The following is a 55,271-nucleotide window of genomic DNA, read 5'->3' as shown; positions in this document are numbered from 1 at the left end:
TAGCGTGAACGTGGTTGAAGGCACGCGTAAGCGTGTGCAGGCTTACGAAGGCGTCGTGATCGCCAAGCGTAACCGTGGTCTGAATTCGTCGTTCATCGTCCGCAAGATTTCGTCGGGCGAAGGCGTCGAGCGTACGTTCCAGACGTATTCGCCGCTGCTGGCAAGCATCGTCGTCAAGCGTCGCGGCGATGTGCGTCGTGCGAAGCTGTACTATCTGCGCGAGCGTTCGGGCAAGTCGGCTCGAATCAAGGAAAAGCTGGTCTCGAAGGACCGCGCTGCTTCCTAAGCGTAAATGCTGTAAGAAAAAGCACCCCTCGCGGGTGCTTTTTTGTTTGCCAGGTCACAATAGCGGCATGTCCCCGCTCATTAGAGAGACCCGTTGATCCGCCCCGTTTTCGAGCCTGAGACCCTGCCTGTCATTGCGACGGGCGCCGATTTGCCACCGGTCGCCGGCGCGCGTCTGACGCCCGACGCACTTCGGGCGCGCTTCGAACGGCAGCTTGCCTGGACGCCCGAAAAAATTGCCGATGCGCCGTGGCGCAATCCCGAACTCGATCCGCGCGTGGCCGCGGTACTGGTGCCGCTCGTCATCCGCGAGCGCGGCCTCACCGTGCTGCTCACGCAGCGCGCCGACCATCTGAACGATCACGCGGGCCAGGTGAGTTTCCCCGGCGGTCGCCAGGAACCCTTCGACGCCGATGCGACCGCAACGGCCTTGCGCGAAGCGCGCGAAGAAGTAGGCCTCGACGCGTCGCGCGTCGAAGTGCTTGGCGCGTTGCCCGACTATCTGACTGGCACCGGTTTTTGCGTATCGCCGGTGATCGCTCTCGTGCACCCGCCGTTCTCGCTCGAAATCGATACGCTAGAAGTGGCCGAGGTCTTCGAGGTGCCGCTCGCGTTCCTGATGGACCCGGCCAACCACGAAGAGCGCCTGTTCCGCTACGAAGGTGGCGAGCGCCGCTTCTTCGCGATGCCGTATCCACGTGGCGAATCGACGGTAACTTCCGAAGCGGCAGGGCAGCATGGCGCGCAAGACACGCAGACGGTCAGGCCAGCAGCCACGCAGGATGGCCACCATTTCATCTGGGGCGCGACGGCCGCGATGCTGCGCAACCTGTACCGCTTCCTCGCCGCATGAGCGATACGACTCGCATCGACGCGTCGAGGGCTGCGCAGTTGCGCGAACGACGCACTTGTCGGCGCTTTGTCAGCTTGCTTGCTCAGACTAATCCGACCCTGTGCTATCGTTATAAAACAATCGTAAAAACTTAAAAAGCACGGCGCATCGCATGACTTTTTTCTCCGTATTGCTGGCTCTGATCATCGAACAGGTACGCGCGTTGTCGCCGAACAATCCGCTGTCCGCGTTGCTTCAATACCATGCGGAGTCGGCGGCGCACGGATTCGATGCCGGCAAGCAGCGCCACGGTCTGCTCGCGTGGCTCGTCGTGGTGGTGCCCTGGACGCTCGCGGTCGCGCTCGTCTACTACGTCCTCTATCACATTCACTTTCTGCTCGCGTTCCTGTGGAACGTCGTGGTGCTGTACTTCACGCTCGGTTTCCGGCAGTTCAGCCACTATTTCACCGACATCCATCTCGCGCTGAACAACGACGACGTGCCGCGTGCGCGCGAAATTCTCAACGAATGGACGGGCCTCGATACCGTCGACATGCCGGTCAGCGAAATCGTGCGTCATACGCTGATCCACGCGGTGGTCGCATCGCATCGCCACGTGTTCGGTGTGTTCTTCTGGTTCCTGATTCCGGTCGGTCCCGCCGGCGCGGTGCTGTACCGTTGCGCGGAGTACCTCGCACGCGCATGGGCGCGCCCGGCCGACGACCGCACGGTCGCGTTTTCGAGCTTCGCCCAGCGCGCGTTCTTCGTGATCGATTGGGTGCCGGCACGGCTGACGTCGCTGGGCTTTGCGATCGTCGGCAATTTCGAGGACGCGATTTACGCGTGGCGCAATCATGCGCGGCAGTGGCCTGACACGAATGACGGCGTGTTGCTCGCCACGGGCAGCGGGGCGCTCGGCGCGCGCCTGGCCGGCCCGCTCGCGGAACCCTCGAGCCTCGACGCGCTCGCCACCGGCGACGGCGGTCCGATGCAGGTCGGCGACGACTGCACGCCGCGCACGCTGCAATCGGCGGTGGGGCTCGTGTGGCGCGCGGTCGTGCTGTGGATGATCCTGCTGTTGATGCTGACCATCGCGGTGTGGCTCGGGTGACGTGGTCACGCGGTTAGCGCAACAGCGCGAAAAAAAGCCGGGCATGCCCGGCTTTTTCAATTCCGCCGGCGCTTCACCCCAGCAACGGATCCCGCGCGGTTCCGCATTGCCAGCACACGGTGAACTGCGCCTCGAGCATCTCGCCGCACTGCTGACATTGCCACTGAGGCGCACCAGGCGCCGGCCCTCGCGATGCCGCTTCGATCAGCCGCCGCGCGATCACCTCGTCGCGCTCGTCGACGAGCCATAGCTCCGGCGCGCACTGATCGGCCGGAATCTCGCCGAGCGCGCCGTTCAGATAGCGGTTGTGCAACTCGCACGCGATGCCCGCGGTCTCCAGCACGTTGACCCAATGCTGCCCAATGATCAGGTTCGGCGCGCGCATCAGTTTCATATCAGCGGACGATCTGGCTTGCCTCGTGCACGAGCTGCGCATACAGCGCATGCCGTTCACGGCGAATGCGGCCGTCGGCGACCGCTTCGAGGATCGCGCAGCCAGGCTCGTGCAGATGATGGCAGTTGTAGAAACGGCAGTTCGGCAGCAGCGGCCGGAACTCGGGGAACGCGCGTTCGAGCCGTCCTTCGGTCAGATGGTGCAAGCCGAATTCCTGGAAGCCCGGCGAGTCGATCAGCGCGCCGGCCGCACCGTTGACGTCATTCACGCCAGCCGTACCGTCCGACTTTGGCAGCGGATAAAGACGCGTGAACGTCGTCGTGTGGCGCCCGCTGTTCAACGCGGTCGAGATCTCGCGCGTCGCGACTTCGGCATCGGGAATCAGCAGATTCACGAGCGTCGATTTGCCCATGCCGGACTGGCCGAGCAGCAGCGTCGCGTGACCGTGCAGATGGTCGGTCAACGTGGCGCGCGCCGCCTCGGGCTGCATGCGGATCGACACTTCGAGCACCGGATAGCCGAGCGCGCGATACGGCTCGAGCCGCTTGCGCGCGCCATCCAGAGCAGCGGTCACGTCGATCTTGTTCAGCACGATCAGCGGCTTCAACTCGTTCGCCTCGGCGGCGACGAGCGCACGGCCGAGCAGATCCTCGCTGAAATGCGGCTCGGTGGCGAGCACGATCAGCAACTGATCGAGGTTCGCGGCGAACAGCTTCGACTTGTACTGATCCGACCGATACAGCAGATTGCGCCGCTCGCCGATTTCGACGATCACGCCTTGATCCGCCGAGGTCGGCTCGTAGATCACGCGATCGCCGACCGCGACCTCGCTGCGCTTGCCACGCGGAAAGCATTGCAGCAGCGCTCCGCCGTCTTCGGGCGCGACCAGATAGTGGCGGCCATGCGCGGCCACCACGAGACCGCCGATGCGCGCGCTTTGCGCGCCACGCGACGTCTTCTTCGGGGCGCGGCCGCTCATGCGTGCTGCAGCAGTCGGTCGATCCGCTGCGAGGCTGGTGGGTGGGAGTAGTAGAACGCGGTGTAGAGCGGATCGGGCGTCAGCGTCGACGCGTTGTCCTCATACAGCTTGACGAGCGCGTTGACGAGATCCTGCGCGTCGGTTTGCGTTGCCGCGAAGGCGTCCGCTTCGAACTCGTGCTTGCGCGAGCTGAGGCTGCCGAGCGGCGTGACGAAGAACATGAACACCGGCAGCGCGAGGAAAAACAGCACCAGCGCAAGGCCGCTATTGCCGCCGATCAGCGACGGCCGCACGCCGAGCCCTTCGTAGAACCACACGCATTGCGTGAGCCAGCCGAGCAGCGCGAGCATCGCGAGGCTGATCGCGAACGTGACGAGCATGCGCTTCATCACGTGACGGCGCTTGAAGTGACCCAGTTCGTGCGCGAGCACCGCTTCGATTTCGCGGCCCGACAGGCGCGCGAGCAGCGTGTCGAAGAAGACGATGCGCTTGCTCGCGCCGAAGCCCGTGAAGTAGGCGTTGCCGTGCGCCGAGCGGCGGCTGCCGTCCATCACGAACAGGCCCTTCGCGGCGAAACCGCAGCGTTGCATCAGCGCCTCGATGCGGGTCACGAGCGCTTCATCCTTGAGCGGCTCGAACTTGTTGAAGAGCGGCGCGATGAAGGTCGGGAAAATCAGCAGGCCGAACATCTGGAAGGCGACCCACACGACCCAGGCCCACAGCCACCACAGGTTGCCGGCGCGGTTCATCAGCCACAGCACGACGAACAGCAGCGGCAGACCGAACGCGATGCCGAGCAACGCGCCCTTCAGACGGTCGAAGAAGAACAGGCTTTTACTCATGCGGTTGAAGCCGAAGCGCTGCTCGATGCCGAACTGCCGGTAGTATTCGAACGGCAGGTCGATCGCGCTCGTGATCGCGATCACGGCGGCGACGAGCGCGATCTGGCCGAGGTAGCCGCGGCCGAGCCAGTCGGAGATCGCGAGATCGAGCGTTTGCACGCCGCCGAGCAGCGTGAGCCAGATCAGCACCGCAGCGCCGACGACGATCTCGACCATCGCAAGCCGCGTGCGCTCGACCGTGTAGTCGGCCGCGCGCTGATGGGCGGTGAGCGCGATGGTGTTCGCAAACTGGCTCGGCACTTGCTCGCGATGGGCGACCACGAAGCGGATCTGCCGCGACGCGAGCCAGAGTTTGGTGCCGACCATCGCGACGACGGCGACGACGAACAGGGCGGTGAAGTACAGGGTAGGCATCCGGGGATTCCGTGGTATCTATGCGAGAATTATATGTTTCTTCCCGCTTCGCGGCGGGAGATAAGGTTCAAAGCGACGGTTCAACGCAGCGCTTGCGCGCGTCCGGACCGACTCGAACCGAACGAATCCATTTCAAACGAACACATGCCGCGCCGCGCGGGCTTTCAGCGAAGCCCGCGGTGCGGCCCTCAGGGTTGCCTTCATGACTGACATCCTCGCATCCACCGAACAGCCGCCGCTCGTGCGCAGCGACATGAATCTCGTCTGGCTGGACATGGAAATGACCGGGCTCGAGCCCGATACCGACCGCATCATCGAGATCGCGGTGGTGGTGACGAATTCGACGCTCGACAGGATGGTCGAAGGTCCGGTGCTCGCGATTCATCAGAGCGATGAGACGCTCGCGAAGATGGACGAGTGGAACCAGAACACGCATGGCCGCTCGGGGCTGATCGATCGCGTGAAGGCGTCGACGGTCAGTGAGGCCGAGGCGACCGCGCAGATTCGCGAGTTCCTCGGCCAGTACGTGCCGCCGGGCAAGTCGCCGATGTGCGGCAACTCGATCTGCCAGGACCGCCGCTTCATGGCGCGCTGGATGCCGGAACTGGAGAGCTTTTTCCACTACCGCAACCTCGACGTAAGCACGCTGAAGGAACTGTGCCGACGCTGGCAGCCGGTCATCTACAAGGGCTTTCAGAAGCGCGCGATGCACACGGCGCTTGCCGATATCCACGAGTCGATCGACGAACTGAAGTACTACCGCGAGCATTTCCTCGTGCCGTCGGCGCCCGATGCCGCCACGAGCGCTCAGTAAGCGCGCGGGCCTGCCCGGCAGGCCCTGAACCACGAACTTCAGTCCTGCCGCGGCGCGCGTTGCGCGCTCTTCGGCCGGAACGCCTTGACGAGCTCGGCGTTGGTTTCCACGTACGGCCCGCCGATCAGGTCGATGCAGTAGGGCACCGCCGCGAAAATTCCCGGCACCTTGACCGCGCCGTCATCGCGCAGGCCTTCGAGCGTTTCCCGGATCGACTTCGGCTGGCCCGGCAGGTTGATGATCAGCGCGGCGTGCTGCGCCGTTTCGCGGATTACCGCGACCTGGCGCGACAGGATCGCGGTCGGCACGAAATTCAGGCTGATCTGCCGCATCTGCTCGCCGAAACCGGGCATCTCCTTGGTCGCGACCGCGAGCGTCGCCTCGGGTGTGACGTCGCGGCGCGACGGGCCGGTGCCGCCGGTCGTCAGCACCAGATCGCAGCCCACTTCGTCGACCAGTTCGATCAGCGTCGCCGAAATGGTCGGCGCGTCGTCGGCGATCAGGCGCGTGACGACCTGCCACGGCGAACTCAAGGCCGCGCCAAGCCACTCCTCTAGCGCCGGAATGCCCTTGTCCTCGTAGACGCCCGTCGACGCGCGGTCGCTGATCGACACGAGGCCGATCACGATTTCGTCGGGGTGTGTACGTTGCTTGCGTTGCTCAGGCATCGCGCTCGTCATCGTCGTGTTCGGAAGCGAGGTCGGCGTCGTTCACGTCTTCGGCTTCGTCGTCGGTGCCGGCGGCGTTCTTGATCCACTGGAACAGTTCGCGGAAGTAGCGCGGCGGCTTGCTCTGCTCCGCTTCCTTGCGCGCGTTGCGGATCAGCGTGCGTCCCTGCTGCGGGTCGGCGCCCGGGTGCTTGCGGATGAATTCGGTCAGCGCGGCGTCGTCGGCAAGCAGTTTTTCGCGGGTGCGCTCGATCCAGTGAAGCTTCGCCGTTTCCGCCTTGTTGACGCCGTTGTAGCTGTCGAGCGCGGTGCGCAGCGCGGCGGTTTCGGCATCCAGCAGCGTGCGCATTACACGGCCGACGTACTGGATCTGGCGGCGCTTGCCTTCGTGGTCGGTGATGCGGCGTGCTTCGCGCACGGCATCATCGAGTTTTTCGGGCATCGGCATGCGCTTGAGCGCGTCTTTCGGCAGCGCGACGAGCGCCGCGCCCAGATCCTGCAGCGCTTGCATGTCGCGCTTGAGCTGGGACTTGCTCGGACGATCGTAGCCGTTCTCGTCGACTTCCGTGACGACGGATTCGATCGGTTGAATGCGGGTTTTGCGTGTCATACCGGTATTGTAACGTGCCGAGCGGGCCTGACCCGCGAGGTCGCGTACCTTGCTATGATCGCGGGATGCATTTATCCCGCACCCGCGCGCCTGCGCCGAATACGGCGCGCATACCCGGGCCGCGCGGCCCCAACAGGACGGCAACCACAATGGCAGCAGACATGGACGTCAAGCAGCGCTTTTTTCCGCATACCCAGGACGAGCTGAAGGAAATCGCCTCCGACATCCTGCGTCACGCGAAGGCGCTCGGCGGCACCGACGCCGCGACCGAAATTTCCGAGGGCGATGGCCTGTCGGTCTCGGTGCGGCGCGGCGAAGTCGAGACGATCGAGCACAACCGCGACAAGATGGTCGGCGTGACGGTGTTCATCGGCAACAAGCGCGGCAACGCGAGCACGTCGGACTTCTCGCCGCAGGCATTGAAGGACACGGTCGCGGCCGCCTACAACATCGCGCGCTTCACCGCCGAAGACGATTGCGCGGGCCTCGCCGAAGCCGAGCTGCTCGAAACCGCGCCGCGCGACCTCGATCTGTATCACCCCTGGAATCTGTCGGCCGACGAAGCGGTCGAAATCGCGCGCCGCGCCGAAGACGCCGCGTTCGCGACCGATCCGCAAATCAAGAACTCCGAGGGCGCGAGCGTGTCGGCGCAGCACTCGCAGTTCGTGCTGGCGACCTCGCGCGGCTTCCTCGCCGGCTACCCGTATTCGCGCCACTACATCGCGTGCGCGCCGATCGCCGGCAGCGGCCGCAACATGCAGCGCGACGACTGGTACACGTCGACGCGCAGCGCCGACGAGCTCGCCGATCCCGAAGCGGTCGGCCGTTACGCGGCGCAGCGCGCGCTCGCGCGCATCGGCGCGCGCGGGCTCGACACGCGCAAGGTGCCGGTGCTGTTCGAGGCGCCGCTCGCGGCGGGCCTGCTCGGCGCGTTCGTTCAGGCGACGAGCGGCGGCGCGCTGTATCGCAAGACCTCGTTTCTGGTCGACAGCCTCGGCAAGCCGGTGTTCGCGCCGCACGTGCAGGTGGTCGAAGATCCGCACGTCGCGCGCGCGATGGGCAGCGCGCCGTTCGACGAGGAAGGCGTGCGCACGCGTCAGCGCTCGGTGGTGAAGGACGGCGTCGTCGAGGGCTACTTCCTGTCCACCTACTCGGCGCGCAAGCTCGGCATGAAGACCACCGGCAACGCGGGCGGCTCGCACAACCTGTCGCTGCTCAGCTCGAACACGCGTCCCGAGGACGATTTCGAGGCCATGCTGAAGAAGCTGGGCACGGGTCTGTTGCTGACCGAATTGATGGGGCAGGGCGTCAACTACGTGACGGGCGACTACTCGCGCGGCGCGTCGGGCTTCTGGGTCGAGAACGGCAAGATCCAGTATCCGGTCGAGGAGATCACGGTCGCGAGCACGCTGCAGGAAATGTTCCGCCATATCGTCGCGATCGGCGCGGATACGATCACGCGCGGCACCAAGCAGACCGGCTCGGTGCTGATCGAGCGGATGACGATCGCAGGGCAGTGAACGCGGCGGCTTGCGCTAACGCGGCCCTGTATCAAACGAAAACGCCACGCAACGAAACGTTGCGTGGCGTTTTTTTATCGGACGCGTTGCGCGAGGCTTCAGACGTCCTTGCGCTGATACGTGACGAACGCGTAATCGAAGTCGTTCGGCGCGTTCGAGTGATGCGCCTCGCGCGCGATTTCTTCCCACACGTCACGGTCGATCGCGGGGAAGGTCGCGTCGCCGTCGAAGTCGGCGGCGATCTCGGTGACGATCAGCTTGTCCGCGTGGTGCAGCCCTTCGTCGTACAGTTCTGCGCCGCCGATCAGAAACGCCTGCGGCGCCTGATCCTGCGCCGCGAGCGCGAGCGCTTCGTCGAGGTTGGTCGCGGTGTCGCAGCCCTGAAAGCGCCGCGCGGCATCGCGCGTGACGACGATGTTGCGGCGTCCCGGCAGCGGCCGGCCGATCGATTCGTGCGTCTTGCGGCCCATGATGATGGGCGCGCCCATCGTCGTGCGCTTGAAGAACTTGAGGTCTTCGGGCAGTCGCCAGGGCAACTGGTTGTCGCGGCCGATCACGCCGTTGTTGGCGCGAGCGACGATCAGGGTGAGCGTCGTCATCGAATGGAAAGTGGAGGGTAACCGGGCGATTCTACCCGACGCACCGACCCGGACCGACCCCGTACCGTTCCTCACCCCCGCGCCGGCTCGTCCGCGCCGAAAGCTCCCTTGTCGTCGACACCACCCGGTTCGCGCAAGCCGTGCACGCCCATCAGCCGGTACAGCGTCACGCGCGAAATGTTCAGATCGATCGCCGCCTCGTTCAGGCGATGCCGATGGCGCAGCAGCGCGGCCTCGATCGCGCGCTTCTCGGCGGCCTCGCGTGCCTGGGTCAGCGTCATGCATTCCTGCTCGGTGAAACCGGCGAGGTCGAGGTCGTCGGCCGTGATCAGCTTGTTTTCGGCCATCACGATCGCACGGCGCACGCGGTTGATCAGCTCGCGCACGTTGCCGGGCCAGTTGTAGTTGTAGAGCGCCTCGATCGCCGACGGTGCGAAGCCGCGAATCTTGCGCGCGTTGTCGGTCTTGAACTTGTGCAGGATGTGATACGCGAGAATCTCGATGTCCTTGCCGCGCGTGCGCAGCGGCGGTTCGTCGATGCGCAGCACGCACAGCCGATGAAACAGGTCCGCGCGGAACTGGCCGTCGCGCATCGCGCCGTCGAGATCGACATGGGTCGCCGAGATGATGCGCACGTCGACCGGAATCGATTCGCGTCCGCCGAGCCGCTCGATCTTGCCTTCCTGCAGAAAGCGCAGCAGGCTCGCCTGGCTCTCGAGCGGCAGATCGCCGATCTCGTCGAGAAAGAGGGTGCCGCCGTCGGCCGCCTCGACGCGGCCGATCTTGCGCTGGTTCGCACCGGTGAACGCACCGCGCTCGTAGCCGAAGAGTTCCGATTGCAGCAGGTGATGCGGAATCGCGCCGCAGTTGATCGCCGTGAACGGCGCTTTGCGGCGCGGCGAGCGCTCGTGGATCGCGAGCGCGGTGAGCTCCTTGCCGGTGCCCGATTCGCCGGCGATGAACACGCTCGCGTCGGTGTTCGCGACCTTGCGGATCGTGCGAAAGAGCTGCTGCATCGCCTCGCAGGTGCCGACCATTTCCTCGTCGCCCGCTTCGCTGGCGGGCGGCGCGGGTTCCGGCTCGGACAGCGTGACCATGCCGAACGCGTGGCCGGCCAGATAGTCGATCGTCGCGTGCGCGACGGGCGGCTTCACGTAGTCGAAGCAGTAGTGGCGCACGAGCCGTCGCACGAGCGGATCAGTGAGCCGCTCGTTGGTCGCGAGCGCGATCCAGCCGATCTGCTGCTGGCGCAGGCTCGCCTCGAGGCCGCCGATGTCGCGCGGCGCGAAGCTCGCCAGATCGACGATACCCGCGCACGCGAGGTCCGGCTTCACGAGTCGCCCGAGTTCGTGCGCCGAGCGCGCGGCCGCGACCTGCCAGCCGCGGCTCTTCAGATGCGCGATCAGCGTTTCGTCGAGCGTGCGCGCGACGTACAGCAACTGTCGCGCGACGCCGCGCGCCGCGGCGGGTCCAGCAGACGACGTGGCGGGGCACGGCTTCGGCACCGCGAGCGACAGATGCGATCCCGCTGCCGCGACGGCTGTCACACTGGTTAGATGAGGTGATTCACGCACGTTCGACCTCTTATCGTTGGCACGTCAGAAGGTGTACGGAAAGCGCACGCCGACCACGAAGTTCGGCGCGTCGGGCGTCAGTCCGATCGATACCGAGCCGTTGATCGTCAGGTGCTTGTTGACCACGTGGTTCAGGCCAAAATTCATCGCCGCGGCCGTGGTTTCGCTGCCCGGCACCTTCTGGTAGGAGCCGCCCGGCGCCTTGGTCTCCGATTCGGGTTCGAGCGCCATCGTGAACGATACGCTGGCCGAATCCTTGTCGGAGAACGCAAGCGCGACACCACCGCCGAACTGCACGATGTCGCCGAGCTTGACCGTCGCCGGTTCGGTTTGCCCCTGCACCGACGAGATGTCCGCGAACGAACGCGCGATGTTGTACGTATAGGAAACGCTGCCGAACAGCACGACCGGGTCGTAGGTCTTCAGCACCGACAGACCCGCCGTGATGTTCCAGAAACCGGTGCCGGTCGGCAGCTTGGTCGGCGCGACCAGATTGGTGTTGTCCTGGTCGACCTGCACGACTTTCTGGCCGAACGGCGAGCTACCGGTGGCCGTCTTCACGCGCAGACTGCCGACCACGTCCGGCATCGCGTTGGTTTCCCTGACGAACTGGTAGTAGAGGCCGAAGTTCACGTCGCCGATGTCGTGACTCGACACCGTCGCGTCCGACAGCGTGCTCGCCGCGCCGCCCGCGCCGCCGACGATGAAGTTGCTGCGCCGGTACACGTACGGCACGTCGACGTCGATATTGATGCGGTCGGACACGCCGTAGCGCGTGTCGAGGTCCGCCATCACCTGGTGCGACTTGGTCTGGCCGAGGTTGATGTTGCCGAGGAAAATCGCATCGAGCGCGAGGAAGCCCGACAACTGCAACTGGCGACGGTCGTAGTAGGTGTCGCTGATGCCGAAATCCATCGTCAGCTTGTGGTCGAACAGCGGCGCGTGCTCGCGCTGCACGACCGCCTGCTCGGCCTGGGTGCGCACCGGCTCGGCGGCGCGCTGGGTCTGGCCGACCGCGCCGCTGCCGTCGGTGGCGGCGGGCAGGCCGCCTGCGCTGGCGTTGCCGGCATTGCTGCCGTCCGGGGTCGGCGGATTGACCGGCACGCCGGTCGCGGTGCCGGTCGTGCCTCCCGGCGCGGGTGCGCCCGGCACGACCTGCGCGAGCGGCGGCAGCGGCACCGGCAGGCCGTCGGCGCCGGGCTGCTCGGCCACCGCATCGCTGCCCGCGGGGGCGCCGGCCCCCGGCACGCCGCGGCCGCGTTGCGCCATCTCGAGGTCGGTGACCTGGCGTTCGAGCGAATGGATCTGTTTCTGCTGCTCGTCGACGACGCGCATCAGCGTGTTCAGCCGGTCCTCCACGGATTGCCCGGCGAGCGCCTGCGCGCTCGCCGATTGCGACAGAGCCCATAGCATGGCGGCGGCCGGTATGGCCGCGAGAGCCATGCGCGGCCCCCTGGTCGATGACACTTTATTCATGTTCTGTTCCCCCGGTGTTCCGGCTGCGCGAATGCGGACTGCGCGGCCGTTTCTTCACTACTTGTGCTGCAGTTGGCGGGTGGCGGCCCGCCTGGTCATCTCCTGTTTTGCAGTGCCTGTAGTACGCCCATCTGACGAAGCATCGAAGCCGACATCTGCTGCGTTTGCAGATGCAGTTGCAGGGCGTTGGCGACTTGCTGGTTATTGCCTGCAATCTGCAGCAGCTGGGCGATCTGCCCGCTGCTCGGCGTGATGGTCTGGGTGGCGAGCCCAGCGGGTGTTTGCAGCGCGACGCTCACGCCGTTGCTGCCGAACGAAATGCCGGCTTTCACGGAGCCGGTCGAATTGCTGGCCGATGCCGACGGTGCGTTGGCGGAGCCCGTCAGCGTTACGGCGTTGTTGTTGAAGTCGATCAGCGCGGAGTTGGTGCCGCTGTTGCGATCGCCCGCGACCTGGGTGACCTGCGATACCCCATTGACGCCGATGCTCTGGCCGCCGCTCGCCTGGGCATTCGGGTTGGCGCCCGAATCGCCGGCATAGCCGTGCGCGCCGCCGGTCACGCTGGCGGACGTGCTGACGGAGCTCATCAACTGGCCGTTGCCGTTGCGCACGGCGGCGAGCGTGCCCTGGGCGAGCGCGCCGACGCCGTTCGGCAACTGCCATTGCGAAATGACGTTCAGCACGAAGCCGGAGATCATCGTCGCGCCGGCATATTTGCCGGACTGGGTCGCGAGCACGTCGTCGTCGACGAGTTGCACCCGCAGGGGTGCGGCTGCGGGCTCGCGGTCTATCGAACGTTCGGGAGCCGGTGGCGAGGCGGCGCCCTCCGAAGCATGGGCGAGGCCGCTTGCGCCGCCGGCGATGGCGCAGAGCACGAACCCAAGCTGTGTGAGGTATGACTTCATGGTGGGTTCAGAACATGTCTGCCTTGTTCAAGCCGTACTCGAAAAAGGGAGTCGCGGCGGTGCCGGCCGCCAGCGCGGCGGCGCGCAGTTTCAGCGCGAGCGACTCGTTGTCCTGCAACAGCGGTGAATCCTCCCTGAAGGGTTTGCCGAGGACCGCGAACACGAGACCGTTCCAGGTCTTCGCGAAGTCCTCTTCGAGCACGATGCGATTGCCGAGCGCCGGGTCCGCGATGAACACGCGGCCGTCCTGCGCATGCTTGACGATCACGAAATGCTCGTAGCCGTCGATGTTCATCAGGACCATCACGGGGATCTGGAGATGGTGGAGCGCGTCGACGTTGACGCGAAAGCCGCGGCCGCGCAGTCCGATGGTCTCGACGAAGTGCTTCATGTCGAGCATCGAGAAGCCGTTCTTGACGACGACTTCGGGCGTCGAGAAGACCATCATCCGGCGAATCAGTTCGGTCTCCGGAATATCGATGCCGTAGCCGTACTTGAGGAGGGTGGCGAGTGCCGCCGCGCCGCAGCTGTAGTCGAACTGCTGACTGACGATGTGGTTGTAGCGCAGGTCCTTCATCGAACGGACCGTCTTCGTCAACGGCACGCCGGCGAACGTGGACGTGTCGATGCTCGATTGCGCGGCCGCGTGGCCCGCGCAGAGCACACAGCCTGCCAGCGCTACGGCGAACGGTAGCGCCGGGAACCCCCTGAAGCCGGTCATGCTGGTCTCCTGCCCGATCCGCGCCGGCAGCTTCTGCGGCTGCCGGCGCGCCCTTCCGACTGCTTTGTACTTCTTCTGCTTGCCTGCGGTGCTCGCGTGGTCGGCTTACTTGCCGCTGTTCAGCGCCGCGATGGCAAGGCCGTTGTGCTGCAAGTTGCCTGCGCCACCGGCGATGTTCACGCCGATGTTGCCGGACGCGCCGGCCAGCGTATTCGCGCCGAGGCTAGCCGTGCCCTGGAACTGCCCGTGCACGACCATCGTTGCGGACTGCGAGTTGTCGTCCGTCGCGTCCATCGCGGTGGTCATCGCCTTGCCCGGGCTGGTCGTCGTCACCGCGCCGGCGAGCGCGTTGTCCTGCGCGTTGCCGATACCGGAAGCGACGTTCACGCCGACGTTACCCGTCACACCCGACAGCGAGCCGTTGCCGACCGACGCGTTCAGATTGAAGTTGTGGATCGTGGCGCTGCCGCCGGAGGACTGCACGTTGAAGTCCTGCGCGTTGCCGAACACGTTGCCGACGTCGACCGAGGCAAGCGACACGTCGTTGCTCTGCGCGTTGTCGATGCCTTCCGCGATGTTGATGCCCAGGTTGCCCGAAACGTTGCTGGCCGCGCTCGCCCCGGTGGTCGCGTTCAGCGTGCCGGCTGCCTCGTTGTCGATGTGCTGCGTCATCGAGCCATGGGTCGTTACGTTGCTCGTCGACATGCTTTCGTCGAGACCCCACGCTGCGCCGTACGAATTGGTCGACGACGAGCGGCTGCTCGAGTAGCCCGACGATTGCTCGCCGACCATCGCATAGCCTGAGCCTTCGCTCGCGTTGAAGCCCCACGTACGGTGTTGCCCGGACGCTTCGCTCGCCTCGAAGCCGCCGGCGACGCCCGACGCGTTCGAGTAGCTCGATTCGCGATAACCGGCGTGCAGGCCGCCGCTCGCGTGGAACGAGTCGTTGCCGTGCGAGAACGTGTTGTGGTCCTGATAGCTGAGGCTGCCGCCGATCGAGCCGCCCGCCGAGACATGGCCGCCCGAGTTCTGACTCGTGTGCGAGAAGCCGCCGGCGATGCCTGCTGCCTGCTGGCTTGTTTCATAGCCGCCACTTGACACGCTCCCGCTCTGGCTGCCGTACACATAGCCGCCGGACGCTTCGTAGCCCTGCGAGCCCGAAGTCGAGGACGTATGGTTTTGCGTCGTCAACGCGAATGCCGTGCCGCCGCCTCTGGCCGATGTTCTGCTGTTGTTGATGGTCGTGGTGACCGTGCCGGTGGTGTAGGTCTGCGCCTGCGGATCGAGCGTCGCGTTCACGTTGACCGACTGGTTGTTGTTGATCACCGCGTTAGCCGTGCTGGAGACATGCACGCAGCCAAACAGTCCGACCAGACCTTCGACGCCGACCATCTCGCCGACGACCGTCGTATTGAACAGGTAGGCCTTCTGCGGCGCGGCAAGCACGCTGCCGGATGCGGCAACGAGAACGGCTGCTGCAATAAGAGTGCGCTTCATGATTCGCTCCGATACTTTAAGTGTGGTCAGTTAAAAAAAGTGCCCGCCGGGGGACGGAGCACAAAACTGTTTGCCGTGGCATTACCGGCACCGGCTGCCTGGTTGATCTGCACGATTCCGCTGGCGTTGCGGAAGGCATCGCTGGAAATGCTGGCCTCGCGCACGCCGTGAATCGCATTGGATTGCCCCAGACTCCCGTTCTTCGGGGCCGTCGCGGATAGCTCCCCATCCGAGACGGTCTCGACTCCGAGCGCCGCAGTCCCGATCTGGGTGCTGTTGCGCTGCAGATTCCCTGCGCCGGCCGACTGGTTCACCAGCACCGCGCCGGATGTGTTCGAAAACGCGTTGGCTTCGATCGACGCCTGTGCGCGCGGCACGTTCGCGACCACCGATGCGCTTTGCGCGCTCGCGTTCGCGTTGCCGACCGCGCCGCCACTCGTCAGCGTGATCTGGTTGGCCTGCACGTTGTCGAGGCCGGCCGTTTCGTTGACGGTGAGCGCGCCGGTCACGCCCATGCCTGCGGCGATGCCGATCGTCGCGGTGGCGCCGACGACCGGCACCGCTTGCGACTGCGCCTGCGCTTCACTGGCGATCAGGACGGCGGCGCCGAAGCACAGCCAGACGCACACGCGAAGTGCCGTGCACGTCGGCGTGACTTGCAGTGATTGGAGCGATTGCCGCGAGGGGCGAAGGCGCGGGTTCATTTCAGACCTCCGAGCGCGCCGCCGAGCACGTTCGATAGCGGCGCAAGCGCGCCCGTCACCGACGAGCTGATCGTGCCGCCGATCCCCGCGGCCGGTCCGCCGATACCGCCCGAGTTCAGCGGGATCGTGTTGCCGGTCGCCTTGCCGCTCAGGATCTGCGTGACCGCCTGCATGCCGGTGCCGCCGAGCGCGCCGCCCGCGGCGACACCGGTCGAGCCGTGCGCGTTGGTCAGATCGGTATCGCCGACGAGCGTGGCGATCGTCGGGTCGAACGAGTTGGCCGGGAAAGTCGTGGCGCGCACCGCGACCGGGTCCTGGTCGCGCGGCACGGGGACGAACGCGTCGCGAGGCGTGACGCTGCGCTCGACGATGATGTCGCCCGGATTGGCGACCTGCTCGGCAAACGCGGGGCTCGCGAAGCAAGTGATGACGAGGACGCTGGCGAGGAGGGCGGCGCGGGCCGAAACCGCGCGCGGCGAGACGGGAGTGCCGCTGAACGACGCCGCCAGCAGCCCATGGGCGTGCGGCGTCCGGTGATTCGTAGTCATGTCCCGGTCCTTCTCTCTTGTTTCTTGTTCCCGCCGGCGTGGCGCGCGGTGCTTTGCGTTCGGGCGCCGGTCCTGCATTGCCTGTTATCTGCTTCTGTTCGTTGCTGCGTCTCGTGGCTCGGTCCTGCTACTTGCGCTGATAGGTTGCGACGTTGCCCTGCGCGGCGCGGGCGGCATCGACCGGTACCGGCAGCGGCGAGGGCGGGGCGATCTCGTCCCACAACGTCACCTGGTTGCCGCCGTTTTGCATCAGCTGCGGCGTCGCGGCGACCATCAACATGCCGACCGCGCCGCCGCGTTGCCGCGAGAGCATCTGGTCGTCGAGCGAAATATCGTTCACCGCTGTAGCATCGGCCGCCGGGTTCGAGGCATTGGCGGAGATCTGGCTGTCGTCGTCCGCAGGAACCGGCGCTCTGGCTTGTAGGCTGGCGGAGGTGGGGGCGGTGGCATCGTTGGAATCCGCCAGCGTGGCGAATTGAGCCGGGGCGGCTTGCGCCGTCTGGGCGCCGGCGCTTGCCGGCAGGGCGCTGAACGAGAGTGCTGCGCACATTGCGAAGTACGGCGCGCCGCGGCTTATCAAATCGATGCGGAATGCGAGTCGCATGATGTGTCTCCCTGGTGCATGGCATTTAGCGAAACATGTGCCATCGCTCGCAATCCATTGATACGACTGGAGGCCACCAGCAGAAACGCGACTAATGCGCATCAAATCGGAAAAAAACGTTTCAGCGTTGAAACGGGTCAGCAGAAAATACCTATAATTCGTAAATCCGGAAGGCGCGAAGTACTGTCGCTCAAGCGCCACGAAAAGCGCTTCCACTAATGTTTTATTTGTCGGCTGAATAATTCCAGATCGGCCGCTAAGCCTTGGTGGGTAAGGAGTCCGGTGATTAAATTCGCATAATTGTTTTCGAAGCCGCGCGTGTATAGTAAGCTCTCGAAAACAGCTTCAGATTTAAAAAAGGCCCATATCAGGCCGTCTCAAACACACACGCCGCTTTCTTGGGGATCAGCTGTCCGCACGGAATGGAATGGCCGTTCGGGTTTTGCGATTCGCGAATCCCGGACGAGTCAGCGTGTCTGAACCGCAGTTTCAGGTGCATGCGTCGTCCTTAACGTTCGTTGACGAGAGGATCTGAATAATGGAACCCGCAACGCGGCAACTGATTTACGTTTCGCGTGACCCGAGCGCGGAACTGAATACGCGTTTTTTGCAGCGCGGCTGGCATGTCGAAGTCGTGGGATCGGCGCGCGATGCGCGCCGGGCGGTGCGCACCGGCTCGGCAGCAGGTGGCCTGCTCGATCTGTCCAGCGATTTCCAACCGCACGAGATCGCCGCTTTTGAATCCTGTTTGACCATGCCGAACGTCGGCTGGGTTGCCGCCACGACGCCTGGCCAACTGCAGGACGCCGCGTTGCGCCGGCTCGTGCGCGACTACTGCTTCGATTACGTGACGGTGCCGTATTCGGGCGATCGTATCGTCGATTCGGTCGGTCATGCATACGGCATGATCTCCCTCAGTGAAACCGCCACGCACGACGGCGTGCAGGGCGCCGAAGGCGAGATGGTCGGCTCGTGCGACGCGATGCTCGCGCTGTTCCGCTCGATCCGCAAGGTCGCGATGACCGACGCGCCGGTGTTCATCTCCGGCGAATCGGGCACCGGCAAGGAGCTGACGGCGGTAGCGATTCACGAGCGCTCGGCGCGGCGCAATGCGCCGTTCGTGCCGATCAATTGCGGTGCGATCCCGCCGCATCTTCTGCAATCGGAACTCTTCGGCTACGAGCGCGGTGCGTTCACCGGCGCGAACCAGCGCAAGATCGGCCGGGTCGAGGCGGCCAACGGCGGCACGCTGTTTCTCGACGAAATCGGCGATCTGCCGCTCGAAAGCCAGGCGAGCCTGTTGCGCTTCCTCCAGGAGCGCAAGGTCGAGCGGCTCGGCGGACACTCCGCGATCGATGTCGACGTGCGGATCATTTCGGCCACGCACGTGGACATGACCGCCGCGATGATCGAAGGGCGCTTCCGCTCCGACCTGTATCACCGCCTGTGCGTGCTGCAGATCGACGAGCCGCCGCTGCGCGCGCGCGGCAAGGACATCGAACTGCTCGCGCGGCACATGCTGGAGCGCTTCAAGAAGGACGCGAGCCGGCGCCTGCGTGGCTTCGCACCCGATGCGATCGCCGCGCTCCATAACTACGGCTGGCCGGGCAACGTGCGTGAACTGATCAACCGGGTGCGGCGCGCGATCGTGATGTCGGAGGGACGCGCCATCACCGCGCGCGACCTCGAACTCGCCGAATACGTCGAGATCGTGCCGGTGTCGCTCGCGCAGGCACGCGAAGCGGCCGAGCGTCAGGCGATCGAACTCGCGTTGTTGCGGCATCGTGGGCGGCTCGGCGATGCGGCGCAAGAACTCGGCATCTCGCGGGTGACGCTGTACCGGCTGCTGTGCTCGCACGGTATGCGTCACATGGAAGGCGAGCCGATGGCCACACCACACAGCGATCTGCCGGCATCGGTGCAGCATCTCTGAGGCGGCGGGCGGACACCTCTAATGGCGGCGACGTGGCGTGCGCAGGCACGGCGCGTCGCTACAGCCTGTCGTTCGCTCCTCGCGGCCTTTTCCTTCCTGTTTGAAACCTTCCTCCGAATTTCCGCCGCGGCGCGCCGTGCCTCGGCGACGTACGGTCGCGCTTGTTAGAATCAGGTTTTGCTCAATTCCGTGAGCGCGCCTCCATGGGTTCGCGCCGCGTCGAAGGAAACCGCATGAAACAATACCTGGACCTCGTCCGCACGATTCTCGACACCGGCACGTGGCAGGAAAATCGCACCGGCATCCGCACCATCAGCATGCCGGGCGCGATGCTGCGCTTCGATCTGCAACAGGGATTTCCGGCCGTCACGACGAAGAAGCTCGCGTTCAAGTCGGCGATCGGCGAGTTGGTCGGGTTTCTGCGTGCGTCGCGCAGCGCCGCGGACTTCCGCGATCTGGGCTGCAAGGTGTGGGACGGCAACGCGAACCAGAACGCGCAGTGGCTCGCCAATCCGTATCGCGAGGGCCCGGATGATCTGGGCGACGTCTACGGTGTGCAATGGCGCAAGTGGCCGGCCTACAAGGTGCTCGACGCCAGCGCGAGCGCGCAGCTCGCCGACGCCCAGGCGCGCGGTTTTCGCGTCATCACGCAGTTCGACGAAGAAGGCCGCTCGAAGGTGCTGCTTTACAAGGCGATCGACCAGCTTCGCCAGTGCCTCGACACGATCATGCAAAACCCCGCCGATCGACGGATTCTGTTCCATGCGTGGAATCCGGCGGTGCTGGACCAGATCGCGCTGCCGGCCTGCCATCTGCTGTACCAGTTCCTGCCGAACGTCACGCGCCGCGAGATTTCGCTGTGCCTGTATATCCGCAGCAACGACGTCGGGCTCGGCACGCCGTTCAATCTGACCGAGGGCGCGGCGCTGCTGCACCTGGTCGGGCGGCTGACGGGCTATACGCCGCGCTGGTTCAGCTATTTCATCGGCGATGCGCATATTTACGAAAATCAGCTCGACATGCTGCATCAGCAGCTCAAGCGTGAGCCGTATGAGAGCCCGCGGCTCGCCATTGCCGATCGCGTGCCCGACTACGCGAAGACCCGTGTTTACGCGCCGGAATGGCTCGAGAAGATCGAGCCGGCGGATTTCTCGCTGGTCGGCTATCGGCATCATGAGCCGCTGACGGCGCCGATGGCGATCTGATTCCGGTTGCGGACGCGAGGCGGCAGTGGCCGCGGCGTCGAATGTGAAAAACCCCGCGATGGCGTGGCTCGCGGGGTTTTTTCTTGCCAAAACGACAGCTGGCCAGTTCAGCCTTTGTGGCGCTCGTCGCGATTGCCGCCGCCCTGATGCTGCTCGGCGTGTTGCTGTTGCGGCTGAGGTTGCGCACGCGGCTGCTGCACCTGCTGCGGCCGAGGTTCAGGACGCGGCTGCTGCATCTGCGGACGCGGTTCCGGGCGAGGTTGCTGCATCTGCGGGCGCGGTTCGACGCGCGGCTGCTGCGCCTGTTGGAACTGCGGCTCAGGCCGTGGTTGCTGCATCTGCGGACGCGGTTCGACACGTGGCTGCTGCGCCTGCTGGAACTGCGGCTCTGGCCGGGGTGGCTGCATCTGCGGACGCGGCTCGATACGCGGCTGTTGCATCGCCGGCGGATGCGCTTCCGTCATTCGCGCCTGTTGCTGTGCAGCCGGGTTCTGCGGCGGATGCGGCACACCGGACTGCGCGAATCCCGGTTGCTGCGGCGCGCGCGGCTTCTCCATGTGCGGTGCCTGCTGTGCCATCGGCGGATGGGGCTGCGTCCATGTCGGTTGCGACCTGCCTACCGCGCCCCATTGCTGTGGCGCGCCGTGTTGCTGCGAGTAGGCGCCCGCGTTGGCCGGGTTGCCACCGCCTGCTTGCGGTGGCCGAGGTACTCCGTTTACCCCGTTCGACGGATGGCCCATCTGGCCCGCTTGCGCGGTCTCGCCAGGCTGCGGCGGATGGGCGATGCCGGCCATCTGCGGCGGCATGCCCGAACGCGCCGGCGGCGCTTCGCCATGCGCTCCGATGCCGCCCGCTCCCCCAGGCCGCTGACCACCCTGCTCGACGCCATGCGGCGCGTTGCCGCCGGCTATGCCAGGCGTCGCCGGCGCACCGGCCGCCATCCCCGGCGGATGTCCCGGAATGTGCGATTGCACGACTCGCACGTTCGCCATCGGCAGCGCGCCCGGTGCGCCGGTCATATGCGCGGGTACCGACGTGCGCACGACCGGCTGGCCGCCGCCGGGCACCCGACCGCCGCTTTGCGCGAAGCGCTGCGCGAGCTCGTCGTGATAGGCGGCCGGCATGACGGGATTGCGGGTTGCGACGACCGGCCGCGCGACGACGCTCGCCGGTGGCCGATAGTTCGCGCGTCGCAGATCCGACCCGAAGCTCTCGCGCACCGGTGCGATTCCCGGTGCGCCAGGGTTGATCCGCGCATTGCGCCACTGCGCGGGATCAACCTTCTGCGAAAAGCGTCGCACCGGCTGACCATGCACGAACGCGGTCGCAGGCACGGCGGTCACGCCGCCCGGCACGCGATAGTTCACGTACGTGTTGTGGATGTTCACGTTGCGGTGGTAATCGTTGAAGACCGTCGTGCGGTTCACGCGGTTGTAGTACCCGGCGCTCCAGCGGTCGTGATCGCCCCAATGCGGATGCCACGGCTCGCCTGGCCCGAGCGGAAACCACGCGACACCGGCCGCGATGACCCCGCCGACCGCCAGATTCACACCCCAGTCGACACCACCGCCGTCATCGCCGACGAACCCGACCAGCGCTGGTGCGTAGACCGGCGGCGCGTCCGCTTCGAGCGGACCGGGCACCCAGGCCCACGTGCCGTCGACCTCGGCCCAGCGGCCGTAGTGGTACGGCGCGAAGCCCCACGGTTGGTCGTCGACCCAGGTCCAGCCCCAAGGCGCCTGCCAGACCCAGTGACCGTCGTGATACGGCGCCCAGCCGGCCGGCGTCGCGTTCGGCACCCAGACTTCGCCGTATTGCGGCGTCGCGCGCCACGTGCCGTTGGCGTCGAGATCCTCGTAGCCGGGAATGTCGCGCGACACGTAGTGCGCCGACGGCGAGCGGTCTTCGGTGGCGTCGCGGCTGGCGGCCCACTGGTCGAGATCATCGGGAGCGGGCGCGCGGGTGTCGGCGAGCTGCCCCAGGTTCGTGCCGGTGAAGCGGATCTGCTGGCCCGCCGCGACCGGCACCTGGGCGCCGTCGCCGTACGCGATCGCGCTGCCGCTGCGCACGGTGACGGTCGTGCCGCTGCCGTCGGGCGCGACGTCGACGCGATAGTCGCCGGGGCCGTTCACGCCGAGCGCGAGGTTCGGCGTGTCGATTTCATACGACGTGCCGGGCGCGAGTTCGCGCACGCGCGTCGACAGCGTGCCTTGCGCGACTTTTAGTTGGGCGGTCGTGTCGTCGAGATTGAGCACGTCGAGGCTCGTGTTCTGGCCGAGGCGCACGGCGGTCGAGCCGATGTGCAGCTCGGAGCGCGCGTTCTGGTCGTTCCACAGCTGGTCGCCGGTCGTCAGCGGCCGGTTGATCTGCGCGTACGACCAGTCGGTCGCGCCGGCAGGCTCGGTGGTCACGGCGCCGGCCGTGTAGTTCAAACGCGCGATACGCCCGGGCGGATCGCCGCCCGACGGATCGCCGCCCGGCGCGACAGCCGTGGCGGTTTGCGGCGGGGGTGGCGCTTCCTGCGCGAGGCTGGCCTGCGCGGCGAGCGCGACGACGGCGGCCGCGATCAGCGTAAAGCCGGTCATCCGGCGGTTGATCCCGGCTTGCTGGATGGGCAGCTTGGTATTGGTCATGACTGATCTCCGACGGACGCGGCAATGGGCCGGGTCCGTTCAGTCACTGTACCTGTCGCCTATGTTTCAAGGCCCGCACATTTGTAAGGTGGATTCGCGGGCATGTAACAAAAGGTCTCGCGGTGTCGCCGCGTCGCCGGTGCAAGGGTCTATCCGGCCAGAAACGCATCGAAATGCTGATGGCCGGCGGGGGTGACGCGCAGCACGCGCGGCCGCTCGGTGCGCTCGACCCAGCCGTGCGCCGACCATGCCTCGAGCAACGCCGCGCCGAGCGCGCCGCCCAGATGCGGACGGCGCATGCTCCAGTCGAGGCAGGTGCAGGCGAAGCGGCGCCGCCGGGTCTTCTGCGCAGCGAGGTCGATGCCCCAGTCGGCGAAGCGGGCGGCGCCCTGCGCGGTCGCCTCGAGCGCCGCGCCGTGCTGCGTCAGCAGCCCGCGTTCGAGCATGCGCTCGAAGATCTGCACCGACAGCTCGCCCGCCATGTGGTCGTAGCAGGTGCGCGCGTAGCGCATGTCGAGCGGCACGGTGCGGGCGGGACGCGGCACGGACCGCTGCGGCGCGCTGACCTGCGCGACGTTGGCGAGCGCTTCGATCGATGCGGCGATGTCGGGCGACGCAATGCGGAAATAGCGATGCCGGCCGCGCACTTCGAGCGCGAGCAAGCCGCCGTCGGTGAGCCGCGCGAGATGGGCGCTTGCCGCCGAGGGCGACAAACCCGCGATCATCGTCAGTTCACCGGCGGGGCGGGCGCTGCCGTCCATCAGCGCCCACAGCATCGCGGCGCGGCCGGGGTCGGCGAGCAGCGAGCCTATGCGGCTCAGACCGGGGAAGTGGTTCTGGTCGTCTGCGAGGGGGGCGGTCATGGCGCGTCTCCTGAATAGGCGGCAAAGGGCAGGGCGGCTAAATCGCCAAGGCCGCCGCCACGATTCCCACTCTACGCGCATCAGGTATTCGATGTTTCAGCGTTGCGTGAACTATGTATGCCGGGGACGTCTCCCGCGCAGCCTGCGTTCCCGCGTCGGTTGGTGCCGCCAGGCTAGAATCGAAGCCTGTTCTTGCTGGAATCCGATGTCATGAAAACTCTTCTGGCCGTCGCCGCGGCGGTTCTGCTGTTCAGCGCCTGCGCAGGGGGCGGAGCCGGTTCGGGGTCGGCCGGCAGCGGCAGCATCAACATGTACGGCACCATCGACGAAGGGATCAGCGTCCACAAATAGGACGTTGCGCAACCGTACCGAGTAGAAGCACCGCCGCGCGCATTATTGCGCTCGTATAATCGCCTCCTTTCAATGCATCCGATTGACCGGAGTCAAGATGAGCACTGTTCCCACAGCACCGCTGGACCGTTCGGAAACCACCTTCCGCTTTCTCGCCGAGCCGACCTCGGTCAACTTCGGCGGCAAGGTGCACGGCGGCGCGCTGATGAAGTGGATCGACGAAACCGCGTACGCGTGTTCGGCGGTGTGGTCGGGACGCTATTGCGTGACGGTCAGCGTCGGCAACATCCGTTTCCGGCGGCCGATCCTCGTCGGCAATCTGGTCGAGTTGCGCGCGCGTGTCGTCGCGACGGGCCGCACTAGTATGCATATTCACGTGTCGGTGCAGGCCGGTGATCCGAAGGGCGGTGAACTGCTGCAGACCACCGACTGCCTCGTCGTGATGGTCGCCGTCAACGAGAACGGCCATCCGGTGCCGGTGCCCGCGTTCGTGCCGCAGACCGATGAGCAGAATCGCCTCGCCAAATACGCGATGGACGTAAAGGAAGCGCTCGACGCGATCGTCGAGCTGAAGCCTGAAGAAGTCGCGCAGGGAAAGATCTAAGCGCAGCGGGGTTGCGCGCGGCGCGCCCGTTCGCGCGCCGCCTCATACATTTACGCCGGGACTTAGCTCGCCGTACCCCCGACCATATCCTTCGGCTGCACCCACTCGTCGAACTGCTGCTCGGTGACATAGCCGAGCGCCAGCGCCGACGCCTTCAGCGTCGTGCCTTCCTTGTGCGCCTTCTTCGCGATCTGCGCGGCCTTGTCGTAGCCGATGTGCGGATTGAGCGCCGTCACCAGCATCAGCGATTCGTTGAGCAAGGTATCGATGCGCTCGTGATTCGGCTCGATGCCGACCGCGCAGTTGTCGTTGAAACTCTGCGCGCCGTCGGCCAGCAGACGCACCGATTGCAACACATTGTGCGCGATCATCGGCCGGAACACGTTCAGCTCGAAGTTTCCGCTCGCGCCGCCGATATTCACCGCGACGTCGTTGCCGAACACCTGTGCGCATAGCATCGTCAGCGCTTCGGACTGCGTGGGATTGACCTTGCCCGGCATGATCGAGCTACCCGGCTCGTTCTCGGGAATCGACAGCTCGCCGAGACCGCAGCGCGGGCCGCTCGCGAGCCAGCGGATGTCGTTGGCGATCTTGTTCAGGCTCGCGGCCACCGTTTTCAGCGCGCCGTGCGCGAACACCAGCGCGTCGGCGGCGGCCATCACCTCGAACTTGTTCGGCGCCGACACGAACGGCAGACCGGTCAGCCTGGCGATCGCGGCGGCGACGCTGTCGGCGAACTTCGGATGCGCGTTCAGTCCCGTGCCGACCGCGGTGCCGCCCTGCGCGAGCTCGTACAGATGCGGCAACGCCGCCTCGACGTGACGGATGCCGTGCTCGAGTTGCGCGACATAGCCGGAGAATTCCTGGCCGAGCGTGAGCGGCGTCGCGTCCTGCAAATGCGTGCGGCCGATCTTGACGATGCCGGTGAACGCTTTCGCCTTACCGTCGAGCGTGTCGCGCAGCGTCTTCAGCGCGGGCAGCAGATGCTTGACGATCGCGTCCGCGGCGGCCACGTGCATGGCGGTCGGGAACACGTCGTTCGACGACTGGCCGCGATTCACGTCATCGTTCGGATGCACCTTGCGCGCCTCGCCGCGCTCGCCGCCGAGCAGCTCGCTCGCGCGGTTCGCGATCACCTCGTTCAGGTTCATGTTGGTCTGCGTGCCCGAGCCGGTCTGCCAGACCGCGAGCGGAAATTCGCCCGGATGCTTGCCGGCGATGATCTCGTCGGCGGCCTGCATGATCGCGCGGGCCTTCTGCTCGTCGAGCACGCCGAGGCCGAGGTTGACTTCGGCCGCCGCACGCTTGATCACCGCGAGCGCGGTGATCAGCTCGGGTGACTGCTTCTCGGTCGAAATCTTGAAGTTCTGCAGCGAGCGCTGCGTTTGCGCGCCCCACAGGCGGGCGTTCGGCACCGCGATTTCGCCGAACGTATCGCGCTCCATCCGTACGTCTTCAGTCATGTTTGGCTCCGCTTCTCAAAGTTCCGAGTTGACCGGCAATAAAGAGAATAGACCCGTTAGCGCGTTGCGGTAAAAACCGGCCTGCGGATCGAAAATGTACGTGCGTGTCTGGCCGTTTTCGACGTCGGTCCAGACGAGCGGCGAGAGCGGCGCGCCGATCGAGCGCAGATACGCGAGCTGGGCCGAGTCGGCGAGCGTCACGTGATAGCTCTCGTCGGGCTGGGTCGCGCGCTCGAAGATCTTCGCCACCTGATTCGCGAGCTCGGGGCTATGGATCACGAGCGTGAGCTCGGTGTTCAGATTGGCCGAGCGCGGGTCGAGGTTCATCGAGCCGATGACGAGAATCTGGTGGTCGATCACAAACGTCTTCGCATGCAGGCTCGCGCGCGAACGCGAGCCGACCAGCCCCACGTTCGGCGTTTCCTGGTGCGGCTTGAATTCGTACAGATCGACCCCGGCCTTCAGCAGCGGCACGCGAAACGGGCTGTAGCCGGCCTGCACGGCGACTGCGTCGGTCGCCGCGAGCGAGTTGGTCAGCACCGCGATGCGGATGCCGCGATGGGTGATCTCGCTGGCCGATTGCACGCCCGACTCGTGAGGCACGAAGTAGGGCGATACGATCAGGAAGTCGTGCTGCGCGTCGTGCATCAGTTCGCGCAAGCGCTCGAGCGGCGGGCTCACGTAGTCCGGCGACGGATGCTCGATCTTCTCCGGCAGATCGGCCCTGAATTCCGCGCTCGCCCACGTGAGGCCGAGCTGCTCGCTCGTGATCTGGGCGGCGAGCGGCGTCGCGTTCAGCGGTTTCGCGTTGTACGGATCGGCGTTGGTGCGCCAGTGCTGGCGCAGGTCGTCGCGCGTCTCATCGAGTTCTTTCTGGTCGAATTTCTGTTTGTTCAGCACGTGCAGCGGATAGGCGAGGCCGCTGTTCCAGTAGTCGTCGAAACTCGCGGAGACGTCGGCGACGATCGGGCCCGCCGCGAGCACGTCGAGGTCGCGGAACTGCAGCGTTTCGCTCGCGCTGAAATACTCGTCGCCGAGGTTGCGGCCGCCCACGATCGCGAGCTGGTTGTCCGCGATCATCGCCTTGTTGTGCATGCGGCGCGTGAAGTGGCCGATCTGCGTGAACACGTTCGTGGTGCGCTCGAACATGCCCTCCTGCGCACTGCCGTACGGATTGAACACGCGAATCTCGATGTTCTCGTGCGAGTTCAACCCCGCCATGACGCGGTCGATGTCCTTGAAGTTCAGATCGTCGACCAGCATGCGCACCCGCACGCCGTGATCGGCCGCATAGAGCGCGGCGCCGAGCAGCAGCTTGCCGGTGGTGTCCTCGTTGGCGATGTAGTACTGCATGTCGAGGGTTTTGGTCGCCGCGCGCGCGAGCGCGATGCGCATCTGCAGCGCGTCGGTGCCGCTCGGCAGGAGGCGAAAACCCGATTGCTGCGGATGCTTCGCCTCGAGCGGCGCGAGCGCTTCGCGCAGCGGCGTATTCGCGGTGGCGGGCAACGCGTGCGTGACCTCGCGGTCGAATGCAGTGGCGGGCGGCTTCGTTGCGCAGGCGGTCAAAAATGCCGCCGCGCAACAGAGCAGGAAAAATCGTCTCGTTGTGCTGACTATCGAGCGGCGGCGCGCGGCCCGCCGATGTCGTTCGAAGTGCCCCTGCACGCTGTTTTCCCCTTGTTTTGCAAGCTTCTCGCGTGGCGGCAGCGAAGGCCCGCACACGCTGTCGAGAAAACCATTCTAAGGGAATTGGGGCGCGTGTTCGTCGTTCGTCTGAAAACGTGGGCGGCGCGCCAGCGCGCGATCAGCCGCGCTCAGCTTGCAGCGCGCGCTGGCCGTCGGGATGCGTCGAGCCTTTCGCGGGACGACCGGCCCACACGCCGGCGAGCAGCGAGCCCGACAGGTTGTGCCACACCGAGAACAGCGCGCCCGGCAGCGCGGCGATCGGCGTGAAATAGAGCTTGCCGAGCGTCGCGGCGAGCCCCGAGTTCTGCATGCCGACTTCGATCGCGAGCGTGCGGCAGACGGCTTCGTCGAAACCGAGCAGACGGCCGCCCCAGTAGCCGCCGAGCAGGCCGATGCCGTTGTGCAGGACGACGCCCACCATCACGACGAGGCCGACCGACGCAATGCTCTTCTGCGTGCCGCCCACCACCGCGCCGATGATCAGCACGATCGCGACCATCGACACGAGCGGCAGGATCGGCTCGATCTTGCGCACGAGCTTGCCGAACAGATGATTGACCACCAGACCGACGACGATCGGCAGCGCGACGATCTGCAGGATGCTCATCAGCATGCCGTGCACGTCGACGACGATCGACGCGTCGACATAAAGACGCGTGAGCAGCGGCGTCGCGAACACGCCGACGAGCGTCGACAGCGCGCTGATCGTCACCGACAGCGCGACGTCGCCGCGCGCGAGATAGATCATCACGTTCGACGCGGTGCCGCTCGCGACGCTGCCGACCAGCACCATGCCGGCGGTCAGATCGGGCGGCATGCGCAGCGCCCTGGCGATGACCCATGCGGCGAGCGGCATCACGAGGTAGTGCAGCACGATGCCGGCGATTACCGGCGCGGGGCGCGCAAACACGCGCAGGAAATCGGACGCCGACAGCGTGACGCCCATCGCCAGCATGATGATCGTGAGCAGCGTGGTGACGTGCGGCGCGACGCCGGAAAACGAGGCCGGCGAAAAGTACGCGGCGACCGAGACGAGCACGGCCCAAAGCGGGAACAGGCGGGTGACGCGGGCAAGCATGGCGGGGTGGTCCTTGGTTATGTTGTGTCGCGAGAGAGCGCGCGCGAGCGCCGGCGCGCCGCGGCCGCCATTTTACCTTTTGCAGGGAATGCTTCAGGAGTGAGGCTTGTCGATACTTCGCTCAAGCCGACCGCGCCGGCGGCGTGACCGATCTCGCCTGCGGCGCCGGCCGCAGACTTAGTCGGTGAAAGCGCCGCGTCATCAGCAGCGCGACGCTCGCGAGGCCCGCCGCGAGGCCCCACCACAAACCGCGCGCGCCGAGGCCGGCGTGGAACGCGAGCAGATAACCGGTCGGAAAGCCGATCACCCAGTAGCCGAACGCGGCGGCGATCATCGGCACGCGCGTGTCCTTCAGGCCGCGCAGACAACCGGAGCCGACCGCCTGCATCCCGTCGACGATCTGGAAAATCGCCGCCACGCCGAGCAGCGAACTGGCGAGCGCGATGGTCGGCGCATTGGCCGGGTCGTCGAGATGCAGATACAGACCGACGATCCAGTGCGGCGCGGTGATCAGCACGAGGCCCGACATCGACATGAAGCCGACGCCGAGCGCGAGCGCGACGAAACCCGCGTGGCGCGCGGCGAGCGGCTGCCCGGCGCCGGCCCAGTAGCCGACCCGCACGTTGGCCGCCTGGCCGATCGACAGCGGCACCATGAACGCGACCGAGGCGACGTTCAGCGCGATCTGATGCGCGGCCAGCTGCGACTCGCCGAGCAGGCCGACCATCAGGCCGGTCGCGAGAAACAGCGTCGACTCGACGCCGTAGGTGATCGCCACCGGCCAGCCGATGCCGAACAACTCGCCCATCAGGGGCAGCCTGGGCCGCGTCGCGACGACGAAATGCTTAAAGCGCGGCCGCAGATGCAGCAGTGCCATCAGCACGAGGGCAGTCAGCCAGACGGTGATCGTAGTCGCGGCCGCCGAGCCGAGGAAGCCGAGCCGCGGCAGTCCGTACACGCCGTGGATGAGCCCGTAGTTCAGGAAGCCGTTGACGACGACGCTCGCGATCGACACCCACAACAGGCGTCGCGCCGCGCCGATCGCCGGCAGGAACGAGCGCATCAGGCCGACGCCGATCAGGCTCGCGGGCGCGCCCCAACGCAGCACCGCCGCGTACTGGCCGACGTTGTGCGCGAGCAGGCCCGGCTCGCCGACCGCGAGCAGGATTCGCGAGGCGAACGACAGCAGGACGAACGCCGGCACCGCCAACAACACCGCCAGCACGAAACCGGTCCAGTAGATATGCGGCACGCGGCCGTCGTCCTGGGCGCCGCGCGCGTGCGCGACGCTGACGCTGACCGAGGTCAGCACGCCCTGCAGCAGCGTGACGACGACGAAAAAGAGGTTGGCGCCGAGGCCGCCGGCGGCGAGCGCATCGGGGCCGAGCGAGCCGAGCAGGATCGTGTCGGTGACGCTCATCGCCATCTGCGACAGTTGCGCGATCGCGAGCGGTGCGGCGAGCCGCGCGGTATCGGCCGCGTGGCGGGATAGGGTCGGCGGCCGGCTGGCCGCTCGGGCAAAGCTGGGTTGAGTCATCGAATGCCTGGCGGCGAAATGGGTCGACAGCGGTGGCGACAGCGCGAGGCGGGCGCAAGCCGCGACGCGTTGCACGGTGTTGCGCGATACGGGGGTGAGTGGCCTGGCTGGGCAGCGGGCGGGACAATCCGCGACGGCGAGCCGGTCAGCCGACTTCTCGCCCGTGGTGCGCTTCGTCGCTTCGTCGTTTACCTGTCGAAACCGACAGCTTATTGCCTTGCCCGGCCGATGTCGATGGAGAACGCACAATTCTGGTGCGCCCCTTCCTGCGAATTTCCGGACTGCCGTCAGCCTTCGTGGACCGCGATGCGCGTGTCGCCGAGCAGTACGACCTGGCCCGCGCGGATCTTGCAGGTCTTACGCGTTTCGACCCGGCCATCGACCATCACGGCGCCGTCCGCGACCATCATCTTCGCGGAGCCGCCGCTGTCCGCGAGACCCGTGATCTTCAGCAGGTTGTGCAGTTCGACGTACTCGCCGGTGAGCGTGAAATTGAGGTTGGGCATGGCGTTTGCACCTTTGGCACGGGGTCGCGTTGGGGGTTCGCATCATAAAGCAAGTGCACGCGGCGCGGCGGCGCGGGGCCGTCGCGCCAGCGCCGGGTCATGCAGCGCGTCCCGCGCGCAAGCAATTGAAAGCAGATGTTGCTCATTTGTCGGAAAGTGAAACGTTCCGTAACTCTGGTCGTGGCGGACGGATTTCACTCTTAAAGTGCATCTCAGCAGCAAAGCCCGCTGGAATTCCGGGATCTTCCCCGGCCACTTAGCCAGCGACGCACGGACCGGGCGAGGCGCGCGAGACATTCCGTCATCACGACGCCGGAGAGTTCGCCCGAGTCACAACAACTTTAGAGAGGATAGCCATGACCCAGATTCGTTCGCTCCTGATCGGTACCGCCCTTACTGCTTTTGCCGCGACGGCCGCCGTCGCGCAGACCGCGCAACCGGCAGCAGGCATAGGCGGTCAGGCGCAGATCCAGACCCAGAGCGCCGCCGGCGTGGCGCCGCCTGCGGCTGGCGCACAGGGCATGCAGATGCCGCCTTCGGCGCAAGGCATGCAGCAAGTGCCGGGCGCACCCGCCGCGCAAGGGGTCGAGGCGCCGCCGCCGGCTCGTTTGACGGCCTCGGGCTCGACCGACCCGCTCGTGCAGAAGCGCGACGCCGATGCGAAGGCCAACGCCGAGTATCGCGCGGCGAAGAAGTCGTCGAAAGCGGAATTGAAGGCGCAGCAGAAGGCCGCCAAGGACCAGTACACGGAGCAGGTGCGCGGGGCGAAGCTGAACCAGAAGGCGGACAAGCAGAGCGCCAATAACGAAATGAAGATGAACATGGAAGGGCAGACCGCCGCCCAGGCTGACGGCGTCGACGTCAAGCATTGAGCCCGGCCGGAGGCCGTGGCGCGTGGGCCGGCAAGGCTCGCGCGCCACGGGCGTCGGTCGCTTAACGACATATCCATCAGGGAGAGATCGGATGAACCTCAACCGTTCCACCAAAAACCAGATTTACGCCGCGCTGCTTGCGGCTTGCCTGTCGTCAGCCGCGTTCGCACAGACGACCGACCCGGCCGCGGCGCCCGCCACGCACGCGGACAAGAAGGCCGCGAAGGAACAGGCGAAGGCCGACAAGAAGGCCACGGTCGCCCAGGCCAAGGCGGACAAGGCCAAAACCGACGCGCAAGCCGACGCCGACAAGGCCAGCGCCGACGCCAATCTGAAGGACGCGAAGAAGCAGTAGCATGCGGCGTCGGCGGGCGGCCCGGCACGCCCCTGTCGACATGAACTGGACGAGGCATGCGCTCGAAAAAAGGGCGCTTGTCGCGTAAGGTTGTATGGATATACAGTATGCGTCGCATCCTGAAAATCCATCCAACCCCGCAAACCGACCCGTGTCCACCGTCGCCGAATCCGCTCCGTCGTTCGATACCGCCGCCTGGCTCGCGAAGCTCAACGACGCCCAACGCGAAGCCGTCGAATATGGAACAGACACGCCGGACGCGCTGCCCGGCGCGCTGCTCGTCATCGCGGGGGCCGGCTCCGGCAAGACCAACACGCTCGCGCACCGCGTCGCCAATCTGGTGGTGAAGGGCGCCGATCCGCAGCGCATCCTGCTGTTGACCTTCTCGCGCCGCGCGGCGCTCGAAATGACCCGCCGCGTCACCCGCATCACCGCCGCCGCGGCCACTACCGTCGGCGCTCGCACCGCGCTCGCCCAAGGGCTCACGTGGGCCGGCACGTTCCATAGCGTCGGCGCGCGGCTGTTGCGCGAGTACGCGGATCTGATCGGCCTCGCGCCCGCGTTCACGATCAACGACCGCGAAGACTCCGCCGACCTGATGAACCTCGTGCGCCACGAGCTTGGACTGTCCGCGAAGGAGCGACGTTTTCCGGCTAAAGGCACCTGCTTCGCGATCTACTCGCGTGTCGTCAACACGGGCGCATCGCTGGGTCAGGTGCTGGACCGCGCGTTTCCGTGGTGTCGGGAGTGGGAGGACGATCTGCGCCGGCTGTTCGCCGCGTATGTTGAGGCGAAGCAGAAGCAGAGCGTGCTCGACTACGACGACCTGCTGCTGTACTGGTCGCACATGGCCGCGGAACCGGCCATCGCGGCCGATCTGTCGGCGCGCTTCGATCACGTGCTGGTCGACGAATACCAGGACACGAACCGCCTGCAGGCGTCGATCCTCCTCGCGCTGAAACCGGACGGCCGCGGCCTGACCGTGGTCGGCGACGATGCGCAGTCGATCTACTCGTTTCGCGGCGCGACCGTGCGCAATATCCTCGACTTTCCCGCGCAGTTTGACCCGCCCGCGAGGCAGGTCACGCTCGAACAGAACTATCGCTCGACGGCGCCGATTCTCGCCGCGTCGAACGCGGTGATCGAGCTCGCGAGCGAGCGCTACACGAAGAATCTGTGGACCGACAAGGCGTCGGCGCAGCGCCCGCGCCTCGTCACGGTCGCCGACGACGCCGCGCAGGCCCGCTACGTCGTCGAGCAGGTGCTCGAAGCGCGCGAGCAGGGCGTAAAGCTGAAGTCGCAGGCGGTGCTGTTTCGCGCCGCGCATCACAGCGCCGCGCTCGAGATCGAGCTCACGCGTCGCAACATTCCTTTCGTCAAGTTCGGCGGCCTGAAATTTCTCGACTCGGTGCATGTGAAGGACGTGCTCGCGGTGCTGCGCTGGGCCGAGAATCCGCGCGATCGCGTCGCCGGCTTTCGCGTCGTGCAGCTGCTGCCGGGCGTCGGTCCCGCCACTGCGGCGAAGGTGCTCGACGACATCGTCGCGCGCGCGCAGGGCGGCGACCCGGTCGCGACCGCCAGCGGCGCGCTGGCCGCGTTTGCGCCGCCCGCGCGCACGCAGGAGGACTGGCATCCGTTCGTCAGGCTGATGTCGAGCGTGTACGGGCGGCAGACACCGTGGCCCGCCGAATTCGAGATGGTGCGGCGCTGGTACGAGCCGCATCTGGAGCGCAATCACGAAGATGCCGCGGTCCGTCACGCGGACCTGTTGCAGATGGAAAGCATCGCCGGTACGTATCCGTCGCGCGAGCGCTTCCTGACCGAGCTGACGCTCGATCCGCCCGACGCCACCAGCGACGAATCCGGCGTGCCGCTGCTCGACGAGGACTACCTGATCCTGTCGACGATCCATTCGGCGAAGGGCCAGGAGTGGCGCAACGTGTTCGTGCTGAACGGTGTCGACGGCTGCATTCCGTCCGATCTCGGCACCGGCAGCGACGAGGAAATCGACGAGGAGCGGCGCCTGCTGTACGTGGCGATGACGCGCGCGAAGGAAGACCTGCATATCGTCGTGCCGCAGCGCTTTTACGTGCACAACCAGACGCATCTGGGCGACCGGCACGTGTGGGCATCGCGCACGCGCTTCATCGCCACGCCGATGCTGCCGCTGTTCGACGCCTATGCATGGCCGCGCGTGCCGGTGGCGAGCGCGCCGAGCGCGGCGGGACTGGCCGCGGCCGCGCAGGCGAAGATCGAGATCGGAGCGAAGCTCAGGAAGATGTGGGATTGAGCGGCTAGCGCCGCGCGGGTCCGTTCAGGCTCAGCGCGACTGCCGCTGCTGTTGCTGCGCGACCGGAGGCGGCGGCACGAAAAAGTTACGCAGCCACGCCGCGAGCCGCGAGAACACGTCGTACGGCTCGTCGACAAAAATCTCCGGTTTCAGGAGTCGCAGATATTCCATGATCTGCTGCGCTTCCTGCTTCTGGAACGTGCCGTGCGAAATGCCGAGCCGCAACAGTCCGCGCAGTTCGCCGAGCTTCTCGCGCGCGGTGCTGCCCACGTTCGTCTCGCACGCGACCTTCGCCTCGTAGACGCGCTGGCGCAGCGATTCGACGAGCCGCCACGCCGGCGTCTGCATTACTTCCTCGAGCGCCTGGATGTCCTGCACCGTGCTCTTGATCTGTGCGGCGAGCGGGTCGACCAGCGTTGCGTCGCCTTCCGCTTCCTTGACGATCGCAGCCGCCCAATCACGGCATTGCTTGGTGAGCTCCTCGGGTGTCCATTCCGAGCGCGCCGCGAAACCGAAGCCGAACTCGCTCGCCTGCCGCATCAGGATCGAGACGACGTCCGGAAACTCCTTGTCGAGCGTGCGCTTGGCCCATGCGTACTGACCGCCTTGCAGCATCCGCTGCACCGCGTGCTCGGTGAGCGGCACCATGTTGTCGAGCAGCTTCGCGCGCAGGAAATCCTCGAACGACGGCGTCGCGAACTGCGGATCGAGCTTCAGCGAGACCCGCAAAAAGGCTTCGAAGTCCTTGCGCAGCGATGCGACGGTCTCGTCCTTGAGCTTCAGGGTGATTTGACCCATGTGTTATCCCGTTTAATGCGGCCGCGCGCGGCGCGCTGTCGCAAGCTCGCCCGGCCAGATGCGGACCGAGCCATTGCGACGCCGGCTGCCGACGCGCGTGATTCCAACCTGTTGCCGCGTAACCAGCGGGACGACTCCCGATGAGCGGACCTCGACTGCATATCGGCGGAGTGGGCGGAAACTTGAGGGTTACCCCGCGGAGTGCGGGCGCTTTGGAGGGAAGCTTCGAGCGGCCGAGCCCCGGGGGAGGGCCGTAGGGAGGGGGAGCGGCGCGGTCCGCGACACGGCGAGGTGTCGACGAACCGCGGAGTTGACGCGCGCAGAGAATGGGCGCGCTTACTTCAGCACGACGCACTGCCAGACAAAGAACACCACCAGACCGACTGCGATCGTCAGCAGCGGCCGGCGCGTCAGCGCACTGACGACGATCGCGGCGAGCGCGCCCACCAGTTGCGGATTGCGCCAGCTCAACTCGGCATCGTTGCCGTGCGGCGATACGGCCATCGGCACGATGATCGCCGTGAGCACGGTGACCGGCACGAAGCCGAGCGCGGTGCGCAGAAGCGGCGGGAACACGAGCCGGTCGCCGAGCACGAACACGGCCGCGCGGATCAGCCAGGTGATCGCGGCCATACCGAGGATCAGAACGACGTAGCTCATCGCGTGGCCTCCACGGTGCGGCGCGCGCCGCGCAGGTTCAGACGCGACATCGACAACAGCACGCCGACCGCGACCCCCGCGAACACCGCGCCGAGCAGGCCGAGCTTGTACGGCCATGCCTGCCAGAAAAACGCCAGCGTGCCGGCGGTGACGGCCGCCGCGATATAGCGCAGCGCGACCAGTTGCGGCACGACGATCGCGATGAACGTGGCGACCATCGCGAAGTCGAGACCGAGCGACTGCAGGCCCGGGAACGCCGCGCCGAACAGCAGGCCGGCGACGGTCCACAGTTGCCAGTTCAGATACATCGCGACGCCGGCGCCGAAGAAGTAGTACGGGCCGACCGTGCCCGGCTCGCGATGCCGGTAGTGCTCCCACGCGACCGCGAAGACCTCGTCGGTGAGCAGCGCGCCGAGCGCCCAGCGCCAGCGCTTCGGCAGATGCGCGACGTGCGGTGCGAGCGTCGCGCTATACAGCACGTGACGCAGATTGACGACGAGCGTGGTCGCCCAGATCACGGCAAAGCTCGCATGCCCGGCGATCAGCCCGAGCGCGATGAACTGCGCGGAGCCCGCGAAGACGACGAGCGACATCAGCTGCCCGTGCCACGGATGCAGTGGGCCGGACGTCACCAACGTGCCGAAAATGACGCCGAATGGCGCGGCGCCGACCATCATCGGGATGATGTCGCGGGCGCCGGCGGCGAATTCTTTGAGATGGCCGCCCCGGGTGGGCTGGCCTTGGGTGGAATGGGTCAATCTAGCCTCCTTGATTCTGGAAGCATAGCGGCTGACCGGTGTTCGGACTTGTACGTTCTTGCGGCGGGATTGCTGGTGGATGTGGCCGGCGGATTGCGGAGGAACGCTCACGGAGCGCGGTGCAGGCACCGCATGGGCAGTTACGCGCCGCGGTGGCTGCCTTGCCATTGGCCCGGCGGCACGCCGAACATGCGCCGGAAATGCCGCGTGAAATGGCTCTGGTCGGTGAAGCCGCTCGCGGCGGCGACATCGGTCACCGAGGCGCCGGCGCGCAACGGCGCGAGCGCGCGCTGCAGACGCACCTGATTGCGCCACGCGTGCGGCGGCAGGCCAGTCGATTGTGTGAAGAGCCGTGCCGCATGGAACGGTGACAGACCCGCCGCTTTGGCGACTTCGGCGAGCGTCACCGGTTCGATGAGATCGCCAGTCAGGCGCTCCTGCATCAGTGCGACGCGGGTGTCGTCAGGCGCGACGCGCGCGGATGCGGGACGCGTCTGCGCGTAGCGCACGAGCAGCGTGGACAGAGCGTCGAGCATCGCGGCTTCGGCGGCGAGCGCGTCGTCGCCGGCTTCGAGCAGACGATGGGCATGGGCGAGCCGCGTCGCGAGATCGGCATCGCGGATCACGCCGGGCGCAAACCACGGCAAGGCCTGCGGCTTGCCGGCGACTTCGTCGGCAAGCGCGCGGAGGAACTCGACCGGCGCATACATCACGCGATACCGCCAGCCAGCCTCGACCGCCTTCGATCCCGTATGCAACTCGCCCGGATTGATGATCGGCACGCTGCCCGCTTCGGCGACATGGTTTTCGCCGCGATAGCGATAGCATTCCGCGCCAGCGACGATGACCGGGATCGTGTACGCGTCGTGCCAGTGCGGCGCGAACTCGTGGTCGTGATATTCGGCGGTGAGCAGATCCGCGCCGGGCAGAAGCGGCGTGCGCCAGTAGCGGGCGGAATCGCGGAAGCGAGGGGTGGCGGTCATGACGAAAGTCCAGCAGGACCGCTCAGTTTAACGCGTCGTGGACGGGGACGACGGGGAGCGTGGCTGCGCGAGCCGCTAGGGCAGTCCATTTGCTCACGTCCCGTTACTTAACTGGAATCGTCGTGCCGGGTGGCATCGGCACGGCGCTCACGCTGTTTTTCGCGCTGCCGCTGACCACGCGGTCGCTGTATGTCAGATAGACCAAAGCGTTGCGCTTCGTGTCGACCACACGCACCACGTGCAGCGACTTGAAGATCAGCGACATGCTGACCGAGAACACGTCGTCCTTCTGCTTGACGGGGCCGGTGAAGTGCAGCGCCCCGACCTGGCGACACGCGATCGACGCCTCGGTCGGATCTTCGGCGATGCCGAGCGTGCCTTTGACGCCGCCGGTCCGCGCGCGCGACACGTAGCATGTGACGCCTTGCACGACGGGATCGTCGTACGCCTCGACGACCACGCGGTCGGAACCGGTAACGCGAAAATTCGTATTGACGCTGGCGATTTCTTCGCCGTGCGCTGAAGAGAGCAGCAGTGCGCCGACGGCCGCCAATGCGAAGCCTAACGAGGTGGATTTCATGAGCTTGCCGGTTGAGTGTCTGGAGTGGGCCGGCGCCAGAGAGCGGTGAAACGTGCGCCGTGAAGCCGCCATCGTATAACGGCGCGGCGCGCGCGTGAGGCCACCCGGTCGGAGCGCAAAAACAAAAAGGCCCGCACGGATGCGGGCCTTTCAAAATTTTTGGCTCCTCGACCTGGGCTCGAACCAGGGACCTACGGATTAACAGTCCGGCGCTCTACCGACTGAGCTATCGAGGAACAGCAGTACAACTTGATCTACATAAAAAAACCCGTCTTGGTTAACGGGCTTTTGCAATTCTTGGCTCCTCGACCTGGGCTCGAACCAGGGACCTACGGATTAACAGTCCGGCGCTCTACCGACTGAGCTATCGAGGAACAGAACAACAACAGCAGAGAAGCGAAATTGTAGAGTCGACTTAATCGCCTGTCAATACCTCTGCATTCATCTTCATACTAAATATGAATCGACAGGGCAGGGCGACAGGCCGCCGCGCTCAGCGCGCGAGCAGCGCGAGCTTTTCCTTCACGTCCTTGAACTCGTCGGCTTCCGGCAGCGGCGCCTTGGTCTTCGTGATGCTGGGCCATGCCTTCGCCAGGTCGGCGTTCAGCGCGATAAAGTCCTGCTGGTCGCCCGGCACATCTTCTTCGGCATAAATGGCGTTCACCGGGCACTCGGCCACGCACACGGCGCAGTCGATGCATTCGTCGGGGTCGATCGCGAGGAAGTTGGGACCTTCGCGAAAGCAGTCCACCGGGCACACATCGACGCAGTCGGTATAGCGGCACTTGATGCAGCTTTCGGTCACAACGTGAGTCATTCAGGCAGCTCCTGCATGCGGAATCAGGGAAGGCGCGTACGCCAAAAAAGCTATTGTAACGTAACGTCAAGAGGCGCATAAAGCCTCGGCTCATGTGTCTTATATGTTTTTGTGATTAGTTTATGGGGTGCCGCAAGTACCCGCTGGCAGCCGCCGGAAGCCCTGTGGCACGATGGCTCCGAACGCATTCGGGTAACATGCGTCAGGTTGGCGCGCTGCTGGGCGCAGCGCGTCCGTTGCAAGGGTGCTGTGAGCCCTTTTCGTTTTTTCAGCGGTCCAGTTCGTACCATCATGATTATTACTTCGCTGCTCGATACCGATCTGTACAAGTTCACGATGATGCAGGTGGTGTTGCATCACTTCCCCGCCGCGAACGTGGAGTACCGCTTCCGCTGCCGCACGCCGAAGGTCGATCTGGTGCCGTACATCGACGAGATTCGCGACGAAGTGCGCAAGCTCTGCGAACTGCGTTTCGCCGACGAAGAACTCGACTACTTGCGGCGCATGCGCTTCATCAAGGGCGACTTCATCGAGTTCCTCGCGCTGTTCCATCTGAACGAGAAGTACATTTCGATCACGCCGTCGCCGAAGGGCAATGGCGAAATCGACATCGATATCCAGGGGCCGTGGCTGCATACGATCCTGTTCGAAATTCCGGTGCTCGCGATCGTCAACGAAGTCTATTTCCGCAACACCCAGCAAACGCCCGACTACCACGTCGGCCGCGGCCGTCTGCTCGACAAGATCCAGTTGCTCGGCGCGCGTCCGGAATTCGCCGACTGCAAGATCGCCGACTACGGCACGCGCCGCCGCTTCTCGAAACAGTGGCACGAGGAAGTGATCCTCACGCTGAAGGACGGCCTGGGCGAGCAGTTCGCGGGCACGAGCAACGTGTTCTACGCGATGAAACACAGCTTGACGCCGCTCGGCACGATGGCGCACGAGTACCTGCAGGCTTGCCAGGCACTCGGTCCGCGTCTGCGCGACTCGCAGATCTTCGGCTTCGAGATGTGGGCGAAGGAATATCGCGGCGACCTCGGAATTGCGCTCTCCGACGTGTACGGCATGGAGGCGTTCCTCCGCGACTTCGACATGTATTTCTGCAAGCTGTTCGACGGCGCGCGTCATGATTCCGGCGATCCGTTCGACTGGGGCGAGCGCCTGCTCAAACACTACGAAGCGAATCGCTGCGACCCGCGTACCAAGATCCTGGTGTTCTCCGACGCGCTCGACATCCCGAAAGTGCTGCAGCTCTATGAGCGCTTCCGCGGCCGCTGCAAGCTCGCGTTCGGCGTGGGCACCAATCTGACCAACGACCTCGGCTACAACCCGCTGCAGATCGTGATCAAGATGGTTCGCTGCAACGGTCAGCCGGTCGCGAAATTGTCGGACTCGCCGGGCAAGAACATGTGCGAGGACAAGGCGTATCTCGCGTATCTGCGTCAGGTGTTCGGCATCGCGCAGCCGGAAGAAGAGACGGCGAAGTAACGGCTTTGCAGTTCGTCACCTTTTCATGATCTGTCCGCCTTCGGGGTAGGGCGGCGAACAGTGTCGCCGCGTTCCAGACGCCCGGCAATATGCCGTTCGGCCAGGGTGTTCGCGTGGAGGGCGGCCGGTATAATCCTCGCCATATCGCACGGCTGTCGACACGAGGATTTCGCCCATGGACACATCGCTTGCCCGCCGCAATATCCTGGCGCGCATCCGCGCCGCGCAAGGACGTGAGCCTGAGCCGAGCGCCGGCGAGCGCGAAGCCGCGGCGGACTATCTCGCGCGTCATCCGGTCGGTCCGCGCCCGGACATGCCCGCCGATCTGTGTGCGCGCTTCATCGAAGAAGCGCAGAAGCTGGCGAGCACTGTCGACACCGTTCAAACCCTTGCCGATGTGCCCGCCGCCGCGCATCGCTATCTGACGCAACACGGCTTGCCGTTGCAGGCCATCGCGTGGCAAACGCTGCGCGATTTGCCGTGGTCCGAAGCGGGCCTCGCCGTCGAATTTCGCAAGCCAAAAGACGATGACGTGGTCGGTCTCACCGGCTGCTTTTGCGCGACCGCGGAGACCGGCACACTGGTGTTGCTGTCCGGGCCCGAAACGTATGCGTCGGCCGGGCTGTTGCCGGAGACCCATATCGCGATCGTACCGGCGTCACGCATCGTCGCGGGTCATGAAGAGGCGTTCGGCCTGATCCGCAAGGAACGCGGCGAGCTGCCGCGCGCGGTGAATTTCGTATCGGGGCCCTCGCGCACCGGCGACATCGAGCAGACCATCGTGCTGGGCGCGCACGGCCCTTATCGGGTGCATGTGATCGTCGTGCAGGATGCTTGAACGCGTCGCGCGGCGGCGTAGCTTGAGTTCGCGGGCGACCCGCGTGGGCCTGTGGCTCACGGTGGCATCGATGCTGGCGCTGTGCTCGCCGCCCGTGCTGGCCGCGACGTTCGACGGCGCGCACCTGTCGGCGCTGTGGGGCTTGCCTTTTGCGGGCATGCTGCTGTCGATCGCGATCTTTCCGCTCGTCGCGCCAGTCTTCTGGCATCACCACTTCGGCAAGATTGCAGCGGCGTGGGCACTCGCATTCGTCGCGCCGTTTGCCTTGAGCTTCGGCGCAAGCGCTGCGCTCGGGGCGCTCGCGCACGCCATGCTCGGCGAGTACATTCCGTTCATCATCCTGCTCACCGCGCTCTATACGGTCGCGGGCGGCCTCTGCGTGCGCGGCAATCTGCATGGCACGCCGCGTCTGAACACCGCGATTCTCGCGCTCGGCACCGTGCTCGCGAGCGTGATGGGCACGACCGGCGCGGCGATGCTGCTGATCCGCCCGTTGCTGCGCGCCAACGACAATCGTCGCCATGTGACCCATGTAGTCGTGTTCTTCATCTTCCTCGTCGCGAACATCGGGGGCGCGCTATCGCCGCTCGGCGACCCGCCGCTGTTCCTCGGCTTTCTCGAAGGCGTGAGCTTCTTCTGGACCACCACGCATCTCGCGCGGCCGATGCTGTTCGTGAGCGGCATGCTGCTCGTCGCTTTTTACGTGCTCGACTCGTACTACTTTCACCGGCGCGAGGAGGTGCGTTCGGCTTTTCTCGATCCGACGCCCGATGGCGCCCCGCTCGGCATCGACGGCAAGATCAATTTCGTGCTGCTCGCCGCGGTGATCGCGCTCGTGCTGATGAGTGGATTCTGGCGCCCGCAAATCACGTTCGACGTGCTTGGCACGCATCTCGCGCTGCAAAACATCGTGCGCGATGCCGCGCTGATCGTCGTCACGCTGCTATCGCTCGCGTGGACCCCGCGCGCGGCCCGCGCGGGCAACGACTTCAACTGGGCGCCGATCGAGGAAGTGGCCAAACTGTTTGCCGGCATCTTCGTGACGATCGTGCCGGTCATCATGATCCTGCGCGCGGGAGAAGCCGGCGCGTTCGCGGGCATCGTCCATCTGGTCAACGAGCCGTCCGGTGACCCACGCGACATCATGTACTTCTGGGCGACCGGCCTGTTATCTTCGTTTCTCGACAACGCGCCGACCTACCTCGTGTTCTTCAACCTGGCCGGCGGCGATGCGCAGACCTTGATGAGCACCGGCGCGACCACGCTCGCGGCAATTTCGGCCGGCGCCGTGTTCATGGGCGCGAACACCTACATCGGCAACGCGCCGAACTTCATGGTGAAGGCGATCGCGCAATCGCGCGGCGTGCGCATGCCGAGCTTTTTTGCGTATCTGGGCTGGTCCGGCGCCGTGCTGCTGCCGTTGTTCGCGCTGACCGGCTGGCTCTTTTTTGGACCCTGATTCTGCAACTCGAGGCGATCCCTCGACGTGCGATACGGAGACTTGCAATGCAGAAAATCCTCGTTGCCCGTTCGATCTTTCCCGACGTGATCGACCGGCTCAAGCAATACTTCGACGTCGACTGGAACGCGGGCGACGTGTTGCCCGCCGACGAGCTGAAGCGCCGTCTCGCGGACAAGGACGGCGCGCTGACGGCCGGCGAGATGATCGACGCGGGCGTGCTGGCCGCCGCGCCGCGTCTGCGCGTCGTGTCGAACATGGCAGTCGGCTACAACAACTTCGACATGACCGCGTTCAACGCGGCGAACGTGCTCGGCACCAACACGCCGGACGTGCTGAACGAATCGACCGCCGACTTCGGCTGGGCACTGATGATGGCCGCCGCGCGCCGCATCGCTGAATCGGAGCACTGGCTGCGCGCCGGGCATTGGCAGAAGTGGAGCTACGACGGCTTCCTCGGCAGCGACCTGTACGGCTCGACGCTCGGCGTGATCGGCATGGGCCGTATCGGCCAGGCGCTCGCGCGCCGCGCGCAGGGCTTCAACATGCGGGTCATCTATCACAACCGCTCGCGTGTTGCGCCGCAGATCGAGGCCGAGCTGAACGCGGAGTACGTGTCGAAAGAGGAGCTGTTGCGGCGCGCCGACCACGTGGTGCTGGTGCTGCCGTACACGAAAGACAATCACCACACGATCGGGGCGGCCGAACTCGCGCTGATGAAGCCGGGCGCGACGCTCACGAACATCGCGCGCGGCGGCATCGTCGACGATGCGGCATTGGCCGACGCGCTGCGTGACAAGCGCATCGCGGCGGCCGGGCTCGACGTGTTCGAGGGCGAGCCGAATCTGAATCCGGCGCTGCTCGATGTGCCGAACGTCGTGCTGACGCCGCACATCGCGAGCGCAACGGAAGCCACGCGCCGCGCCATGGCGAATCTGGCCGCGGACAACCTGATCGCCGGGCTAGGCGTGGGACCGCGCGCCGGTCAGCCGCCGAATCCGATCAACCCCGACGTGATCGGCAAGGCGCGTTCATGACGATGATTCTGGTGGCGGCCGTCGCGGTGCTGGCGGTCGCCCTCGTGATCGCACTGGCCTTGCTGTTGCGCGGTCACGACCGCACGGACCAGCATGAGCAGTTCGAGATGCTGAACGAACGCGTCGATGCCGTCGTCGACGCACAGGCGCACACCGCCGAGCGTCTCGAGCGGCAATTGCGCACCGACATCGCCGAGACCGCGCGCGTGTCGCGCACCGAGCAAAGCAGCGGCTTCGCGCATTTTCAGCAGACGCTCGCCGCGCAGTTCAGCAGCATGACGACGGTGCAGGGCGGCAAGATCGACGGTTTCGCTCAACAACTCGATGCCGTGCGTCACAGCCTGCAGGCGCAGGCGCAGCAGGCACGCGACGAACAGGGCCGCTCGCTGAAGCAGTTCGGCGACACGTTGAGCCTGCAACTCGGGCAACTGACCGAGGCCAACGACCGGCGCTTCGCCGAAGTGCGCGCGACGATCGAGCAGCGCCTGAAGGACATCGAGGCGAACAATGCGACTCGGCTCGAGGAAATGCGCCGCACCGTCGACGAAAAACTGCACGCCACGCTCGAACAGCGGCTCGGCGAATCGTTCAAGCTCGTGTCCGACCGGCTCGAACAGGTGCATCGCGGACTCGGTGAAATGCAGACGCTGGCGGCCGGTGTCGGCGATCTGAAGCGCGTGCTGACCAACGTGAAGACGCGCGGCACGTGGGGGGAAGTGCAGCTCGAAGCCTTGCTCGAACAACTGCTGACCGCCGATCAATACGCGAAGAACGTCGCGACGGTGCCGAAGAGCGCCGATCGCGTGGAGTTCGCGATCCGTCTGCCGGGGCGCGCCGAGCCCGGCGGCGCGAATACGCCGGTGTGGCTGCCGATCGACGCCAAATTCCCCCGCGAGGACTACGAGCGCCTGATCGAAGCGCAGGAGCGCGCCGATCCGGTCGCGGTCGAGGAAGCATCGCGGGCGCTCGAAGCGCGGATTCGCGCGGAGGCGCGCACGATCGCGGAGAAGTACGTGGCGCCGCCGCATACGACCGACTTCGCGCTGCTGTTTCTGCCGACCGAAGGCCTGTATGCGGAAGTGCTGCGGCGGCCTGGGCTCACCGATCTGCTGCAGCGCGACTATCGCGTGACGATTGCGGGGCCGACCACGTTGACCGCGTTGCTCAATAGCCTGCAGATGGGTTTTCGCACGCTCGCGATCGAGAAGCGCTCGAGCGAGGTGTGGCAGGTGCTCGGCGCGGTGAAGACGGAGTTCGGCAAATTCGGCGACGTGCTCGCCAGGACCAAGGCGCAACTCGAAACCGTCACGCGCTCGATCGAGGCCGCGGAAACGCGCACGCGCATGATGAACCGCAAGCTGCGCGACGTCGAAGCGTTACCTGGCGACGAAGCGAGCGGGTTGCTCGGCGATGCGTTGAACGGTGTGGAACCTGATGAGCAATGAGGCGAGCGGCGTTGCGGCTCAAGCCCCTTCGGCCAGGCGCTCCAGCGCATCGCCCGTCACGCGCACGACGCGCCAATCGGGCAACACCGTCGCGCCCATCTTCTGATAGAAGCTGATCGCGGGCGCGTTCCAGTCGAGCACGGTCCACTCGAAGCGCGCGCATTGCCGCTCCACCGCCAGCGCCGCGACGTGCCGCAAGAGTGCGGTGCCGAGCCCGCTGCCACGCTGCGCGGGCTGCACGTAGACGTCTTCGAGATAGAGTCCGCGGCGGCCCGCGAAGCTCGAAAAATTGTGGAAGAACAGCGCGTAGCCGACGATGCGTCCCGCGTTTTCGGCAACCAGCGCCTCGATCGACGGCCGCGCACCGAACAGTGCGTCGCGCAGGCTTGCTTCCGTCGCGACGAAGAGGTGCGTGAGCTTTTCGAACTGCGCGAGCTCGTACGTGAGCGCGAAGATCGCGCCGGTATCCGCGGGCGTGGCGGCGCGGATCGTCGCGGGCATTACGCTTCTTCCGGTGCGTCGGCCAGATGGATTTCGATACCACCGAAGCGCGACGCGACCCAGTTGTACGCGTGGCACGCGATCCACAACAACACGAAACCGAGGATCGCGTTCAGCAGCAGCGCGCTGAACACCGTGCTGAGCTCGACCGAGCCGTAACGCACGAACGCGACCACGACACCGAGCAGCACGATCGGCACCGAGAACGTCAGATACACGAGGATCAGCGCTTTGGCGGTTTGTCCAGGTGCGATGAACGAGATCTGTTTTTTCATGTAAGTCAAACCCGTATGTCGTAGTAGTGATAGTGGGTGAAGCGCCGATGGGGTGCGATCGATGCGCGGCGCGCAAGCTCAGATGAGCCCGTCGAACAGCATGATCGACACGCGTTCGCCGACGTCGATGTCGCCCTCGTCATGGCCAAGCACGATGAAGCAGTTCGCTTCGCTCATCGAGCTCAGCACGCCCGAGCTTTGCGAACCGGTCGGGCTCACGTGCCAGTGGCCGTGCGCATCCTGTTCGGCGATGCCGCGCTGGAATTCGGTGCGGCCCGCGCGCTTGCCCAGCGCCACGCGGCTCGTCGCGTGAATGACCGGCAGCGGCCGCGGCGTCGCGCCGGCCATCAGCAGCAGCGCCTCGCGCACGATCTGGTAGAACGTCACCATCACGGCGACCGGATTGCCCGGCAGGCCGAAGAATAGCGCAGGTTTGCCGAGTCCAGGCTGCGCGCCGGACCATAGGCGGCCGAATGCGAGCGGCCGGCCGGGGCGCATGGCGAGACTCCAGAAGGCCACGTCGCCGAAGGTCTGCAGCAGTTGCTTCGTGAAGTCCGCTTCGCCGACCGACACGCCGCCCGAGGTCAGCACCACGTCGGCATTGGCCGCGGCGCTCCGCAGCGCGGCTTCGAGCGCGGCAGGCTCGTCGCGCACGACGCCGAGATCGAGCGCGTCGACATTCAGGCGCCGCAACATCGCAAACAGCGTGTAGCGGTTGCTGTCGTAGACCGAGCCGGCGTCGAGCGGTTCGCCGAGCGAGCGCAGCTCGTCGCCGGTCGAAAAGAACGCGACGCGCAGACGCCGGCGCACGCTGACTTCGCCGATGCCGAGCGACGCGAGCAAGCCGAGGTCCGAGGCGCGCACGATGCGTCCGGCACGCAGCGCGACGTGGCCGCGCGCGAGATCTTCGCCGGCGCGGCGGCGGTTCGCGCCCGCCGTGATCGCGCTGGCGGCGAAACGGATCGACGTGGACGCCGCGCTGTCGCGCTCGACCCGTTCCTGCGGCACGACGGTGTCGCAACCGGCGGGCAGGCAGGCGCCCGTCATTACGCGCACGCACTGATTCGCCGCAACCTGGCCCGCAAATGGATGGCCCGCGAGCGCCTTGCCGGCTACCGTCAGCTCGACGCTGTCCGCGGCGCCTCGCGTACCGCTTGCGAGTGCCGCGGAGTTGAACGCGTAGCCGTCCATCGCGGAGTTGTCGTGTGCGGGTACGTCGATCGGCGAGACGATATCGGCGGCGAGCACGCGGTCGAGCGCGTCACGCAATGCCACGCGCTCGATCGCCACGACCGGCGTCGCCCACTGCCGGACGATCGCCTGAGCGGCCGGGACGGGTAGCGCGTGAGGATCGTACTGCGCGACGCAGCGGGAAAAGTCGTTGAGCGTGGTCATGAAGAGCTAGGCGTCGCGACCGGAGGCCGGCGCGGCTATTGCCGTGCGGCCGGAGCGGATGTCAGCCGGGGCCTCGATCACGTTCGAGGTCGGCGAGTTCTTGTAACGAGTTGGCATTGTAGAACGCGCGCTCGTCGGTAAAGACGACTTCGACCGTCTTGTGGCGTGCGTACCACGCGCGGACCTTGCGCTCGCCGGCGGCCAGAAATGCCGCCAGGTCGTCTGCGACGCAGGTGCGCAACAGCGCGAACACCGGGTGCAGTGATGTTTCGCCGTGGGCGTCGACGGTGGTGACGGTGGCGATGTCGGCGTCGTTCGTGTCGAGTGCGCGCGCGAGGCGCGTGGCGAGGTCGGCCGGCAGCCATGGCGAATCGCAGGGTGCGCTCAGCAGGTGCGTGGTGCCTGCTGCGCGCAGTCCGGCGAGCATGCCGGCGAGCGGGCCGGGAAAATCGGGGAGGGTGTCGGTGACGAGCTTCGCGCGGTACGGTGCGCCGAGCGCCGCATAGGTGTCGGGGTGGCGGTTCGCGCTGATCATCAGCGCTCCGGTCTGTGGCGCGAGCCGCCGCAACACGTGAGCGGCCAGTGGTTCGCCGTGGAGCGGCTGCAGCCCCTTGTCGACGCCGCCCATGCGCGTGCCGCGCCCGCCCGCGAGCACGAGGCCAGTGATCTGTTCGCGGGGGATGGGCATGCGTCGGCCGGCCGCTCAGCCGCCGATGTAAGACATTTCGACGCGCCGTCCGGTCGGCTCGTGCGGATCGGCTGGCTGGCTGCCGCGCAGTTGCGAGTAGCGGTCGCTGCGGCCCTGCCAGATTTCGGCGATGGCGGTGGCGATCTCGGCATCGTTCGCGCCGCCTCGCAGCAAGGCGCGAAGATCGTGGCCGGTCGCCGCGAATAGACACAGGTACAGCTTGCCCTCGGTCGACAAACGCGCTCGCGTGCAATTGCCGCAGAACGCGCGCGTGACGCTCGAAATCACACCGATCTCACCGCCGCCGTCGACATAGCCCCAGCGCTGCGCGGTCTCGGCCGCGCTGTGCGCTTCGAGCGGAACCAGCGGGAAATGCTCGGCGATGCGCGAGACGACGTCGGCGGAGGGCAGCACTTCGGTCATGTTCCAGCCGTTCGACGTGCCGACATCCATGTATTCGATGAACCGCAGCACCGCGCCCGTGCCTTTGAAATGACGTGCCATCGGCACGATTTCGCCGTCGTTGGTACCGCGTTTGACGACCATGTTCACTTTGAGCGGCGCGAGCCCGACCGCGTGTGCGGCAGCGATGCCGTCGAGCACGTCTGCGACAGCGAAGTCGGCGTCGTTCATGCGGCGGAAGAGCGCGTCGTCGAGCGCGTCGAGGCTGACGGTCACGCGCGTGAGGCCTGCGTCCTTCAGGCTGCGGGCCTTGCGCGCGAGCAGCGAACCGTTCGTGGTCAGCGTGAGATCGAGCGGACGGCCCGCAGGCGTGGTCAAGCGGGCGAGCCGGTCGATCAGGAATTCGAGGTTTTTGCGCAGCAGCGGCTCGCCGCCGGTCAGGCGAATTTTCTCGACGCCGTGCGCGACGAACAGCTGCGCGAGACGTTCGATCTCCTCGAAGCTCAGCAGGGCGCTGTGCGGCAGGAACGCGTAGTCCTTGTCGAACACTGCGCGCGGCATGCAGTAGACGCAGCGGAAGTTGCAGCGGTCCGTCACCGAGATGCGCAGATCGCGCAGCGGACGCGCGAGCGCGTCGTGCAGCTCGCCGCTAGGCGTCTGCGCCGGGCCGGCGATGACCGGCGCCGCGGTGAGATCGGCAACGGGAATGATGCGTCGGGACATGAAATGCTTCGTCGGATGCTTGAACGGACAGCGGATGATTCATTCTATCGGAAATGCCCGTGGCAGCAGGCCGGCGGCGGGCGTTGTCGGGGTATACGGGGAGCGGCATGACGCGGCTCGTGGCCCAAATGGCCACAAAAAGAAAAAGCCCGCCGGAAAGGGCGGGCTTTTTCGCTAACAACGAAGCGGCTTACTGCGGATGCTTGACCGTTTCGACCTGCTGCATCGGCGTGCTGTCGACCGGTGGCAACGCCTTGCGCTCACGGGCCACGCGCGGCGGCTTGACCGTCTGCGCCGCCGCTTCCTGCGCGGCGCGCAGCTTGTCGGCGTCGGTGTTCACCCAGATCAGGCCAGCCTGCTCGAGGATCGGCTTCAGCGCGTCGGCCGATGCGGCGGGCGTGGCGCTACGGGCGGGAGCCTGCTGCGGGGCCGCGGCGACCGGCGCCGGTTCGACCACAGCCGGTTCCGTTGCGACGACCGGTTGCGGTTCGACGATCTCGGCCTGCGGAGCCGGTTCGGCTGCCGGCGCCTCGACGACCGTGGCCGGAGCCGCGATGTCGAACGCGGCCGGGGCGGCTTGCGGTTCGGTCTGGACGGCCGGCTGCACTTCTACTGCCGGCTCGACTGCCGGCGCTTCGGCATGGGCGACCGGTTCGCTCGGGGCAAACGTCGCGACCGGTTCGCTCGTGGCCGGCGCAGCTTGCGCGGCTTGCGCCGGCGTTTCAATAGCCGGTTCCACCGCCGTGACCGGTTCGATCGATGCCGCCGGAGCCTCTTCGACCGGCACGATCTTTTCGGTCTTCGCGGCATTTTCCGCGGCCAGAGCCGGCGTTTCGGCTGCTGCGTGCAGTTCGGTCACGACCACGGTTTCCGTCGCGACAGCGGCGACGACCACTTCGACCGGCGTCACGTCCTTCGTTGCGCTGGCTTCAGGTGCGTGCTCGACCGGGCGCTCGGCGCGCACCGGTGCTTCGTCGCTGGCGGCAACGTTGTCGCCTTCTGCTTCCGCGACGTCCGCGGCGAGATTGCCGTTCACGTCCTCTTCACGCTCGCGACGGCCACCACGACGGCCGCGACGGCGGCGACGACGCTCTTCACCCTCACGTGCGACGGCTTCCTGATCGACCGGCACGCCGTTTTCACCCGCTGCCGCGCGGTTGCGCGCCAGTTCGTCGGCGGCCTGCGCGTCGGTTTGCGTCAGCGCCGCGGCGGTTTCCGCCTGCGGCTTGCGACGCTCGCCACGCTCGACGCGTTCAGCGCGCTCGCCACGCTCGCGGCGTTCGCCGCGTTCCTGACGCTCGGCGCGTGCCGTGCCTTCGACGGCTTCCGCGCGCTCGGCGCCACGGCTGTCGCGCTCGCGAGCCTCGCGCGGCTCACGTGCTTCACGTGCTTCACGCGGTTCACGGCCTTCACGCGGTTCGCGCTGCTCACGCGGGGCGCGCGGCTCGCGGCCCTCGCGTGCCTCACGGCCTTCGCGTTCCTCGCGACGCTGCGACGGCTGCTGACCTTGCGCCTGACGGCTGCCGGTTACGCCTTCGCCGCGGCCTGCCGCGTCGCGTCCGCCTGCGCCGCCACGGCGATTGCGGTTGCGATCGCCGCCACGCTCGCCCGTGCGCTCACCACGCTCCGTGCGCTCGCCGCGTTGCGGACGGGCCTGCTTGTCGGTCGTGGCCGGTGCGGCGGGCGCCGGAGCAGCCGGCTGCATGCCGAACAGATTCTTCAACCAGCCGATGAAGCCGCCGCTGGCCGGCGTTACCGCGACCGGAGCGGGCGTCGCCGCCGGGCGGACCGGAGCGCTCGGCGCCGGCTTCTCGGGCGTGATGCCCTTGACCGCCGCTTCCTGCTTCGGCTTCACTTCTTCGGCGCGCTTGCTGTAGCCGGTTTCCGATTCGAGTTCGCGGGCCGCTTCTTCGGCCATCTTCCACGATGCGCGCGGATCGTCGAGGCGCGCGTCGTCGTGGCGCAGACGCTCGAGCTTGTAGTGCGGCGTGTCGAGGTGCTTGTTCGGGATCAGCACGACATTGACCTTGAAACGCGACTCGATCTTGTTGATTTCGGCCCGCTTCTCGTTCAACAGGAAGGCGGTCACTTCGACCGGCACCTGGCAGTGGATCGCCGCGGTGTTTTCCTTCATTGCTTCTTCCTGAATGATCCGCAGCACTTGCAGCGCGGACGATTCGGTATCGCGGATGTGGCCCGTGCCGTTACAGCGCGGGCACGTCACGTGGCTGCCTTCCGACAGGGCCGGACGCAGACGCTGGCGCGACAGCTCCATCAGGCCGAAGCGCGAGATCTTGCCCATTTGCACGCGGGCGCGGTCGTGCTTCAGCGCGTCTTTCAGGCGCTGCTCGACTTCGCGCTGGCTCTTCGCCGATTCCATGTCGATGAAGTCGATCACGATCAGGCCGCCCAGGTCGCGCAGACGCAACTGGCGGGCGACTTCGTCGGCGGCTTCGAGGTTCGTGCGCGCGGCCGTTTCCTCGATGTCCGCGCCCTTGGTCGCGCGAGCCGAGTTCACGTCGATCGCGACGAGCGCTTCGGTGTGGTCGATCACGATCGCGCCGCCCGACGGCAGCGGCACCGTGCGCGAGTACGCGGTTTCGATCTGGTGCTCGATCTGGAAGCGCGAGAAGAGCGGCACGTCGTCGTGGTAGCGCTTCACCTTGCTGACGTTGTCCGGCATCACGATATCCATGAAGGCGCGCGCCTGGTCATGGATTTCGGTCGTGTCGATCAGGATTTCACCGATATCGGGCTGGAAGTAATCGCGAATCGCGCGGATCACGAGGCTCGATTCGAGATAGATCAGCATCGGCTGACCGTTCGTGCCGCTTTGCGACGCGGCTTCGATCGCGCGCCACAGTTGCATCAGGTAGTTCAGGTCCCACTGCAGCTCTTCGGCGCTGCGGCCGATGCCGGCCGTGCGCGCGATGATGCTCATGCCTTCCGGCAATTGCAGCTGCGCCATGGTTTCGCGCAGTTCCTGACGGTCGTCGCCCTCGATCCGGCGCGACACGCCGCCGCCACGCGGGTTATTCGGCATCAGCACCAGATAGCGGCCGGCGAGCGAGATGAACGTGGTCAGGGCCGCGCCCTTGTTGCCGCGTTCTTCTTTCTCGACCTGGACGATCAGTTCCTGACCTTCCTTCAGCGCGTCCTGGATGCGTGCGGAACGCATGTCGACGCCTTCGCGGAAGTACTGGCGGGCGACTTCCTTAAACGGCAGGAAGCCGTGGCGGTCTTCGCCGTAATTGACGAAGCAGGCCTCGAGCGAAGGCTCGATGCGCGTAATGATGCCCTTGTAAATATTGCCTTTGCGCTGTTCGCGGCCGGCGGTTTCGATGTCGATGTCGATGAGTTTTTGCCCATCGACGATGGCGACGCGCAGTTCTTCCTGCTGCGTCGCGTTGAACAACATTCGTTTCATTGAACGACTCCAGAGCGGCCTCGCCGGCCCAGCTGCGCGGTTGTCAGTCGCGAAAGCGGAGGGGGCGGGCGCGCCGCGTCTTATTGTGTTTTCACAAGCACGCTGGAGCGGGAAAGATGGCGGGAGAATTGCCTGAGAGGGCCCGGCCCAATAAAAAAATGGGCACGGTGCCGCAGGGCACATGCGAACACGGCTTCAAATCATGGCCTGACACGCCGCGGTTTGCCAGCAGACCTTCATAAGTCTTCGTCCTGGGAAGCCGGCGCGCCAAATGGGCGCGCGAGCGAAGGGCCGAAGTCCGCGGTCATGCCGCAACGGGAAGTTCGCGCAGGCGGCGCGTCTTATCCTGCTGGGGGTGTCTCACCTTCTTTTGACGTCGCCATGTCTTGTACTTTCTACAAGACGCCTCGGGCGCACGCCGTATTTTCGCGACTTGCAGCTTCGTCCAGCAGGGCGTCATACACCCGGAAACGCGAAGCTGAAAGCTAAATTCTTTTTAACCAAAATTCCGTTACCGTCGAAGCCGACCTTGACCGAACGCGCCTATGGGCGCCGTCCCTGCCGGGTGCTGACTTCGTGCGTGCAACTTGTTGCATCTCATTTTCAGGGCGAGCAACCAGACCCCGGCGCAAGTAAAATAACGGTTTATCGCTTGCGCTCGTGCAGTCCACCCGCATTCCGGACACTGCGCCGGCCGTCGCGGACTGCTGGGCAAATTATATTCAGAATGAAAGAGTTAGGCAAAACATCCCAGAGATCGGTTGCAGGCGCGGCCGGATCGGTCGCAAGCGACCAGGTTTCGCTGATCGAAATCGACGACAGCTCGGCCGGTCAGCGTATCGATAATTTCCTGTTGCGCGTCTGTAAGGGCGTGCCGAAGAGCCATATTTACCGCATTCTGCGTAGCGGCGAAGTGCGGGTCAACAAGGGTCGTATCGACGCGCAATACCGGCTCGAGCTGGGCGATCTGGTGCGCGTGCCGCCGATCCGCGTCGCGCAGCCCAATGAGGTCCCGGCCCACGTGCCTGTGCCCGAGGGCGGCTTTCACATCCTGTTCGAAGACGAGCATCTTCTCGTGATCGACAAGCCGGCCGGGGTCGCGGTCCACGGTGGCAGCGGCGTCGCGTTCGGCGTGATCGAGCAGATGCGCGCGGCGCGGCCGCAGGCGAAGTTCCTCGAACTCGTGCATCGGCTGGATCGCGAGACCTCGGGCATCCTGATGCTAGCGAAAAAGCGCGCGGCGCTCGTCAATCTGCACGAGCAGATTCGCGAGAACCGCATGGACAAGCGCTACTACGCGTGCGTGCACGGCGAATGGGCGAGCGACTGGGGCCGCCGCCGCGCGGTGAAGGAGCCGCTGCATAAGTATCTGACCGCCGACGGCGAGCGCCGGGTGCGCGTCCAGGCGGATGGCCTCGCGTCCCACACGGTCTTCAATCTGATCGACCGCTGGCCGGACTACGCGCTGCTGGAGGCCGAACTGAAAACGGGGCGCACGCATCAGATTCGCGTGCATCTGCAACATCTGGCGCTGCCGATCGTCGGCGACGCCAAATACGGCGATTTCGCGCTGAACAAGGCGCTCGCGCGCGCCAACGCGAAGCCGGGCATCAAACGTATGTTTTTGCACGCTTATCGGCTTAAGCTCACGCATCCGGCCACTGGCGCGCCTCTGCAGCTGGAGGCGCCGCTGCCGGCCGATTGCCGCGGCTTTATCGACCAACTCAACGAACTTCGAACTGGGTCCAACCCGGAGACGACCTTGCATGGCTAGAGAGCAATTTGACCTGATCGTGTTTGACTGGGATGGCACGCTGATGGATTCGACCGTGCACATCACGCGCAGCATCCAGGCGGCGTGTCGTGACCTCGGCTTGCCGGTTCCCGCCGACGAAGCCGCGAGCTATGTGATCGGCCTCGGCCTGCGCGACGCACTGCAGATTGCCGCGCCGACGCTCGATCCGGTCGACTATCCGCGGCTATCTGAGCGCTACCGCTTTCATTTTCTGGTAAAAGACCAGACCACCGAACTCTTCCCTGGGGTGCGCGAGATGCTTCAGGAGTTGCGCGACCTCGGCTACCTGCTCGCGGTCGCGACCGGCAAGAGCCGCGTCGGGCTGAACCGCGCGCTCGACCAGGCTCGCCTGACGAGCCTGTTTGACGGCACGCGCTGCGCTGACGAAACCTTCTCGAAGCCGCATCCGGCGATGCTGCACGAGCTGACCCGGGAATTGGGGCAGGACATCGCGCGCACCGTCATGATCGGCGATACGACGCACGATTTGCAGATGGCGCTCAACGCCGGCGTGACGGGCATCGGGGTGACCTATGGTGCGCATCCGGCGAATTCGCTGAATGCGATGTCGCCGAAGTTCGTCGCGTCGAGCGTCAGCGATCTGTCCGGCTGGTTGCGGGAGAACGCATGAGCACCGACGGCGTCGAGGCTGCTGCCGCTGCTGCGCAGGCCGTGCGCATCTGCTCGTCCGACGAACTGGTCGACGGCGGTGACGGCATCCGACGCGAA

Annotated in this window: 53 protein-coding genes and 2 tRNA genes (2 of these 55 only partly in view); 20 read left to right on the top strand and 35 right to left on the bottom strand. The window is 66.0% G+C overall.

Translation table 11 applies throughout. From position 1 onward, the window contains the following. The 3 genes from rplS to CI15_RS11910 form a co-directional block, all read left to right on the top strand. Positions 1-286, top strand: the 3' portion of a protein-coding gene (gene rplS / locus CI15_RS11920; protein WP_062127940.1) for a 50S ribosomal protein L19. It extends 95 nt beyond the left edge of the window; the window shows 286 of its 381 coding nt (coding positions 96-381); the start codon falls outside the window, past its left edge; its stop codon occupies positions 284-286. Positions 287-379: 93 nt separating this feature from the next. Next, entirely contained in the window at positions 380-1,138 is a 759-nt protein-coding gene (locus CI15_RS11915) for an NUDIX hydrolase (RefSeq protein ID WP_062127938.1), read from the top strand. A 151-nt stretch (positions 1,139-1,289) separates the two neighbouring features. Beyond that, positions 1,290-2,228: a CobD/CbiB family protein gene (locus tag CI15_RS11910; RefSeq protein WP_062127936.1), complete on the top strand. Its 939-nt coding sequence runs from the start codon at positions 1,290-1,292 to the stop codon at positions 2,226-2,228. A 73-nt stretch (positions 2,229-2,301) separates the two neighbouring features. Here the strand turns inward: CI15_RS11910 and CI15_RS11905 are convergent, their stop codons facing one another. The 3 genes from CI15_RS11905 to CI15_RS11895 are packed head-to-tail and all read right to left on the bottom strand — an operon-like array spanning position 2,302 to position 4,857. Beyond that, the gene (locus CI15_RS11905) at positions 2,302-2,622 is read right to left on the bottom strand and encodes a putative signal transducing protein (RefSeq protein WP_062127934.1); all 321 of its coding nucleotides are present in this window, start codon (positions 2,620-2,622) and stop codon (positions 2,302-2,304) included. 1 nt (position 2,623) lies between these two features. Continuing rightward, a complete protein-coding gene (rsgA, locus tag CI15_RS11900) occupies positions 2,624-3,601 on the bottom strand; it encodes a ribosome small subunit-dependent GTPase A (protein WP_062127932.1) in 978 nt (325 codons plus the stop codon). Further along, positions 3,598-4,857, bottom strand: coding sequence for a M48 family metallopeptidase (locus CI15_RS11895; protein WP_062127929.1), 1,260 nt, complete (start codon positions 4,855-4,857; stop codon positions 3,598-3,600). Before CI15_RS11895 ends, rsgA begins: the two co-directional genes overlap by 4 nt. Before the next feature lie 202 nt (positions 4,858-5,059). Here CI15_RS11895 and orn point away from each other — a divergent pair, with 202 nt between their 5' ends. Further along, positions 5,060-5,671 (top strand): oligoribonuclease, encoded by a 612-nt coding sequence (gene orn / locus CI15_RS11890; RefSeq protein WP_062127927.1) that lies wholly within the window; start codon positions 5,060-5,062, stop codon positions 5,669-5,671. A 38-nt stretch (positions 5,672-5,709) separates the two neighbouring features. On the opposite strand, the gene mog is transcribed toward orn, so the two are convergent. Together mog and yjgA are read right to left on the bottom strand one after the other, a co-directional pair. Then, positions 5,710-6,351, bottom strand: a complete 642-nt coding sequence (gene mog / locus CI15_RS11885; protein ID WP_075643692.1) for a molybdopterin adenylyltransferase — start codon at positions 6,349-6,351, stop codon at positions 5,710-5,712. After that, positions 6,332-6,949 carry a ribosome biogenesis factor YjgA gene (yjgA, locus tag CI15_RS11880; protein ID WP_062127925.1) on the bottom strand — a complete coding sequence of 206 codons (618 nt, stop codon included), beginning with the start codon at positions 6,947-6,949 and terminating at the stop codon, positions 6,332-6,334. Before yjgA ends, mog begins: the two co-directional genes overlap by 20 nt. A gap of 149 nt (positions 6,950-7,098) precedes the next feature. Between yjgA and pmbA the strand changes: the two genes are divergently transcribed. Then, on the top strand, positions 7,099-8,469 hold the full coding sequence (pmbA, locus tag CI15_RS11875) for a metalloprotease PmbA (protein WP_013090106.1): 1,371 nt from the start codon (positions 7,099-7,101) through the stop codon (positions 8,467-8,469). Between the two features lie 98 nt (positions 8,470-8,567). On the opposite strand, the gene CI15_RS11870 is transcribed toward pmbA, so the two are convergent. The 9 genes from CI15_RS11870 to CI15_RS11830 form a co-directional block, all read right to left on the bottom strand. After that, the gene (locus CI15_RS11870) at positions 8,568-9,068 is read right to left on the bottom strand and encodes a dihydrofolate reductase (protein ID WP_062127923.1); all 501 of its coding nucleotides are present in this window, start codon (positions 9,066-9,068) and stop codon (positions 8,568-8,570) included. Positions 9,069-9,139: 71 nt separating this feature from the next. Next, positions 9,140-10,642, bottom strand: coding sequence for a sigma-54 dependent transcriptional regulator (locus CI15_RS11865; protein ID WP_062127921.1), 1,503 nt, complete (start codon positions 10,640-10,642; stop codon positions 9,140-9,142). 24 nt (positions 10,643-10,666) lie between these two features. Next, entirely contained in the window at positions 10,667-12,118 is a 1,452-nt protein-coding gene (locus CI15_RS11860; protein WP_062127919.1) for a hypothetical protein, read from the bottom strand. 95 nt (positions 12,119-12,213) lie between these two features. Continuing rightward, positions 12,214-13,023, bottom strand: a complete 810-nt coding sequence (locus tag CI15_RS11855) for a hypothetical protein (RefSeq protein ID WP_062127917.1) — start codon at positions 13,021-13,023, stop codon at positions 12,214-12,216. A gap of 7 nt (positions 13,024-13,030) precedes the next feature. Further along, a complete protein-coding gene (locus CI15_RS11850; protein WP_062127912.1) occupies positions 13,031-13,744 on the bottom strand; it encodes a C39 family peptidase in 714 nt (237 codons plus the stop codon). Between the two features lie 105 nt (positions 13,745-13,849). After that, positions 13,850-15,241 (bottom strand): serine-rich family protein, encoded by a 1,392-nt coding sequence (locus CI15_RS11845; RefSeq protein ID WP_062127911.1) that lies wholly within the window; start codon positions 15,239-15,241, stop codon positions 13,850-13,852. 26 nt (positions 15,242-15,267) lie between these two features. Further along, a complete protein-coding gene (locus tag CI15_RS11840; protein WP_153041098.1) occupies positions 15,268-15,945 on the bottom strand; it encodes a hypothetical protein in 678 nt (225 codons plus the stop codon). Then, positions 15,942-16,493 carry a hypothetical protein gene (locus CI15_RS11835; RefSeq protein WP_062127909.1) on the bottom strand — a complete coding sequence of 184 codons (552 nt, stop codon included), beginning with the start codon at positions 16,491-16,493 and terminating at the stop codon, positions 15,942-15,944. Before CI15_RS11835 ends, CI15_RS11840 begins: the two co-directional genes overlap by 4 nt. A gap of 127 nt (positions 16,494-16,620) precedes the next feature. Continuing rightward, positions 16,621-17,097 carry a hypothetical protein gene (locus CI15_RS11830; protein ID WP_062127907.1) on the bottom strand — a complete coding sequence of 159 codons (477 nt, stop codon included), beginning with the start codon at positions 17,095-17,097 and terminating at the stop codon, positions 16,621-16,623. 538 nt (positions 17,098-17,635) lie between these two features. Between CI15_RS11830 and CI15_RS11825 the strand changes: the two genes are divergently transcribed. Continuing rightward, entirely contained in the window at positions 17,636-19,030 is a 1,395-nt protein-coding gene (locus tag CI15_RS11825) for a sigma-54 dependent transcriptional regulator (protein WP_062127905.1), read from the top strand. Between the two features lie 233 nt (positions 19,031-19,263). Beyond that, positions 19,264-20,235 (top strand): thymidylate synthase, encoded by a 972-nt coding sequence (locus CI15_RS11820; RefSeq protein ID WP_062127903.1) that lies wholly within the window; start codon positions 19,264-19,266, stop codon positions 20,233-20,235. Between the two features lie 107 nt (positions 20,236-20,342). Here the strand turns inward: CI15_RS11820 and CI15_RS11815 are convergent, their stop codons facing one another. After that, positions 20,343-22,868 (bottom strand): DUF6600 domain-containing protein, encoded by a 2,526-nt coding sequence (locus CI15_RS11815; RefSeq protein WP_062127901.1) that lies wholly within the window; start codon positions 22,866-22,868, stop codon positions 20,343-20,345. A 149-nt stretch (positions 22,869-23,017) separates the two neighbouring features. Beyond that, on the bottom strand, positions 23,018-23,731 hold the full coding sequence (locus tag CI15_RS11810) for an ArsR/SmtB family transcription factor (RefSeq protein WP_062127899.1): 714 nt from the start codon (positions 23,729-23,731) through the stop codon (positions 23,018-23,020). Between the two features lie 210 nt (positions 23,732-23,941). On the opposite strand from CI15_RS11810, the gene CI15_RS37265 reads away from it, so the two are divergent. Both CI15_RS37265 and CI15_RS11805 read left to right on the top strand, forming a co-directional pair. Beyond that, on the top strand, positions 23,942-24,082 hold the full coding sequence (locus CI15_RS37265) for a hypothetical protein (protein ID WP_162842046.1): 141 nt from the start codon (positions 23,942-23,944) through the stop codon (positions 24,080-24,082). A 97-nt stretch (positions 24,083-24,179) separates the two neighbouring features. Then, positions 24,180-24,686 carry an acyl-CoA thioesterase gene (locus CI15_RS11805; protein ID WP_062127897.1) on the top strand — a complete coding sequence of 169 codons (507 nt, stop codon included), beginning with the start codon at positions 24,180-24,182 and terminating at the stop codon, positions 24,684-24,686. Between the two features lie 62 nt (positions 24,687-24,748). Here CI15_RS11805 and fumC read toward each other — a convergent pair whose 3' ends face one another. The 5 genes from fumC to CI15_RS11780 form a co-directional block, all read right to left on the bottom strand. Next, positions 24,749-26,149 carry a class II fumarate hydratase gene (fumC, locus tag CI15_RS11800; protein WP_062127895.1) on the bottom strand — a complete coding sequence of 467 codons (1,401 nt, stop codon included), beginning with the start codon at positions 26,147-26,149 and terminating at the stop codon, positions 24,749-24,751. A gap of 15 nt (positions 26,150-26,164) precedes the next feature. Next, positions 26,165-27,766 carry a phospholipase D family protein gene (locus tag CI15_RS11795; RefSeq protein ID WP_153041100.1) on the bottom strand — a complete coding sequence of 534 codons (1,602 nt, stop codon included), beginning with the start codon at positions 27,764-27,766 and terminating at the stop codon, positions 26,165-26,167. Positions 27,767-27,953: 187 nt separating this feature from the next. After that, the gene (gene panS / locus CI15_RS11790; RefSeq protein ID WP_062127890.1) at positions 27,954-28,913 is read right to left on the bottom strand and encodes a ketopantoate/pantoate/pantothenate transporter PanS; all 960 of its coding nucleotides are present in this window, start codon (positions 28,911-28,913) and stop codon (positions 27,954-27,956) included. A gap of 121 nt (positions 28,914-29,034) precedes the next feature. After that, on the bottom strand, positions 29,035-30,450 hold the full coding sequence (locus CI15_RS11785) for an MATE family efflux transporter (protein WP_062127977.1): 1,416 nt from the start codon (positions 30,448-30,450) through the stop codon (positions 29,035-29,037). Between the two features lie 287 nt (positions 30,451-30,737). Further along, positions 30,738-30,956, bottom strand: a complete 219-nt coding sequence (locus CI15_RS11780; RefSeq protein ID WP_013090085.1) for an RNA-binding S4 domain-containing protein — start codon at positions 30,954-30,956, stop codon at positions 30,738-30,740. A 356-nt stretch (positions 30,957-31,312) separates the two neighbouring features. Between CI15_RS11780 and CI15_RS11775 the strand changes: the two genes are divergently transcribed. The 3 genes from CI15_RS11775 to CI15_RS11765 all read left to right on the top strand — a co-directional run bounded on the left by CI15_RS11775 (position 31,313) and on the right by CI15_RS11765 (position 34,473). Next, positions 31,313-31,828 (top strand): hypothetical protein, encoded by a 516-nt coding sequence (locus tag CI15_RS11775; RefSeq protein ID WP_062127888.1) that lies wholly within the window; start codon positions 31,313-31,315, stop codon positions 31,826-31,828. Positions 31,829-31,919: 91 nt separating this feature from the next. After that, positions 31,920-32,183: a hypothetical protein gene (locus tag CI15_RS11770; RefSeq protein ID WP_062127887.1), complete on the top strand. Its 264-nt coding sequence runs from the start codon at positions 31,920-31,922 to the stop codon at positions 32,181-32,183. A gap of 94 nt (positions 32,184-32,277) precedes the next feature. Next, positions 32,278-34,473 carry an ATP-dependent helicase gene (locus CI15_RS11765; RefSeq protein ID WP_062127885.1) on the top strand — a complete coding sequence of 732 codons (2,196 nt, stop codon included), beginning with the start codon at positions 32,278-32,280 and terminating at the stop codon, positions 34,471-34,473. 30 nt (positions 34,474-34,503) lie between these two features. Here the strand turns inward: CI15_RS11765 and CI15_RS11760 are convergent, their stop codons facing one another. The 8 genes from CI15_RS11760 to fdxA all read right to left on the bottom strand — a co-directional run bounded on the left by CI15_RS11760 (position 34,504) and on the right by fdxA (position 39,069). Then, complete coding sequence (locus tag CI15_RS11760) at positions 34,504-35,271, bottom strand: DUF4088 family protein (protein ID WP_062127883.1); 768 nt, start codon at positions 35,269-35,271, stop codon at positions 34,504-34,506. A 336-nt stretch (positions 35,272-35,607) separates the two neighbouring features. Further along, complete coding sequence (locus CI15_RS11755; RefSeq protein ID WP_062127881.1) at positions 35,608-35,931, bottom strand: AzlD domain-containing protein; 324 nt, start codon at positions 35,929-35,931, stop codon at positions 35,608-35,610. Beyond that, positions 35,928-36,689: an AzlC family ABC transporter permease gene (locus CI15_RS11750; RefSeq protein WP_062127879.1), complete on the bottom strand. Its 762-nt coding sequence runs from the start codon at positions 36,687-36,689 to the stop codon at positions 35,928-35,930. Before CI15_RS11750 ends, CI15_RS11755 begins: the two co-directional genes overlap by 4 nt. Before the next feature lie 140 nt (positions 36,690-36,829). After that, positions 36,830-37,672: a helix-turn-helix transcriptional regulator gene (locus CI15_RS11745; protein ID WP_062127877.1), complete on the bottom strand. Its 843-nt coding sequence runs from the start codon at positions 37,670-37,672 to the stop codon at positions 36,830-36,832. 103 nt (positions 37,673-37,775) lie between these two features. Continuing rightward, complete coding sequence (locus CI15_RS11740) at positions 37,776-38,252, bottom strand: CreA family protein (RefSeq protein ID WP_062127875.1); 477 nt, start codon at positions 38,250-38,252, stop codon at positions 37,776-37,778. Positions 38,253-38,412: 160 nt separating this feature from the next. Then, positions 38,413-38,488, bottom strand: a tRNA-Asn gene (locus CI15_RS11735). Positions 38,489-38,550: 62 nt separating this feature from the next. Further along, positions 38,551-38,626: transfer RNA gene (locus tag CI15_RS11730), tRNA-Asn, on the bottom strand. Positions 38,627-38,745: 119 nt separating this feature from the next. Next, the gene (fdxA, locus tag CI15_RS11725) at positions 38,746-39,069 is read right to left on the bottom strand and encodes a ferredoxin FdxA (RefSeq protein ID WP_062127873.1); all 324 of its coding nucleotides are present in this window, start codon (positions 39,067-39,069) and stop codon (positions 38,746-38,748) included. Between the two features lie 291 nt (positions 39,070-39,360). On the opposite strand from fdxA, the gene pncB reads away from it, so the two are divergent. The 5 genes from pncB to CI15_RS11700 all read left to right on the top strand — a co-directional run bounded on the left by pncB (position 39,361) and on the right by CI15_RS11700 (position 45,336). Next, positions 39,361-40,557, top strand: a complete 1,197-nt coding sequence (gene pncB / locus CI15_RS11720) for a nicotinate phosphoribosyltransferase (protein WP_062127975.1) — start codon at positions 39,361-39,363, stop codon at positions 40,555-40,557. 175 nt (positions 40,558-40,732) lie between these two features. Continuing rightward, positions 40,733-41,395 carry a LutC/YkgG family protein gene (locus tag CI15_RS11715; RefSeq protein WP_062127871.1) on the top strand — a complete coding sequence of 221 codons (663 nt, stop codon included), beginning with the start codon at positions 40,733-40,735 and terminating at the stop codon, positions 41,393-41,395. Between the two features lie 70 nt (positions 41,396-41,465). Continuing rightward, the gene (locus tag CI15_RS11710) at positions 41,466-42,854 is read left to right on the top strand and encodes a sodium:proton antiporter (RefSeq protein ID WP_062127973.1); all 1,389 of its coding nucleotides are present in this window, start codon (positions 41,466-41,468) and stop codon (positions 42,852-42,854) included. Between the two features lie 47 nt (positions 42,855-42,901). Then, positions 42,902-43,891 carry a 2-hydroxyacid dehydrogenase gene (locus CI15_RS11705; protein ID WP_062127869.1) on the top strand — a complete coding sequence of 330 codons (990 nt, stop codon included), beginning with the start codon at positions 42,902-42,904 and terminating at the stop codon, positions 43,889-43,891. After that, positions 43,888-45,336: a DNA recombination protein RmuC gene (locus CI15_RS11700; protein WP_062127867.1), complete on the top strand. Its 1,449-nt coding sequence runs from the start codon at positions 43,888-43,890 to the stop codon at positions 45,334-45,336. Before CI15_RS11705 ends, CI15_RS11700 begins: the two co-directional genes overlap by 4 nt. An 18-nt stretch (positions 45,337-45,354) precedes the next feature. On the opposite strand, the gene CI15_RS11695 is transcribed toward CI15_RS11700, so the two are convergent. From CI15_RS11695 to CI15_RS11670, 6 genes are all read right to left on the bottom strand, one after another. Beyond that, the gene (locus CI15_RS11695; protein WP_062127865.1) at positions 45,355-45,837 is read right to left on the bottom strand and encodes a GNAT family N-acetyltransferase; all 483 of its coding nucleotides are present in this window, start codon (positions 45,835-45,837) and stop codon (positions 45,355-45,357) included. Further along, entirely contained in the window at positions 45,837-46,112 is a 276-nt protein-coding gene (locus tag CI15_RS11690) for a hypothetical protein (RefSeq protein WP_008923126.1), read from the bottom strand. Before CI15_RS11690 ends, CI15_RS11695 begins: the two co-directional genes overlap by 1 nt. Before the next feature lie 78 nt (positions 46,113-46,190). Beyond that, positions 46,191-47,507 carry a molybdopterin molybdotransferase MoeA gene (gene moeA, locus CI15_RS11685; RefSeq protein ID WP_062127863.1) on the bottom strand — a complete coding sequence of 439 codons (1,317 nt, stop codon included), beginning with the start codon at positions 47,505-47,507 and terminating at the stop codon, positions 46,191-46,193. Positions 47,508-47,568: 61 nt separating this feature from the next. Beyond that, a complete protein-coding gene (mobA, locus tag CI15_RS11680) occupies positions 47,569-48,195 on the bottom strand; it encodes a molybdenum cofactor guanylyltransferase MobA (protein WP_062127861.1) in 627 nt (208 codons plus the stop codon). Positions 48,196-48,210: 15 nt separating this feature from the next. Then, the gene (gene moaA, locus CI15_RS11675; RefSeq protein ID WP_062127860.1) at positions 48,211-49,320 is read right to left on the bottom strand and encodes a GTP 3',8-cyclase MoaA; all 1,110 of its coding nucleotides are present in this window, start codon (positions 49,318-49,320) and stop codon (positions 48,211-48,213) included. Between the two features lie 190 nt (positions 49,321-49,510). Continuing rightward, on the bottom strand, positions 49,511-52,747 hold the full coding sequence (locus tag CI15_RS11670) for an Rne/Rng family ribonuclease (protein WP_062127858.1): 3,237 nt from the start codon (positions 52,745-52,747) through the stop codon (positions 49,511-49,513). A 727-nt stretch (positions 52,748-53,474) separates the two neighbouring features. On the opposite strand from CI15_RS11670, the gene CI15_RS11665 reads away from it, so the two are divergent. The 3 genes in view from CI15_RS11665 to CI15_RS11655 are tightly spaced (each overlapping or abutting the next) and all read left to right on the top strand, a layout consistent with a single transcriptional unit that may run on beyond the window. Continuing rightward, complete coding sequence (locus tag CI15_RS11665; protein WP_062127856.1) at positions 53,475-54,521, top strand: RluA family pseudouridine synthase; 1,047 nt, start codon at positions 53,475-53,477, stop codon at positions 54,519-54,521. Next, positions 54,514-55,173 carry an HAD-IIIA family hydrolase gene (locus CI15_RS11660; protein WP_062127854.1) on the top strand — a complete coding sequence of 220 codons (660 nt, stop codon included), beginning with the start codon at positions 54,514-54,516 and terminating at the stop codon, positions 55,171-55,173. Before CI15_RS11665 ends, CI15_RS11660 begins: the two co-directional genes overlap by 8 nt. Beyond that, positions 55,170-55,271, top strand: the 5' portion of a protein-coding gene (locus CI15_RS11655) for a Rieske (2Fe-2S) protein (RefSeq protein ID WP_062127852.1). It continues 312 nt past the right edge of the window; 102 of the gene's 414 nt are visible here — the first part of the coding sequence; the start codon lies at positions 55,170-55,172; the stop codon falls past the right edge of the window. Before CI15_RS11660 ends, CI15_RS11655 begins: the two co-directional genes overlap by 4 nt.

Origin of the sequence: Paraburkholderia monticola (assembly GCF_001580545.1) — a bacterium.
GTDB lineage: Bacteria > Pseudomonadota > Gammaproteobacteria > Burkholderiales > Burkholderiaceae > Paraburkholderia > Paraburkholderia monticola.
The sequence above is the reverse complement of the archived record's forward strand: the minus strand, read 5'-3'. Positions and strand labels throughout refer to the sequence as shown.

What these genes read in the sequence shown, in the direction of transcription:
- CI15_RS11835 (WP_062127909.1), bottom strand. Translation starts at nt 16,493, where the DNA reads ATGACTACGAATCACCGGACGCCGCACGCCCATGGGCTGCTGGCGGCG.
- CI15_RS11910 (WP_062127936.1), top strand. Translation starts at nt 1,290, where the DNA reads ATGACTTTTTTCTCCGTATTGCTGGCTCTGATCATCGAACAGGTACGC.
- fdxA (WP_062127873.1), bottom strand. Translation starts at nt 39,069, where the DNA reads ATGACTCACGTTGTGACCGAAAGCTGCATCAAGTGCCGCTATACCGAC.
- CI15_RS11740 (WP_062127875.1), bottom strand. Translation starts at nt 38,252, where the DNA reads ATGAAATCCACCTCGTTAGGCTTCGCATTGGCGGCCGTCGGCGCACTG.
- CI15_RS11805 (WP_062127897.1), top strand. Translation starts at nt 24,180, where the DNA reads ATGAGCACTGTTCCCACAGCACCGCTGGACCGTTCGGAAACCACCTTC.
- CI15_RS11825 (WP_062127905.1), top strand. Translation starts at nt 17,636, where the DNA reads ATGGAACCCGCAACGCGGCAACTGATTTACGTTTCGCGTGACCCGAGC.
- CI15_RS11765 (WP_062127885.1), top strand. Translation starts at nt 32,278, where the DNA reads ATGGATATACAGTATGCGTCGCATCCTGAAAATCCATCCAACCCCGCA.
- CI15_RS11755 (WP_062127881.1), bottom strand. Translation starts at nt 35,931, where the DNA reads ATGAGCTACGTCGTTCTGATCCTCGGTATGGCCGCGATCACCTGGCTG.
- CI15_RS11690 (WP_008923126.1), bottom strand. Translation starts at nt 46,112, where the DNA reads ATGAAAAAACAGATCTCGTTCATCGCACCTGGACAAACCGCCAAAGCG.
- CI15_RS11855 (WP_062127917.1), bottom strand. Translation starts at nt 13,023, where the DNA reads ATGAAGTCATACCTCACACAGCTTGGGTTCGTGCTCTGCGCCATCGCC.
- CI15_RS11710 (WP_062127973.1), top strand. Translation starts at nt 41,466, where the DNA reads ATGCTGGCGCTGTGCTCGCCGCCCGTGCTGGCCGCGACGTTCGACGGC.
- CI15_RS11815 (WP_062127901.1), bottom strand. Translation starts at nt 22,868, where the DNA reads ATGACCAATACCAAGCTGCCCATCCAGCAAGCCGGGATCAACCGCCGG.
- CI15_RS11660 (WP_062127854.1), top strand. Translation starts at nt 54,514, where the DNA reads ATGGCTAGAGAGCAATTTGACCTGATCGTGTTTGACTGGGATGGCACG.
- panS (WP_062127890.1), bottom strand. Translation starts at nt 28,913, where the DNA reads ATGCTTGCCCGCGTCACCCGCCTGTTCCCGCTTTGGGCCGTGCTCGTC.
- fumC (WP_062127895.1), bottom strand. Translation starts at nt 26,149, where the DNA reads ATGACTGAAGACGTACGGATGGAGCGCGATACGTTCGGCGAAATCGCG.
- mobA (WP_062127861.1), bottom strand. Translation starts at nt 48,195, where the DNA reads ATGCCCATCCCCCGCGAACAGATCACTGGCCTCGTGCTCGCGGGCGGG.
- CI15_RS37265 (WP_162842046.1), top strand. Translation starts at nt 23,942, where the DNA reads ATGAAAACTCTTCTGGCCGTCGCCGCGGCGGTTCTGCTGTTCAGCGCC.
- CI15_RS11905 (WP_062127934.1), bottom strand. Translation starts at nt 2,622, where the DNA reads ATGAAACTGATGCGCGCGCCGAACCTGATCATTGGGCAGCATTGGGTC.
- CI15_RS11700 (WP_062127867.1), top strand. Translation starts at nt 43,888, where the DNA reads ATGACGATGATTCTGGTGGCGGCCGTCGCGGTGCTGGCGGTCGCCCTC.
- CI15_RS11760 (WP_062127883.1), bottom strand. Translation starts at nt 35,271, where the DNA reads ATGGGTCAAATCACCCTGAAGCTCAAGGACGAGACCGTCGCATCGCTG.
- CI15_RS11840 (WP_153041098.1), bottom strand. Translation starts at nt 15,945, where the DNA reads ATGAACCCGCGCCTTCGCCCCTCGCGGCAATCGCTCCAATCACTGCAA.
- moeA (WP_062127863.1), bottom strand. Translation starts at nt 47,507, where the DNA reads ATGACCACGCTCAACGACTTTTCCCGCTGCGTCGCGCAGTACGATCCT.
- CI15_RS11810 (WP_062127899.1), bottom strand. Translation starts at nt 23,731, where the DNA reads ATGACCGCCCCCCTCGCAGACGACCAGAACCACTTCCCCGGTCTGAGC.
- rsgA (WP_062127932.1), bottom strand. Translation starts at nt 3,601, where the DNA reads ATGAGCGGCCGCGCCCCGAAGAAGACGTCGCGTGGCGCGCAAAGCGCG.
- CI15_RS11665 (WP_062127856.1), top strand. Translation starts at nt 53,475, where the DNA reads ATGAAAGAGTTAGGCAAAACATCCCAGAGATCGGTTGCAGGCGCGGCC.
- CI15_RS11695 (WP_062127865.1), bottom strand. Translation starts at nt 45,837, where the DNA reads ATGCCCGCGACGATCCGCGCCGCCACGCCCGCGGATACCGGCGCGATC.
- CI15_RS11785 (WP_062127977.1), bottom strand. Translation starts at nt 30,450, where the DNA reads ATGACTCAACCCAGCTTTGCCCGAGCGGCCAGCCGGCCGCCGACCCTA.
- CI15_RS11770 (WP_062127887.1), top strand. Translation starts at nt 31,920, where the DNA reads ATGAACCTCAACCGTTCCACCAAAAACCAGATTTACGCCGCGCTGCTT.
- orn (WP_062127927.1), top strand. Translation starts at nt 5,060, where the DNA reads ATGACTGACATCCTCGCATCCACCGAACAGCCGCCGCTCGTGCGCAGC.
- CI15_RS11715 (WP_062127871.1), top strand. Translation starts at nt 40,733, where the DNA reads ATGGACACATCGCTTGCCCGCCGCAATATCCTGGCGCGCATCCGCGCC.
- CI15_RS11850 (WP_062127912.1), bottom strand. Translation starts at nt 13,744, where the DNA reads ATGACCGGCTTCAGGGGGTTCCCGGCGCTACCGTTCGCCGTAGCGCTG.
- CI15_RS11895 (WP_062127929.1), bottom strand. Translation starts at nt 4,857, where the DNA reads ATGCCTACCCTGTACTTCACCGCCCTGTTCGTCGTCGCCGTCGTCGCG.
- CI15_RS11745 (WP_062127877.1), bottom strand. Translation starts at nt 37,672, where the DNA reads ATGACCGCCACCCCTCGCTTCCGCGATTCCGCCCGCTACTGGCGCACG.
- moaA (WP_062127860.1), bottom strand. Translation starts at nt 49,320, where the DNA reads ATGTCCCGACGCATCATTCCCGTTGCCGATCTCACCGCGGCGCCGGTC.
- CI15_RS11845 (WP_062127911.1), bottom strand. Translation starts at nt 15,241, where the DNA reads ATGAAGCGCACTCTTATTGCAGCAGCCGTTCTCGTTGCCGCATCCGGC.
- pncB (WP_062127975.1), top strand. Translation starts at nt 39,361, where the DNA reads ATGATTATTACTTCGCTGCTCGATACCGATCTGTACAAGTTCACGATG.
- CI15_RS11780 (WP_013090085.1), bottom strand. Translation starts at nt 30,956, where the DNA reads ATGCCCAACCTCAATTTCACGCTCACCGGCGAGTACGTCGAACTGCAC.
- CI15_RS11870 (WP_062127923.1), bottom strand. Translation starts at nt 9,068, where the DNA reads ATGACGACGCTCACCCTGATCGTCGCTCGCGCCAACAACGGCGTGATC.
- CI15_RS11775 (WP_062127888.1), top strand. Translation starts at nt 31,313, where the DNA reads ATGACCCAGATTCGTTCGCTCCTGATCGGTACCGCCCTTACTGCTTTT.
- CI15_RS11820 (WP_062127903.1), top strand. Translation starts at nt 19,264, where the DNA reads ATGAAACAATACCTGGACCTCGTCCGCACGATTCTCGACACCGGCACG.
- CI15_RS11830 (WP_062127907.1), bottom strand. Translation starts at nt 17,097, where the DNA reads ATGCGACTCGCATTCCGCATCGATTTGATAAGCCGCGGCGCGCCGTAC.
- pmbA (WP_013090106.1), top strand. Translation starts at nt 7,099, where the DNA reads ATGGCAGCAGACATGGACGTCAAGCAGCGCTTTTTTCCGCATACCCAG.
- yjgA (WP_062127925.1), bottom strand. Translation starts at nt 6,949, where the DNA reads ATGACACGCAAAACCCGCATTCAACCGATCGAATCCGTCGTCACGGAA.
- mog (WP_075643692.1), bottom strand. Translation starts at nt 6,351, where the DNA reads ATGACGAGCGCGATGCCTGAGCAACGCAAGCAACGTACACACCCCGAC.
- CI15_RS11860 (WP_062127919.1), bottom strand. Translation starts at nt 12,118, where the DNA reads ATGAATAAAGTGTCATCGACCAGGGGGCCGCGCATGGCTCTCGCGGCC.
- CI15_RS11670 (WP_062127858.1), bottom strand. Translation starts at nt 52,747, where the DNA reads ATGAAACGAATGTTGTTCAACGCGACGCAGCAGGAAGAACTGCGCGTC.
- CI15_RS11705 (WP_062127869.1), top strand. Translation starts at nt 42,902, where the DNA reads ATGCAGAAAATCCTCGTTGCCCGTTCGATCTTTCCCGACGTGATCGAC.